The sequence below is a fragment of the Anaerobutyricum soehngenii genome, from assembly GCF_009697165.1.
Classification (GTDB): domain Bacteria; phylum Bacillota; class Clostridia; order Lachnospirales; family Lachnospiraceae; genus Anaerobutyricum; species Anaerobutyricum soehngenii.
Window position 1 is genome coordinate 1 of record NZ_VULP01000017.1, and the last position, 56,788, is coordinate 56,788.

At 38.2% G+C, this 56,788-nt stretch carries 61 protein-coding genes and 3 pseudogenes (1 of these 64 cut by a window edge); 9 read left to right on the forward strand and 55 right to left on the reverse strand.

What is annotated here, in order from left to right:
- Window positions 1-178 precede the first annotated feature (178 nt).
- The 14 genes from FYJ25_RS08795 to FYJ25_RS08860 form a co-directional block, all read right to left on the reverse strand.
- Window positions 179-760, reverse strand: a complete 582-nt coding sequence (locus FYJ25_RS08795) for a DUF2284 domain-containing protein (protein WP_154581075.1) — start codon at window positions 758-760, stop codon at window positions 179-181.
- Window positions 761-917: 157 nt separating this feature from the next.
- Entirely contained in the window at window positions 918-2,483 is a 1,566-nt protein-coding gene (locus FYJ25_RS08800) for a HAMP domain-containing sensor histidine kinase (protein WP_167513799.1), read from the reverse strand.
- Between the two features lie 59 nt (window positions 2,484-2,542).
- Window positions 2,543-3,220, reverse strand: coding sequence for a response regulator transcription factor (locus tag FYJ25_RS08805; protein WP_021906264.1), 678 nt, complete (start codon window positions 3,218-3,220; stop codon window positions 2,543-2,545).
- 181 nt (window positions 3,221-3,401) lie between these two features.
- Window positions 3,402-3,803, reverse strand: a complete 402-nt coding sequence (locus FYJ25_RS08810) for a hypothetical protein (RefSeq protein WP_021906263.1) — start codon at window positions 3,801-3,803, stop codon at window positions 3,402-3,404.
- A 138-nt stretch (window positions 3,804-3,941) separates the two neighbouring features.
- Window positions 3,942-4,976 carry a glucosaminidase domain-containing protein gene (locus FYJ25_RS14765; protein ID WP_167513800.1) on the reverse strand — a complete coding sequence of 345 codons (1,035 nt, stop codon included), beginning with the start codon at window positions 4,974-4,976 and terminating at the stop codon, window positions 3,942-3,944.
- A gap of 133 nt (window positions 4,977-5,109) precedes the next feature.
- Window positions 5,110-6,396 (reverse strand): O-acetylhomoserine aminocarboxypropyltransferase/cysteine synthase family protein, encoded by a 1,287-nt coding sequence (locus FYJ25_RS08820; RefSeq protein WP_154581077.1) that lies wholly within the window; start codon window positions 6,394-6,396, stop codon window positions 5,110-5,112.
- A gap of 31 nt (window positions 6,397-6,427) precedes the next feature.
- Window positions 6,428-7,114 carry a hypothetical protein gene (locus FYJ25_RS08825; protein ID WP_154581078.1) on the reverse strand — a complete coding sequence of 229 codons (687 nt, stop codon included), beginning with the start codon at window positions 7,112-7,114 and terminating at the stop codon, window positions 6,428-6,430.
- 1 nt (window position 7,115) lies between these two features.
- A complete protein-coding gene (locus FYJ25_RS08830) occupies window positions 7,116-7,979 on the reverse strand; it encodes a chorismate mutase (RefSeq protein ID WP_021906259.1) in 864 nt (287 codons plus the stop codon).
- Window positions 7,980-8,304: 325 nt separating this feature from the next.
- Window positions 8,305-9,162 (reverse strand): adaptor protein MecA, encoded by an 858-nt coding sequence (locus tag FYJ25_RS08835; RefSeq protein WP_167513801.1) that lies wholly within the window; start codon window positions 9,160-9,162, stop codon window positions 8,305-8,307.
- An 83-nt stretch (window positions 9,163-9,245) separates the two neighbouring features.
- Window positions 9,246-9,875, reverse strand: coding sequence for an SGNH/GDSL hydrolase family protein (locus FYJ25_RS08840; RefSeq protein ID WP_154581080.1), 630 nt, complete (start codon window positions 9,873-9,875; stop codon window positions 9,246-9,248).
- A 12-nt stretch (window positions 9,876-9,887) separates the two neighbouring features.
- Entirely contained in the window at window positions 9,888-11,480 is a 1,593-nt protein-coding gene (locus tag FYJ25_RS08845; RefSeq protein WP_154581081.1) for an AAA family ATPase, read from the reverse strand.
- A gap of 412 nt (window positions 11,481-11,892) precedes the next feature.
- The gene (locus FYJ25_RS08850) at window positions 11,893-12,918 is read right to left on the reverse strand and encodes a DnaJ C-terminal domain-containing protein (protein WP_021906907.1); all 1,026 of its coding nucleotides are present in this window, start codon (window positions 12,916-12,918) and stop codon (window positions 11,893-11,895) included.
- Window positions 12,919-13,088: 170 nt separating this feature from the next.
- On the reverse strand, window positions 13,089-14,048 hold the full coding sequence (locus FYJ25_RS08855) for a calcium/sodium antiporter (RefSeq protein WP_096239690.1): 960 nt from the start codon (window positions 14,046-14,048) through the stop codon (window positions 13,089-13,091).
- A 113-nt stretch (window positions 14,049-14,161) separates the two neighbouring features.
- Complete coding sequence (locus tag FYJ25_RS08860; protein ID WP_021906905.1) at window positions 14,162-14,923, reverse strand: GTP pyrophosphokinase; 762 nt, start codon at window positions 14,921-14,923, stop codon at window positions 14,162-14,164.
- Window positions 14,924-15,232: 309 nt separating this feature from the next.
- Here FYJ25_RS08860 and FYJ25_RS08865 point away from each other — a divergent pair, with 309 nt between their 5' ends.
- Both FYJ25_RS08865 and FYJ25_RS08870 read left to right on the forward strand, forming a co-directional pair.
- Window positions 15,233-16,480, forward strand: coding sequence for a cysteine peptidase family C39 domain-containing protein (locus tag FYJ25_RS08865; protein ID WP_154581082.1), 1,248 nt, complete (start codon window positions 15,233-15,235; stop codon window positions 16,478-16,480).
- 102 nt (window positions 16,481-16,582) lie between these two features.
- Complete coding sequence (locus FYJ25_RS08870) at window positions 16,583-17,407, forward strand: hypothetical protein (RefSeq protein WP_096239686.1); 825 nt, start codon at window positions 16,583-16,585, stop codon at window positions 17,405-17,407.
- Window positions 17,408-17,740: 333 nt separating this feature from the next.
- On the opposite strand, the gene FYJ25_RS08875 is transcribed toward FYJ25_RS08870, so the two are convergent.
- From FYJ25_RS08875 to FYJ25_RS08895, 5 genes are read right to left on the reverse strand one after another with little or no spacing between them, the layout of a single operon-like run.
- Window positions 17,741-18,997, reverse strand: a complete 1,257-nt coding sequence (locus FYJ25_RS08875) for a glutamate-5-semialdehyde dehydrogenase (RefSeq protein WP_154581083.1) — start codon at window positions 18,995-18,997, stop codon at window positions 17,741-17,743.
- On the reverse strand, window positions 18,994-19,767 hold the full coding sequence (gene proB, locus FYJ25_RS08880) for a glutamate 5-kinase (protein WP_096239681.1): 774 nt from the start codon (window positions 19,765-19,767) through the stop codon (window positions 18,994-18,996). The genes FYJ25_RS08875 and proB overlap by 4 nt, the downstream gene beginning before the upstream one ends.
- Before the next feature lie 57 nt (window positions 19,768-19,824).
- Entirely contained in the window at window positions 19,825-20,568 is a 744-nt protein-coding gene (locus FYJ25_RS08885) for an amino acid ABC transporter ATP-binding protein (RefSeq protein ID WP_154581084.1), read from the reverse strand.
- Window positions 20,568-21,236, reverse strand: coding sequence for an amino acid ABC transporter permease (locus FYJ25_RS08890; protein WP_005346457.1), 669 nt, complete (start codon window positions 21,234-21,236; stop codon window positions 20,568-20,570). Before FYJ25_RS08890 ends, FYJ25_RS08885 begins: the two co-directional genes overlap by 1 nt.
- Window positions 21,237-21,269: 33 nt before the next feature.
- Window positions 21,270-22,061 (reverse strand): transporter substrate-binding domain-containing protein, encoded by a 792-nt coding sequence (locus FYJ25_RS08895; RefSeq protein WP_021906899.1) that lies wholly within the window; start codon window positions 22,059-22,061, stop codon window positions 21,270-21,272.
- A 266-nt stretch (window positions 22,062-22,327) separates the two neighbouring features.
- On the opposite strand from FYJ25_RS08895, the gene FYJ25_RS08900 reads away from it, so the two are divergent.
- The 3 genes from FYJ25_RS08900 to FYJ25_RS08910 all read left to right on the forward strand — a co-directional run bounded on the left by FYJ25_RS08900 (window position 22,328) and on the right by FYJ25_RS08910 (window position 24,563).
- Window positions 22,328-22,564, forward strand: a complete 237-nt coding sequence (locus FYJ25_RS08900) for an HPr family phosphocarrier protein (protein ID WP_154581085.1) — start codon at window positions 22,328-22,330, stop codon at window positions 22,562-22,564.
- Window positions 22,565-22,698: 134 nt separating this feature from the next.
- A complete protein-coding gene (locus FYJ25_RS08905) occupies window positions 22,699-24,024 on the forward strand; it encodes an alpha-amylase family glycosyl hydrolase (protein ID WP_154581086.1) in 1,326 nt (441 codons plus the stop codon).
- 68 nt (window positions 24,025-24,092) lie between these two features.
- Window positions 24,093-24,563: an HD domain-containing protein gene (locus FYJ25_RS08910; protein WP_021906896.1), complete on the forward strand. Its 471-nt coding sequence runs from the start codon at window positions 24,093-24,095 to the stop codon at window positions 24,561-24,563.
- Window positions 24,564-24,666: 103 nt separating this feature from the next.
- On the opposite strand, the gene hydF is transcribed toward FYJ25_RS08910, so the two are convergent.
- The 3 genes and pseudogenes from hydF to FYJ25_RS15030 form a co-directional block, all read right to left on the reverse strand.
- Window positions 24,667-25,893, reverse strand: a complete 1,227-nt coding sequence (hydF, locus tag FYJ25_RS08915; RefSeq protein WP_154581087.1) for a [FeFe] hydrogenase H-cluster maturation GTPase HydF — start codon at window positions 25,891-25,893, stop codon at window positions 24,667-24,669.
- Window positions 25,894-26,315: 422 nt separating this feature from the next.
- Window positions 26,316-27,341: a threonine aldolase family protein gene (locus FYJ25_RS08920; protein WP_096239669.1), complete on the reverse strand. Its 1,026-nt coding sequence runs from the start codon at window positions 27,339-27,341 to the stop codon at window positions 26,316-26,318.
- Window positions 27,341-27,526: pseudogene (locus FYJ25_RS15030) on the reverse strand (DUF6783 domain-containing protein); the annotation flags it as partial. The gene FYJ25_RS08920 and the pseudogene FYJ25_RS15030, both read right to left, overlap by 1 nt.
- On the opposite strand from FYJ25_RS15030, the pseudogene FYJ25_RS15035 reads away from it, so the two are divergent.
- Window positions 27,464-27,697 (forward strand): annotated as a pseudogene (locus FYJ25_RS15035) (DUF6783 domain-containing protein). The pseudogenes FYJ25_RS15030 and FYJ25_RS15035 overlap by 63 nt on opposite strands.
- Here the strand turns inward: FYJ25_RS15035 and FYJ25_RS08925 are convergent.
- From FYJ25_RS08925 to FYJ25_RS08940, 4 genes are all read right to left on the reverse strand, one after another.
- Window positions 27,622-29,181 carry a DNA/RNA helicase domain-containing protein gene (locus FYJ25_RS08925; RefSeq protein WP_330578323.1) on the reverse strand — a complete coding sequence of 520 codons (1,560 nt, stop codon included), beginning with the start codon at window positions 29,179-29,181 and terminating at the stop codon, window positions 27,622-27,624. The pseudogene FYJ25_RS15035 and the gene FYJ25_RS08925 overlap by 76 nt on opposite strands.
- 22 nt (window positions 29,182-29,203) lie before the next feature.
- The gene (locus FYJ25_RS08930; RefSeq protein WP_147607507.1) at window positions 29,204-29,902 is read right to left on the reverse strand and encodes a DNA alkylation repair protein; all 699 of its coding nucleotides are present in this window, start codon (window positions 29,900-29,902) and stop codon (window positions 29,204-29,206) included.
- 63 nt (window positions 29,903-29,965) lie between these two features.
- Window positions 29,966-30,613: a helix-turn-helix domain-containing protein gene (locus tag FYJ25_RS08935; RefSeq protein ID WP_154581088.1), complete on the reverse strand. Its 648-nt coding sequence runs from the start codon at window positions 30,611-30,613 to the stop codon at window positions 29,966-29,968.
- Window positions 30,614-31,072: 459 nt separating this feature from the next.
- Window positions 31,073-32,782 carry an IS200/IS605 family accessory protein TnpB-related protein gene (locus FYJ25_RS08940; protein WP_154581089.1) on the reverse strand — a complete coding sequence of 570 codons (1,710 nt, stop codon included), beginning with the start codon at window positions 32,780-32,782 and terminating at the stop codon, window positions 31,073-31,075.
- A 126-nt stretch (window positions 32,783-32,908) separates the two neighbouring features.
- On the opposite strand from FYJ25_RS08940, the gene tnpA reads away from it, so the two are divergent.
- Complete coding sequence (tnpA, locus tag FYJ25_RS08945; RefSeq protein ID WP_147607510.1) at window positions 32,909-33,343, forward strand: IS200/IS605 family transposase; 435 nt, start codon at window positions 32,909-32,911, stop codon at window positions 33,341-33,343.
- A 185-nt stretch (window positions 33,344-33,528) separates the two neighbouring features.
- Complete coding sequence (locus FYJ25_RS15040; protein WP_334296211.1) at window positions 33,529-33,594, forward strand: DUF6783 domain-containing protein; 66 nt, start codon at window positions 33,529-33,531, stop codon at window positions 33,592-33,594.
- On the opposite strand, the pseudogene FYJ25_RS15045 reads toward FYJ25_RS15040, so the two are convergent.
- Window positions 33,574-33,630 (reverse strand): annotated as a pseudogene (locus FYJ25_RS15045) (DUF6783 domain-containing protein); the annotation flags it as partial. The gene FYJ25_RS15040 and the pseudogene FYJ25_RS15045 overlap by 21 nt on opposite strands.
- 129 nt (window positions 33,631-33,759) lie before the next feature.
- Between FYJ25_RS15045 and FYJ25_RS08950 the strand changes: the two are divergent.
- Window positions 33,760-34,122 carry a GTP pyrophosphokinase gene (locus tag FYJ25_RS08950; protein ID WP_243145720.1) on the forward strand — a complete coding sequence of 121 codons (363 nt, stop codon included), beginning with the start codon at window positions 33,760-33,762 and terminating at the stop codon, window positions 34,120-34,122.
- A 29-nt stretch (window positions 34,123-34,151) separates the two neighbouring features.
- On the opposite strand, the gene FYJ25_RS08955 is transcribed toward FYJ25_RS08950, so the two are convergent.
- The 28 genes from FYJ25_RS08955 to FYJ25_RS09090 all read right to left on the reverse strand — a co-directional run.
- On the reverse strand, window positions 34,152-34,370 hold the full coding sequence (locus tag FYJ25_RS08955) for a hypothetical protein (protein ID WP_154581090.1): 219 nt from the start codon (window positions 34,368-34,370) through the stop codon (window positions 34,152-34,154).
- Window positions 34,367-34,519, reverse strand: a complete 153-nt coding sequence (locus tag FYJ25_RS08960; protein WP_154581091.1) for an XkdX family protein — start codon at window positions 34,517-34,519, stop codon at window positions 34,367-34,369. Before FYJ25_RS08960 ends, FYJ25_RS08955 begins: the two co-directional genes overlap by 4 nt.
- A 1-nt stretch (window position 34,520) precedes the next feature.
- Window positions 34,521-34,841: a hypothetical protein gene (locus tag FYJ25_RS08965; RefSeq protein ID WP_154581092.1), complete on the reverse strand. Its 321-nt coding sequence runs from the start codon at window positions 34,839-34,841 to the stop codon at window positions 34,521-34,523.
- Window positions 34,750-36,132 (reverse strand): RNA-directed DNA polymerase, encoded by a 1,383-nt coding sequence (locus FYJ25_RS08970; RefSeq protein ID WP_154581093.1) that lies wholly within the window; start codon window positions 36,130-36,132, stop codon window positions 34,750-34,752. The genes FYJ25_RS08965 and FYJ25_RS08970 overlap by 92 nt, the downstream gene beginning before the upstream one ends.
- A 364-nt stretch (window positions 36,133-36,496) precedes the next feature.
- Window positions 36,497-37,789 (reverse strand): hypothetical protein, encoded by a 1,293-nt coding sequence (locus FYJ25_RS08975; RefSeq protein ID WP_154581094.1) that lies wholly within the window; start codon window positions 37,787-37,789, stop codon window positions 36,497-36,499.
- A gap of 3 nt (window positions 37,790-37,792) precedes the next feature.
- A complete protein-coding gene (locus tag FYJ25_RS08980) occupies window positions 37,793-38,224 on the reverse strand; it encodes an alanine-zipper protein (protein ID WP_154581095.1) in 432 nt (143 codons plus the stop codon).
- A 100-nt stretch (window positions 38,225-38,324) separates the two neighbouring features.
- Window positions 38,325-39,428 (reverse strand): hypothetical protein, encoded by a 1,104-nt coding sequence (locus FYJ25_RS08985; RefSeq protein WP_154581096.1) that lies wholly within the window; start codon window positions 39,426-39,428, stop codon window positions 38,325-38,327.
- Between the two features lie 20 nt (window positions 39,429-39,448).
- Entirely contained in the window at window positions 39,449-40,549 is a 1,101-nt protein-coding gene (locus tag FYJ25_RS08990) for a phage baseplate protein (RefSeq protein ID WP_154581097.1), read from the reverse strand.
- Complete coding sequence (locus tag FYJ25_RS08995) at window positions 40,539-42,590, reverse strand: hypothetical protein (RefSeq protein ID WP_154581098.1); 2,052 nt, start codon at window positions 42,588-42,590, stop codon at window positions 40,539-40,541. Before FYJ25_RS08995 ends, FYJ25_RS08990 begins: the two co-directional genes overlap by 11 nt.
- Window positions 42,581-43,414 carry a phage tail family protein gene (locus FYJ25_RS09000; protein ID WP_154581099.1) on the reverse strand — a complete coding sequence of 278 codons (834 nt, stop codon included), beginning with the start codon at window positions 43,412-43,414 and terminating at the stop codon, window positions 42,581-42,583. The genes FYJ25_RS08995 and FYJ25_RS09000 overlap by 10 nt, the downstream gene beginning before the upstream one ends.
- Window positions 43,415-43,420: 6 nt before the next feature.
- A complete protein-coding gene (locus FYJ25_RS09005) occupies window positions 43,421-46,240 on the reverse strand; it encodes a phage tail tape measure protein (RefSeq protein ID WP_154581100.1) in 2,820 nt (939 codons plus the stop codon).
- Between the two features lie 231 nt (window positions 46,241-46,471).
- The gene (locus FYJ25_RS09010) at window positions 46,472-46,798 is read right to left on the reverse strand and encodes a hypothetical protein (protein WP_154581101.1); all 327 of its coding nucleotides are present in this window, start codon (window positions 46,796-46,798) and stop codon (window positions 46,472-46,474) included.
- Window positions 46,799-46,800: 2 nt separating this feature from the next.
- On the reverse strand, window positions 46,801-47,388 hold the full coding sequence (locus FYJ25_RS09015; protein ID WP_154581102.1) for a phage tail protein: 588 nt from the start codon (window positions 47,386-47,388) through the stop codon (window positions 46,801-46,803).
- A 5-nt stretch (window positions 47,389-47,393) separates the two neighbouring features.
- Entirely contained in the window at window positions 47,394-47,786 is a 393-nt protein-coding gene (locus tag FYJ25_RS09020) for a hypothetical protein (protein WP_055182321.1), read from the reverse strand.
- A 12-nt stretch (window positions 47,787-47,798) separates the two neighbouring features.
- Complete coding sequence (locus FYJ25_RS09025) at window positions 47,799-48,140, reverse strand: hypothetical protein (protein ID WP_154581103.1); 342 nt, start codon at window positions 48,138-48,140, stop codon at window positions 47,799-47,801.
- Window positions 48,137-48,463, reverse strand: a complete 327-nt coding sequence (locus FYJ25_RS09030; RefSeq protein ID WP_154581104.1) for a hypothetical protein — start codon at window positions 48,461-48,463, stop codon at window positions 48,137-48,139. The genes FYJ25_RS09025 and FYJ25_RS09030 overlap by 4 nt, the downstream gene beginning before the upstream one ends.
- Window positions 48,450-48,755 (reverse strand): hypothetical protein, encoded by a 306-nt coding sequence (locus tag FYJ25_RS09035; RefSeq protein ID WP_055182315.1) that lies wholly within the window; start codon window positions 48,753-48,755, stop codon window positions 48,450-48,452. The genes FYJ25_RS09030 and FYJ25_RS09035 overlap by 14 nt, the downstream gene beginning before the upstream one ends.
- Before the next feature lie 10 nt (window positions 48,756-48,765).
- A complete protein-coding gene (locus FYJ25_RS09040) occupies window positions 48,766-49,953 on the reverse strand; it encodes a phage major capsid protein (protein ID WP_167513802.1) in 1,188 nt (395 codons plus the stop codon).
- Between the two features lie 10 nt (window positions 49,954-49,963).
- A complete protein-coding gene (locus FYJ25_RS09045; RefSeq protein ID WP_167513803.1) occupies window positions 49,964-50,902 on the reverse strand; it encodes a head maturation protease, ClpP-related in 939 nt (312 codons plus the stop codon).
- Window positions 50,874-52,058, reverse strand: coding sequence for a phage portal protein (locus tag FYJ25_RS09050; RefSeq protein ID WP_154581107.1), 1,185 nt, complete (start codon window positions 52,056-52,058; stop codon window positions 50,874-50,876). Before FYJ25_RS09050 ends, FYJ25_RS09045 begins: the two co-directional genes overlap by 29 nt.
- A gap of 22 nt (window positions 52,059-52,080) precedes the next feature.
- Window positions 52,081-53,748: a terminase TerL endonuclease subunit gene (locus tag FYJ25_RS09055; protein WP_154581108.1), complete on the reverse strand. Its 1,668-nt coding sequence runs from the start codon at window positions 53,746-53,748 to the stop codon at window positions 52,081-52,083.
- Entirely contained in the window at window positions 53,738-54,088 is a 351-nt protein-coding gene (locus FYJ25_RS09060; RefSeq protein WP_055182305.1) for a P27 family phage terminase small subunit, read from the reverse strand. Before FYJ25_RS09060 ends, FYJ25_RS09055 begins: the two co-directional genes overlap by 11 nt.
- Window positions 54,089-54,197: 109 nt before the next feature.
- Complete coding sequence (locus FYJ25_RS09065) at window positions 54,198-54,608, reverse strand: HNH endonuclease (RefSeq protein WP_205677391.1); 411 nt, start codon at window positions 54,606-54,608, stop codon at window positions 54,198-54,200.
- Complete coding sequence (locus tag FYJ25_RS09070) at window positions 54,587-55,474, reverse strand: GH25 family lysozyme (protein WP_154581109.1); 888 nt, start codon at window positions 55,472-55,474, stop codon at window positions 54,587-54,589. Before FYJ25_RS09070 ends, FYJ25_RS09065 begins: the two co-directional genes overlap by 22 nt.
- Complete coding sequence (locus FYJ25_RS09075; protein WP_154581110.1) at window positions 55,471-55,719, reverse strand: holin; 249 nt, start codon at window positions 55,717-55,719, stop codon at window positions 55,471-55,473. The genes FYJ25_RS09070 and FYJ25_RS09075 overlap by 4 nt, the downstream gene beginning before the upstream one ends.
- A gap of 9 nt (window positions 55,720-55,728) precedes the next feature.
- The gene (locus FYJ25_RS09080; protein ID WP_154581111.1) at window positions 55,729-56,037 is read right to left on the reverse strand and encodes a hypothetical protein; all 309 of its coding nucleotides are present in this window, start codon (window positions 56,035-56,037) and stop codon (window positions 55,729-55,731) included.
- Window positions 56,037-56,645: a calponin homology domain-containing protein gene (locus tag FYJ25_RS09085; RefSeq protein ID WP_055182295.1), complete on the reverse strand. Its 609-nt coding sequence runs from the start codon at window positions 56,643-56,645 to the stop codon at window positions 56,037-56,039. Before FYJ25_RS09085 ends, FYJ25_RS09080 begins: the two co-directional genes overlap by 1 nt.
- Before the next feature lie 137 nt (window positions 56,646-56,782).
- A protein-coding gene (locus tag FYJ25_RS09090; protein ID WP_154581112.1) for a hypothetical protein crosses the window boundary here: on the reverse strand, window positions 56,783-56,788 show its 3' portion. It continues 504 nt past the right edge of the window; 6 of the gene's 510 nt are visible here — the last part of the coding sequence; its start codon lies beyond the right edge, outside the window; it ends in the stop codon at window positions 56,783-56,785.

The window sequence follows — 56,788 nt, forward strand, 5'->3', positions numbered from 1 at the left end:
ACGAAATAAACAACAGGCTGAATAGCAAAGTATGCCATTCAGCCCATTACATTATATTTTTGTATTCTATAAACCTATGATTTTATCATCAATCTGAGAGGTTTACACAGAATAATTTACACTACCACTACAGAGTAGATGGAATATATCCTTTTTTCTTTTTTCGTCTACACCAAATCTACAAAATCAACAGTCCATAAATGAGCATAAAATATTCTGGGAGTTTTCCTTCTTCTACCCACTGTAATTCCTGATTCAGATACTTTGTTACCGTTTTGCCAACATTTCCTCCTAATGATTCTATCGAATAGCGCATTTTATCCTGAAAACGGCAAGGTTCACCAGATACGCGTGTACATTCTGCTTTTTTACAATGCAGGCAGGCACCACTACTTAAAGAAATACTTCCGGAATATTTCTGTTCTAATTTCAAGATTTCCTCTTCTAATTCCTCTTTATAAGGGCGAAGAAATTCTTCTGTTACTTTCCATTGTTCATCTTCCACATAGGACTGACTCGTAAGTTCTTTTGGCAGATATAATTTTCGTCCCATAATTTGAATTTTACGATACTTATTCCAATAATCCTTCTCCACATCAAATGTATATGGTGGACAACACCATAGTTTCCCATAGTTTGAACATTCCTTGCAAAATTCAAGAAACGTCGCAACATCCACACATTCTTTCACATATTCTTCCATAGGAACTTCTACTTGAAAATTTTCTATCTTTTCAGCAGCATATTTCTTCTCTTTCATTGTTTTTCCCCCCTATTTTACTAACATTTCCATAATAACGATGTATTTTCTGCAAAAGATTTCAAGTCGAGCCGCCTGAAAGAAGTAGGAGTCTTCTCGACTGAGATAAACCTTTTTATAAAAAGACTGTCGAATTTAACTGATTCGTGGGATTGGGTTAGGATTTAATTTTAGCATCTAAATCAAAGTAGAAGTCTACTCCATTCTCTTTATTTGCTACTCCAAAGTCCTTTCCATGTGCTTTCATTGTTGCTGCTACGATAGATAGACCGATTCCGTTTCCTCCGTATTCTCTCGTTCGAGCTTTATCAACTTTATAAAACTTGATCCAAAGTTTATTGAGTTCTTCTTCTGGAATACATTTACCGTCATTATATACATGAATACGAAGGTTACTATCCATACGTTCAAACCAGATTCGAATCGTACCATTTTCATAAACGTGATTCAATGCATTAGACAAATAGTTACTAAATACCTCTTCAATCATTAATTCATCAGCCCAGGCGTATACCGGACCTTGTTCTTCAAAGATAACCTTATTATTCTTCTTTTTGAAAAGTATCTGTGAAGAATTAATCTTATTTTGAATCATCTGACATACATCAAAGCGCTGCATGCTGAGCTGATTATTGCCAAATTCAATCTGATTGAGCGTGAGAAGCTTTTTGACCATTGCATTCATTTTTTTCGCTTCGTCTGCGATTACTTCACAATAGAAGTCCTTGCTTTCTTCGTCATCTGTAATATTTTCTTTTAAGCCTTCTGCATAGCCTTGAATCAGGGCAATCGGTGTTTTTAGTTCATGACTGACGTGGGAGAGGAATTCCTTTCTCATATCATCAATCTTTTCTTTTTTCTCAATATCCTTCTTCAGTTCCAGGTTTGCTGATTTTAAATCTGCGATTGTCGATTCCAGCTTTTCCGACAACTGATTCATTGAATTACCCAGTTCTCCTAGTTCATCATCCTGCGTGACTTCAACCTTTGCATCAAAATCCAGATTAGCCATTCGATTGGCAACAGATGCCATATTTTTAATTGGTTTTGTAAAACTGGATGCAAAAATAAAGATAATCAGGCTTCCCAGCATGATGCCGATCATTCCGATATATATCATGAAGCGGCTGCTGATATCTGCACTGGCCCGTATTCCTTCAATTGACACGCGCATGGCGATTAAATAATCATTATCTGTAAATCCAAAGAGATAAATACCATTCTGCCCACTGGCCTGATCTTTTAACTGTGTTACGAAATATCCTTTATTTATCAGTGTAGAAAAGTTATTCTCCTCTGCCCTTTCCCATGGCAGGATATGCTTTTTATTATCCCCCCAGAAATAGTTTCCCTTATTACCAAGAATAACCTGGCTTCGAATCTGATCAAGGTAACCAAGAATCTCTTCGTACGTTTTACTTCCATCTATCAGATTACTAAATATTACATTTTGACTATAATAATAGTTACTGGACTGCGCAATCATCATCTTTATATTTGTCTTATTAGAAATCTGTTCCATTTCCTCATCAATGGTATCCTGATTCTCTTCATTCTTTAAGATATTCTTGACTTTATTAAAAGTCTCCACGATGGATTCTTTTTCAGATGACACATAATATTTTTCTGAAAATGTATTATTCAAAAACCACGTAAATACAATGACCCATCCTACAATCAAGATTAATATTGATGTCATCTTAAATCGTATTGAATTTCTCATACTGTACTCCTAACCATTCAAGAATGCCCCGGCATTCCTGCTGCAAGATGCCACCTTATTTAATCTACCTCAAACTTATAGCCCATTCCCCAGATTGTCTTGATATACTCTCCCTTTTCGCCCAGCTTACTACGCAGCTTTTTGACATGGGTGTCAATCGTTCTGGCATCTCCAAAATAATCATAATTCCATACGTTATTAAGAATCTTTTCTCTTGAAAGTGCTACTCCCTGATTCATTACGAAATAGTTCAGTAATTCAAATTCTTTAAAACTTAATGTAATCTCCTTTCCATCAATTCTGACTTCGTGTGCTGCGATATCAAGTTCAATACCGCCCGCTTTCCGTATTTCTCCTGTAGAAAGGTTATTACTTCTTCTTAAAATTGCCTCAACTCTGGCAACAAGAATCTTTGGGCTGAATGGTTTGGAAATATATTCATCTACTCCAAGATCAAATCCATTAAGCTCATCGCTCTCCTCGCCTTTTGCAGTCAGCATGATAATCGGAACCTGTGAATACTGGCGAATTTCTTTTACTACATCAAATCCATTAATTTTAGGCATCATTACATCACAGATGATCAAACTGATGCTTTTATCCTTAAAAAAGATATCCAGGGCTTCTTCGCCATCTGCGGCTTCTACAACTTCAAAGTCCTTCTTTTTCAGGAAATCCTTTACCAGTTTCCTCATTCTGCTCTCATCATCTACGATCATTATTTTTAATTTATCCATAAAAAAGCCTCCCTCATTCTTGCTTAATTTTCTTTTCTTCTATATCATACACTAATTTTCTGAAAATTGTATGAAAAAAATGCAGAAAAAATATGAACAGAAAAAAAGAATCCCTTTTACAGGATTCTTGATCTGTTGCTCTCCACCTACAGAGGTGGGAGTCATCTCACATCTGATATATCTAATGTCTTCCTAACTTTCGTAAAAGATTAACGATAGCAAGAATAATTTCTCGAATGACTGCAAATATAGCAAACATTAGTAAAAATCCTGCAAGTCCAAATACAATATCTGCGAAATCCATTGTTCCGGTACCGGAAAGCTTCTGTCCAATCTCAATAGCAAAGGTTATAACAACAATAACTGTGAATACATAAATAAATGCAATCGCAAGGATATGATTTTCACTTAAAATCTTAAATAGCGGATAAATTACTGCTAAAATCAGCATACCTATAATCCCGATTACAAGGAAATGCAGTTGTTTATCTGTAAAGTTCTTCTCGTAGGCATCATTCAATGACAAAATATAATTATGTATTCTGGCAATAAAGATGACCATTCCTTCTAACATTCGTTCCATAATTAATCTCCCCTTATAAATAGTAACCTGCTTTGATAAGATTCCAGATATCAAAAATTCAAAAAAGCAGGCCGAAACCTGCTTTTACTATAATACACTTTCTCTATAGGGTCAAATACTGTCTTTATAAACATTTACTTATTTATCCCATTTTGTAAGATGATATGTACGAATCACTCTGCACAGATCATTCACATAAGAACCAGATGTAGCGTATCCTCCCTTTTTAATTATCTGAAGCTGCTTTTTATAACTCTTTGTCTTCGTCAATCCTGCATATCTTTTTCTGCTTCCGCTCTTCGCCCCTAAAAGATAGGCAGAGTGATCTTCAATAGAGTCTTCCACACAGGAATACTTACGGAACTTTGCTTTGATAGAATATCTGCCGCTGCCTCCGTATTCATATGTAGACTTCTTATAATAGTTGATTCCATCCCATGCAGAACCAGCCCAGTTATTACCGGATAAACTGATCTTCATTCCAAAAAGATTATTCCCATTCTCTGCTAATGTAGACTGACCCCATCCGCTTTCCAAAATAGCCTGTGCCATTGTTACAGAAGCAAGAATTCCTGTACGTTTATAGTTAGCCCTTGCAAGCGGTCCGATCGTATCAATAAACTCATTCTTATCCACACTTCTTGTCTGTGTCGCAGATTGTTCAATTCCATTACGAAGCCCCAGTGTTACCAGGTGCGCATCGCTGCGATAACTATATTTTAATCCAAGGAAAGAAGCTGCCTGCTGTGCAGGAACAAGAAGATCTCTTACATTACTCCGCTTATATGTAACAAAATATGGCTTAACTTTTAAGCTCATCTTCTTTCCGTTCACCTTTGCATACTTCTTATTCGCATAAAAAATAACCTTTCGTCTTCCATGTCTTAATGTCACCTTATTTCCATCTGCTGCATAAGTTGCATGGATTCCATTATCAGAAAAAAGCGTTTTACATGGTACAAAAATATCAGAACCAATCTTAATAGATGGTGCTGCTGCATTATCCGCCATTGTTACTGCTGTTCCTCTGTACTTCACATTAATGATGGTTCCTTTTAAATTCGTTGACTTTCCTGCACGAATTACCGGTACTTTCGCTGCGGATACCGGCTTACTAAGAACGAATAACCCACACAGAAGCAAGAATGTAAATAGTGTCTTTTTATGTCTCAATTGTAAACTCCTCTCGCAATAATTGTTGTGTAAATATATATTATTTATTAACAACTTGTTACAAAAGGCATTATACATTTAAAATGTGTGCAAAATAAGACTTCTTTACTTTTTCTTTTTCCAATTTGTCCCTCTAACAAATACTCTCTAATGCCTGGGAAAGATCTGCAATTAAATCTTCTGCATTCTCTAAACCACAGGAATAACGAATTAAGTCTGGTTTTACGCCACATGCTTCTAACTCTTCATCATTCATCTGACGGTGTGTTGCACTTGCAGGATGCAGACAACAGGTTCTCGCATCTGCAACATGTGTTTCAATTGCCGCGATTTTTAAATGTTTCATAAAATTCTCTGCTGCTTTTCTTCCACCTTTTACACCAAAGCTTACTACACCACAAGAACCATTTGGAAGATACTTTTCTGCCAGTTCATGATAAGCATCTCCTTCAAGACCACAGTAATTTACATAGGTAACTTTTTCATGCTGCTGTAAGAACTTTGCAACTGCCAGTCCATTTTCACAATGACGTTTCATACGGACATGAAGACTTTCTAATCCAAGATTTAAAATAAATGCATTCTGTGGAGACTGCATTGCTCCGAAATCTCTCATAAGCTGTGCTGTTGCTTTTGTTATATACGCTCCACCGATACCAAAACGCTCTGTATAAATCACACCATGGTAGCTGTCATCTGGTGTACACAGTCCCGGATATTTCTCCGGATACTTTGTCCAGTCAAAGTTTCCACTGTCTACAATACAGCCTCCTAAGCCTGCGGCATGGCCATCCATATACTTTGTTGTGGAATGTGTAACGATATCTGCGCCCCATTCAAACGGACGGCAGTTTACCGGCGTTGCAAAAGTATTATCTACGATTAAAGGTACCCCATGTGCATGTGCTGCGCTGGCAAACTTCTCAATATCTAATACCGTAAGTGCCGGATTCGCAATGGTCTCTCCAAAAACCGCCTTTGTGTTTGGCTGAAAGGCTGCATTCAGCTCTTCTTCTGTACAATCTGGGGAAACAAATGTAAAATCAATTCCCATTCTTTTCATTGTTACTGCAAAAAGATTATATGTTCCACCATAAATAGAAGATGAGGATACAATGTGGTCTCCGCACGAAGCAATGTTAAACACCGCATAAAAGGATGCTGCCTGACCGGAAGAAGTAAGCATTGCCGCACTTCCGCCTTCTAACTCACAAATCTTTCTTGCAACCGTATCATTCGTAGGATTCTGTAATCTAGAATAAAAATATCCCTCTTCTTCTAAATCAAAAAGACGGCCCATTGCCTCACTTGTCTCATATTTAAATGTTGTGCTCTGTATGATCGGAATCTGTCTTGGCTCACCATTACCAGGTGTATAACCTCCCTGTACGCACTTTGTTCCTAATGAATATTCCTTCATTCGTTTTCCCTCCATAAAATATTAAATGCTATTAAATTGAAATTATATGTGAAACAGGCACCGACTTTTCCACATCATAATAAACAAAGAAATCCTGCGGTCCCCGTCCAGCTTTATAAACTCTCTGATAGATCGGATAAAACAATACCTCTTCGTATTGTTCTACCTGCTGCTTGTAAAACAGGTCATGTTCTGTATGTCCTTCATCACCATAAACAGTAAATGCATGGGGAAATTCTTTTTTGAAAGCTTCAAGGCCTTCAAAATCTCCCTTTTTTTTCAACACCTTTGCATAATTATATAAAAGAAACAGCTTTGATACCGGTTTATAAATCGTCCCATCCTGTGTCATGATCACTTTTGGTGCTTTTCCATCATATTGAAAATTCTCTGTTCCAATCTTTCTAAGCTGCTCTATTCCCTCTTCTAACTTACCTGCCAGCAGCAACACAACAGACTGATACGCCCGGCAAATATTAATATAAGGCACATCATGCGGCAAATGATACAGACACTTCTCTATTAATTGTTCATTCCAGTGAATATATTCTTCCATCAGTCCCACGCGATCTTCTATCCCTCGTTCTTCCACAATATAAGGGAAAAGGAAATGGAGCATTTTCTCATACATGACCGCATCCCGGTCATCATAATGAATGCGGCGAATATAGGTATCATACTGCTCCCGGTCAAATACTTTTTCTTCTAAAAAATCCATTTTAAAAATCTCCTTCACAGGCATAGCTTCCAAGAATCTTTAAATACTCTGTTTCCTGAGAAAGCTGGTATAGTAATGCACGTATTTCTTTTGTATCAATATTGGCATTCAGCTCAGCAAAAAACTTATAGTTCCAGCTATTATCCTTCCAGAACGGACGGGAATGAATCTCCGTCAGATTGACTCCATAATCAGAAATCATAGATAAAATACTGCTGATACTTCCGCTGTGATTCGGACATTCAAACATAATCTTTACACGATTATGCGATGGCAGTACAACAAGCGTATCTACAAAAGTAACGACCTTACGGCGCACGCCCCCGTCTTCCTGCACTTTACAATGCGTGATATACAGCTCTTTTTCTGCAAGCAGATTATGAAGTTCATCTGATACTCCGATTCCAACTTCCTCAATAATACCGATTCCCGCATCTGCCTTGCCTTCTTTAATATAATCCGCCACTTCTTCATAAGAGGCTACCGTAATCACTTTATCTTTTGAATAGTCTTCACAGGTATATAATTCTTCTCTTACCATTGCCGGTTTTAAGATTACCGCAGGCACCTTCGTATATTCAAATGGAAAACACTGACGAAGCTCTAATGTTCTTCCATATTGATACTTACGGCTTACTTCCATAATTCTCTTGATCAATGCTGTATATTCTCTTACTAACTCCGGCTTCATTCCTTCTGTCTGTTTCTTAATAATGACTTCTTCCCTGTCCGGTTTATAAATTTTATCTTCCGTTTTCGCTTTAATACAGGCAACCTGATCTGCCAGAGTCATACGTTCTACGAAAAGTCTGCGAATCTCTCCATCTACGCGGTCAATATTCTTTCTTACATCTGATAAATCCATATCTGTTTTCGTTCCTTTCTTTTACAACTGCTTAATCATCCTCTGTCACTTCTCCTGTAAAACTCAAACGCAATACAGTTATTAATCACCACTTAGAAAAGTGGAAGCCCTCTCAACAGAGACAAATTTGCTGTCACTCACCACCTGAAAGAGGCGGAAATCCTCTCAACTGAGATAAACAAAAACAAGGAATCTGTTTTGCAACCGACTCCCTGTTAGTATATCATAATTCTTCTTATTTGGTTATGTATAATTCCCGCTTTCTCATAAAATATAGCCAAAAATCATAACACATTTTACTACGATACTCCGTTCATTTACAAAATCAATTCATACGATAAAGCGTTTCTACTGCCTTATCTTTAATAAGTAACGTTGCATGTTCTGACAGATAATATCCCTCAAGCCTCTGGTTTGAACATTCTGCTCCATATTCTTCTGCTGTAATCATAAAAGTTATTATCTTTGAATTATCCATCTCTATCGGAAATTCTACTAACAAAATATATTTCTCTGCATCTTTATAAAGACTTGACAAAATAAAGTAATCTTTATTCAAAAGAGAACAAAAATCAATCAGATTACGGAACTCTTTAAAAATCAGCTTCTGGGCCGGAATATGTGGTCTTACCGCCTGTTCTGGTCCTCCCTGTTCCGCTGCTTTAGAAGATGCCATACCTTTAGCAGAGTCTTTAGGCATTTCTGAAGATACATTCTCTGCCGCTGTCTTCTCTGCTCCCTTTTCTTCTTGTTCTTCTTTTTCTGTTGTATTTCCCATACATACATCATGGAGATCTTTTGCTAAAGCTTCAAACTCCCGTTCCTTTTCTTCTCCGCTCATAGAATAAATACTATTAATCCGATCATCAGAAATCCGCTCTCTTAATGCCGTCGTCATCTTCTTGATCTGATCTAAATCCCGGTCAATCGCTACATCCTGAAAGGTACAACTAATCGTAATGAGAAACTGTTCTGAGGGTAATGCTCTTGCAATATAATTCTGCACACCATTATCCGTATTCCAGTTAATATAATTCTTAGAATTCGCAATAATCGCATTAAGAAATTCTTCCATTAAATCATTATCCGAACTCAATTCATTTAAATCAAAACCCATCTGCCCAATCTCTTCTTTATTAATAAGGCACCTTATCGTCTCATCATCTATTTTCCAAAAAAACATAATATCCCTTCTTTCAAGGCCATTTGCTTCGCCTAACTTTATTATACAGATATTATTAGCCATGTCAATAGTCGAGTGCCAATCTAAAAAGAAATCCTATCATAAAACGCTTCTGCTAACTTCTTATGTGCCTCCGGCATCAGATGTAAAGAATCTACTCTTGATGATTCCACTACCTTTGCCGCATCAAAGAAAATACAACCATACTTTTTAGCAATTCTCTCATATAAAACAGAGAGTTCCTTTGAACGAATAATCGCATCTTCATCAAATGAACGTGCAAACTCTGATGCCGCAATATCTTTTCCAATCTCCGGCGGAGACACCAGAACTACCTTTGGAATATATCCCTGCTTTTCTTTTGTAAATTCCTTTATGACCTTGACCAGTTCTTCTGCCCCATCCGCAATTTCCTGTGCAGATGCATGAAACATCCTTTTTAAATCATTACTGCCAAGCATCATAATCACAAAGTCAATCGGTTTATGCGTATTAAGACAAGGCCTTAAATATCCAAGACCCGCCTTCCATGGCTCCTTTGCATCCTCAAAAACTGTTGTCCTTCCGTTGCAGCCCTCTTCTATCACCTCATACTCCTCTCCGAGCATCTTCTGTAATACACCTGTCCAACGTACATCTTTTGGATAACGCAAACCATTTACCGGATTATAACCGTATGTGTTTGAATCCCCATAGCATAAAATTGTTGTCATCCTAGCACCTCTTTACTTTTTATAATCTACCTTCTCTATCAGGCAAGTATGCTTTTTTATTTTTTTATCATAATTAATTCCTGCCAAAAGCAAATTTCCCTGATATTCTGATAAAGCATCTATATATTTTTTCTCCTTTATCTGTGCAATCGCACCCGATGCACTCTTATCCCACTTTAATTCAATAATCACTGCTGGTTTATCCATATGAAGCTTTCGTGGTATCAGGCAAATATCCGCAAAACCTTTTCCTGTTGGCAGTTCCCGTATCATCGTATAGTATTCTCTTGCAAAATAAAATGCCAGTGAAATCGTACAGCTCAATGAATTTTCATCATTATATTGGAGAATAGAGATTTCTTCATGCGCTTTATCTACTCCTGCTGCTACTTTATCTGAATCTAAATTCCATAAAGCCTCTAATAATTTTCTTGAATTATTTATAGAAGAAATTACCTCTTTCCAATCCATTGTACTGATTGCATTAATATATTCCTGAGCCACCTCTTTATTCGGAATTCTAACGGATTCTTTTTCTACATCATAAGTAAGATATCCCAAATGCACAAGCAGCGTCAAAATATCATCTCTCGTTGCAAATGTCGTCATATCATTATGAAAGGTACCTATATTAATTCTTACGCTATTACCCGCAAGCATTTCAATAATTGCATCTTTTAAACCGTCCATATTCATCTGAATGTATATCTTTAAAGCTTCGTAGGTTTCCGTCTGATTCCAGTAGTTACCAAATCTGTGACGTAACATTGCCTCTACAACTGACTTTGGATTGTAAATAGAATATAAAATATCTTCCTGTTTGTTATGGCTATAAAGACCGTACCCTTTATACCATGCTTTTGTTTCCTCTATACTCATTCCATATTCTATGCAAAGATTCTCTACTTCCTTTTCTGTGAAACCAAAATATTCTGCCATATTTCCAGAATCCGTCATCGAATATTCCATAAACATATTTAATGCAGAATGCGTTCCGTACTTTTTAACCGGAAGAATTCCTGTCATATAGGCAAGAGCGATGTATGCTTTATCCTTTAGCCATACCCTTAAAAAATCCAGATATTTTCTCTGTGCCTCTTCATCCTGTTTATATTCACGAAACAAGCAATCCCATTCATCAATCAAAACAATAAAGGATTGTCCTGTATAAGAGAAAATATCCTGCATGGCAAACACCAGATTATCACAATCTACATATTCTGGATAGTTATATTTTAATTCTTTAATCAGTCTTTTCTGAAGTACTTTAAGCATCTCATCTACATTCTGTGTCATGCTTAAAAATTCCTGCATATTTATCTTAAAAACATTATATTTATTTAAATGTATGGAAAATGTCTCACAATGACTAATTTCTAATCCATCGAACAGTGCCGCCGAATCATAATCCTTTCCGTAATACGCCGCAAGCATATCTGCCGCCATCGACTTTCCAAATCTTCTTGGCCGGCTGATACACATATACTTTTGTTTTGTTCTAAGAGCTGCATTTGTTCTCTCAATAAGCATTGTCTTATCTACATATATTTCTGAATTTATACTTTCCTGAAATTCTATTGTCCCTGGATTCAAATAAATTCCCATAACTGCACCTCTTTTCTTAAAAATATGTTATATTTAATATTATACTTGCTTTAGTGAGGTATCGCAATAAGAGAAATACCCCTATATTAAAAACTAGTTTCTGAAAAATGACTTAACAAAAAGTATCAACAAATCAGTATCAGTGGAGGAGTCAATTTCCATCTGATATATCCTCCGGCAGAGCGCATATCTGACAGCAAGAATGCCGGGACATTCTTGAATTTGTAACTTTACGCTGTGGGGTTTTTGCGCGGATTTAGAGTAGCCAGAAAAAAGAAAAAATACCATATCCCAGATGCGTCTTCAAAGCGCGTTTAAGATGCGGACGAGCATCTTAAACGCAACGACTACAGAGCAGATGGGATATGGTATTTTTTCTTTTTTCGTCTACATCAAACCTACAAACCAGACCTTAAGCTGCTTTACAGGCATCTTCAAATTCTCTGAGTTTCTGTTTTGCCCTTGGGGTCAGGTTCTTCGGTACCTGAACCTCCACTGTTGTGTACTGATCACCATATACAGAAGAATTCTTCATGGATACAATACCTTTACCACGCAATCTGAGTTTACTTCCTGACTGCGTTCCCGGCTTAATATTGCAGCGAACATTTCCATAAATTGTCTGTACAGTTACATCACCACCGAGTACGGCAGTAATAAATGGAATAGAGACGGTATTATATAAGTTTTGACCTTCTCGTTTAAATCCGGGTTTTTCTTTTACAGTAACTTTCAGGAACAAATCGCCTGCACTACCACCCTGATATCCCGGAGAACCTTTTCCTTTTAATCGGATGTTCTGTCCTGTTTCGATTCCTGCCGGAATATTAACTTCTAGTGCCTGTATCTTTCCCTGATCATCTTTTAAATGAATGGTTTCTTTTTTACCAAAGGCGGCTGCATCAAAACTTACATTGATTTCAGCATGAATATCGGAGCCTTTTGTCTGATAATGCTGCTGATTTCCAAAACCTCCGGTTTGTTTGAAATCATTCTGAAATCCAGACTTTTTGAAACCTCCACCAAAGAAGTTTTCAAAGATATCTCCCATGTCTCCACCTTCAAAATGGAATTCCTGATATCCGTTACCATTCTTCGTACGATAGGTTCCTCCATGGAATCCGCCGGCTCCATTAAATCCATTAAAGCCGTTAAAGCCTTCAAAGCCGCCGGCATTGCCATACGCACCTGACTGCGCTCCTCCTGTTCCATCAAAAGCGGCATGACCGAACTGATCATAAAGTTTTCTTTTTTCTGGATTGCTTAAGATCTCATAAGCTTCTGTAACTTCTTTAAACTTTGCTTCTGCATTGGCATCTCCCGGATTAATATCCGGATGATACTTTTTCGCCAGTTTACGGTATGCTTTTTTAATTGCTTTATCATCTGCGTTTTTATTTATTCCAAGAACTTCATAATAATCCTTTTTTATTGACATAATCTTCACCCTCTCGTTGTGAATTCTATTTGTTCTATTTGAAATATAACACCATAGTTTCTTCTTGTCAACTATATTTTCTCATGTTTCGCAGATTACAAAGTCAAACTCCTTATCGTTCATGCACGAACGACGTTTGACCCTTTTGACCCTTTGACTTTAACTTGATATCACAAATTACCCCGACATATATATATCAAATAGCTGCTGTAGATTAATAATGTAAAGACTCCGTCTATTCTTGCTATTTTATTCCGATATAACATGGGAAATAATGCCACAACTGATACTAAAATACATACTGGCATATCAATCAATGCCATCTGCGTAGAAACAGGAAGACTTTTCCCTCCGAGTAATGTACATACAGGAAGGATAAATGCCGAATCGATCATGTTTGCTCCCACAATATTCCCTACAGATAAAGAAGATTCTTTTTTGATGATTGCGGTTACTGTCGTTACAAATTCCGGGAGGGAAGTTCCCATTGCAACGATTGTAACAGATATGATTTCTTCACTGATATGTAATTTTTCTGCAATTTCGCATGCGGATTTTACTAAAATTTCTGAACCAGCTACAATAGCGACCGCACCTATGAAAAACCAGACAAACATTTTCCAGCATTCTTTTTTCTGTGTTTTACTATCGTTTTTCTGATTTTTTCTTTGAAAGCCCTTATTTCTTTCTTGAAATGCATTTTTTATATTCATTATTAAAAATAAAATTCCGGCAAGTAATAGTAATATGCAGTCTGACCAATCAAATACTCTGTCTTTGAAACTTATCAGAAGTAATACGAGGGTTCCTACATATAAGATTGTTTTTATAATATAATCCTGTCTTTTGATTGCTGCCGGAAGAAAAAACAGACTGATTGCAAGAATAATTCCGGTATTTGCCGAAACAGAACCTACTGCATTTCCAATCGCCATAGCGGAATGTCCTTTTAATGCTGCGGCAGCCGATACGATGATTTCCGGCATTGTTGTTGCAAAACTTACTATCGTTGCTCCCACTACATATTTCGGAATTCCCAGAGTTTCAGATATTTTTGATGCGGCATCAACAAACCAGTCTCCTCCTTTACATATAAGAATCAATCCAATAAAAAAAGACATATAAATCATATACACAGACCTCCTGCTTATATCATTTAACTATGTCTTTTTTCTTTATTTATACCTATTTATAGCTGATTTACAATCAATTTATTTCCAGAGAATATATCATTACAACTTCTTCACTGACTCTTACCATCTTCCGCTTTTGCAAGAGGTGTCTTTAACACTTCTATTTCCTTACGAATCCGGTCCATCTTTAAATCAAGTGCTGCACTCTCATCTGCGCACAGTTTCAGATCAGCCGTTAACTGATCCGATACAATATCCTTCTTATACTTTAACTTATGTTCAAGGCTTGCCCAGAAATCCATAGCAATCGTTCGAAGCTGCACTTCTACCTTCATCATCTTCTTCTTATGTTCTAGAAAGATTGGCACTTCTACAATAAGATGCAGGCTTCGATATCCATTCTCCTTTGGATTTTCGATATAATCCTTACGCTGAACTAGAGTAACATCATCCTGCTCTAAAAGGCAGTCCGCAAGAAAATAAATATCTTCCCTAAAAGAACAGATAATACGGATTCCTGCAATATCTGTCAGATTCTCTTCGATACTTTGTGTTGAAAAAGGAAGATTTCTCCGATTTAACTTCTCTGTTATACTTTCAAGACTCTTTACTCTCGTTTTAATTGATTCAATAGGATTTCTATCGTGAACAAGAGAAAACTGCTCGTTTAATACACGAAACTTTGTCTCTACTTCCATCAGCGCACATTGGTAATATGCCATTAATTCTTTATAGGGTTTCTGCTCTTTCTGCAGCATATCATGTATCTCTTTTGTAGATAATTCCCGGAACATTCTTTCCCGAAGTCTCTCACCTATTGGAGAGCGCATTAAATCATCTAATGCTCCAAAAATTCTTTTTCTTTGTTCCATTGTCTTCATTCCTTTCGTTCTGTATTTCTATAACAAAATCATAGAAAGAGTTCATTTGTGAAATACTTTGTATAATTTTACCATGAATTATCATTTATCTCAATCTCTTTCATCGGAATTATGCCATAATATCCTATACATTTTATGCAATATGTTTGTTTTCATTTTTGATATTTCATGGTATAATAATGCGCAATGTAACATATATTTAATATTTTTAAGACTTTTGTAAAATGTAACATACTCTCTCGGAATCATAAGAATATCAAGAATACCGAGAGTACATGAAAAACAAACGGAGGGCTATCTTTGAAAAAACATTCTATTTTATTTTTACTTTTGATTATTTGCGGATGTTTTCTCATTCCATCGAAATCATTTGCATTTCAGCATGGGTATGAGAGCCATTCTGATTTCATTTATGCTTTGGCGCGTAATGAATTGCCAGTATATATTTCTGACTACAGTGAAGATTTAAAAACGATGCTTCCTAAATACAGTGGAGTAAAGGTTGTAGGTTCTTCTGGTTCCTGGTACGAGATTCAGTACACTTCTAAAAAAGGGACTATTAATTATGGCTGGATCACAAGGGAAGAGTTTCAATCAAACTGCCTGATTTATGACGGACGGGAAAAAAGACCTTTTGCGAATGGAACATACCATCTTTCTTTTTATCAAAACCAGAATTCTTCTGCTTTTTCTACGGATAGCTATCATGCATATACCGATACACTCACTTATACCTTTACGTATATCGGAAATAATTGCTACACTATCAAAAAAGCAAATGAAGATAAATATCTAAAATCGGATACCTTGCAGGAATCTAACCCTTATATTAATGAACTTTGGGGAACTGAAAAGGAAGCAGGTACTTTCCGCATTACCAGAAAAGGGAATTATTATATTATCTGCGATGTAAATACTAAGCGAATTCTGTCTGAAAATGACAGCAATCTTTTAGAATTTACCAATAACCAGAATGCTTTATGGCGTCTTACCAGGAATAAAAAGGCAGTTGAAAAGGGAAATCTTCAGGTTTTTGTCCAATTTGATCCCCTTTGGGGCAAGCATCATTACGGAAATGAAACAACACAAGATACAGAAACAAATAATTTCTGTACTTCTGGATGTGGAATTTTTGCTACAGTAAATGCTATTTACTCATTAAGCGGTCATTTCCCTGATCCATATGAACTGGCAAAATACGCTTCTGATAAACGCTATCGTATTGAAGATTGCGGAACTGACAGCGGATTTTTTAAGGCGGCTGCTGAAAAGTTCGGTTATAAGTATGGATTTTCTTATGATGGATGCGGAGAATCTTTTAAGGAATTAAAGCAAAAATTAAAAGCTGGTGATACTGCTATTGTATATCTGCCGGGACATTACGGAACAATTGTTGATTACAATGCAAAAAAAGATAAATATCTGCTAATGGATCCACATTATCTTCCAAAGCGTGGCACTTCTTCCTTTGGAGACTGGGTCAGCCAGAAAGACTTAGAAGAAGGAGCTCTCACAACGCAAATGTTCTTTTATTATAAGGCAAATTAATAAAATCGCAAGAATTTATCCTTTTTCTTTTTATTATAGCGTTGTTATTTAAAAAGCATTGTTATATAATATAGACAATTAGGTACGGAAGGCGGGTTACATATGAATCTAAGACAGATTAATGATTTATGGAATGAATATAAAGAAAAGTATGATTTGCCGGAAGATATTCAGATTTCGGCAGTACAGTATGATGCGGAAAAATATGTTGAAGGTTTTTTTAATATCCTTGAACTTCTTGAGGGTAAGTATATTTTGCATCTGAACCCTCGCTTTCATCTTTATAGTGACAGTTATGCCCGCTTTATTCTTTTCCATGAATTTACTCATTTTTATGATTTCATAAATAGTTCCTATGATGAGACGGAAGATTTATTTGTTTATATGAATGCTTATTCCGAATTTCATGCCTGTCGTGTTACACTCGCCCGTTTTATGGAGCGTCTCACGTTAAAAACCGTACATATCGATAAGATTCAGATTCCTGGTCCATTTAATGAGATTTCTATCCGCCATCTTTTAGAAGAAGGACTATGGAGAGTAAAGGTCAGTTTTGAGCAGTTCCTTGAAACATTAGAACCGAATGACTTTATTATGACCTTCCGCCAGTTAATGTATTTGCTGGGTTATATATCTCTCTTTGAGAATGATGACGTTTTATTAGAGCAGACTTTACAGTTTGCACATCTTGATACCGATGATTTCTTTGATTTATATCACGCTTTAAAAGAGATTAATTATGAAGAAATTTTAAGACTGACAAGAAAGATTTATAATTCTGCTTTTCTCATTTATTTAAGAGGCTTTTTCCGAAGAAACTATGACAGACGTATTCTTCCGGATGACGAGCTTGAGAATATCACAGCAGATAATTGCGATGAATATAAAGCAATCCTTGATCAAAGACAGCAGGAGTTTGCTGCTTAAGGTTGAGAATAAAGAGACGCCCTTATAAGTTCTTATTATATAAAAATGCTTCGTATCACTGCACTCAAAATACGCAATCGTATTTTGAGCTTGCTCTAAGGTGCATTTTTATATAATAAGAACTTATAAGGGCTGTTTATTTTCAAATTTTTTGGACTGATTTATAGAATTTTTTTATAGTAAACAGAAGGCAGGAAACGACATACTCTATATTTGTGGCCTCGGAGCAAGTGTTGGATGCAAGCGCTTAAGCGAACATTCAACGCGCCGCGACTAAAGTCACAAATATAAAGTATTTCGTTTTCTGCCTTTGTCGGTTTAGCCTATAAATTACTATCGAATCTGTCCTTCTCCCCGGATGATATATTTATAAGTACATAATTCTTCTAAGCCCATTGGTCCTCTGGCATGGAGTTTCTGCGTGGATATTCCCATTTCGCAGCCAAGTCCAAATTCTCCTCCATCTGTGAAGCGGGTAGAAACGTTCACATATACTGCGGCACTGTCTACTCTCATCGTAAAATAGTCTGCTGCTTCTTTTGATTCTGTGATAATTGCCTCACTGTGGCCCGTAGAATGTTTTGAAATATGTTCTACTGCTTCTTCCACGCTATCTACTACTTCTACCGCAAGAATGTAATCTAGGAATTCTGTATCGAAATCATCTGCTCCAGCCGGTGTTCCTGAAATAATTTTAGCGGCTCTGTCACAAAGACGAAGTTCCACTGGAATTTCTCCTTTTTCTTTGCGGTCTTCCACTAACTTTTTCTGTAATAATGGCAGGAACTTTTCAGCAACTGCACTGTGAACGAGTAAGACTTCTTCCGCATTACAAACACTTGGACGGCTTGTTTTGGCATTCTCGATGATTCCCAACGCTTTATCAAAGTCTGCTTTGGCATCGACATAAACATGACAGATTCCTGTTCCGGTCTGAATACATGGAACTTTTGCATTCTCCACACAAGAGCGGATCAAACCAGGACCTCCTCTTGGAATTAAGAGATCGACATATCCTACTGCCTTCATTAATTCTACAGAACTTTCTCTGCTTGTATCTTCGATAAGCTGAATTCCTTCTGCCGGAAGTCCGGACTTTCTCATTCCTTCTTTTAGTGCTTTTACAACTGCATCTGCACTCTTCCATGCTTCTTTTCCACTTCGAAGAACGCAAACATTACCACTCTTGATACAAAGTGCTGCCGCATCGCTTGTTACGTTTGGACGACTCTCATAAATGATCGCGATCACTCCCATAGGAACAGCCGTTTTTTCAATAATGATTCCGTTTGGACGCTCTACCGTTCTTATTACTTTCCCTGCCGGATCTTCCAGACAGATCAATTCTCTGATTCCCTTTGCCATTCCCTCAATTCGTCCTGCATCTAACATCAGACGATCAATCATTACATCGGAAATCTTTCCTTTTGCCGCTTCTACATCCTGCTTGTTTGCCTCTAAAATGGCATCTGTATGAGCTAAAAGTTCATCTGCCATATTGGCAAGTGCTTTATTTTTGGTCTCTGTATCTGCTGAGTTAATCGCAATTTTGGCTGTGACTGCCTGTTCCAGAATCTCTCTTGTTGTCATCCTTTTTTCCTCCCGATAAACTTTGTTCCAACTTTATCTCCATCAAGAATTTTATAAAGCAGTTCCGGTCTTGTTCCATTAGCGATAATCATATCAATTCCGGCATCCATTGCTATTTCTGCCGCATGAATTTTAGTGATCATTCCACCTGTACCAAGAGTTGTTCCCTTTGTTCCTGCTAACTCTTTTATTTCCGGAGTAATAGAAAATATAGTATCAATGAGCTGTGCATCTGGATTATTACGCGGATCCCCTGTATAAAGACCGTCTATATCACTTAAGATAATTAATAAATCTGCCTGAGCGTTTTCTGCAACGATTGCTCCCATCGTATCATTATCTCCCACAGAAATTTCCTGTGTCGCAATGGTGTCATTCTCATTAATGATCGGAATAACATTCAATTCTAATAGACGATTCAATGTACTCTGAAAGTTACTATGACTTTCTTCATTGGAGAAATCTAACCCTGTAATCAACATCTGTGCAACAATATGATTATATTCTCTAAATAACTTGTCATAAAGATACATCAATTCGCACTGTCCTATCGCTGCTGCCGCCTGCTTTGTGGGCATATCTTCGGGCTTACTTTTCATATTCAGTTTTCCTACACCCATACCAATAGCACCAGAAGAAACTAAAATAAGCTCATGTCCTGCATTTTTTACATCACTTAAAATCTTACAAAGCTTTTCTGTTCTTCTAATATTAATTCTTCCACTAGTATGGGTTAATGTTGATGTTCCCACTTTTACAACGATTCGCATAACAACCTCCTAAAAAAGGCACCTGTCAGAAACAGATGCCTTTTTATTTAAAATGTTTTATAATACTTTACTTAAGAAACTCTGCGTTCTCTCATTCTTTGGATGATCCATAACCTCTTCCGGGGTTCCCTGTTCCATAATAACACCCTGATCAATGAAAAATACTCTGTCTGCTACATCGTGAGCAAATCCCATCTCATGTGTTACCACGACCATGGTCATTCCTTCTGCAGCCAGTTCTTTCATAACATCAAGAACTTCACAAACCATCTCTGGATCCAATGCTGAAGTCGGTTCATCAAACAGCATGATATCCGGTTCCATCGCAAGAGCACGTGCAATTGCCACACGCTGCTGCTGTCCACCGGAAAGCTGTTTTGGCTTTGCATCTGCTTTCTCTGCCAGACCAACACGTTTTAACAGCTCAAGAGCCTTCTTTTCTGCCTCTTCTTTAGACTTTAACTTAAGTTCTACAGGAGCAAGCATAATATTCTCTTTTACTGTATAATGAGGAAACAGGTTAAACTGCTGGAATACCATTCCGATATGCTGACGAATCTTGTCAATATTTGAATTCTTTTCCGTAATACTCTGTCCATCTACAAGAATCTCTCCGGCTGTTGCTTCCTCTAAACGATTCAGACAGCGAAGAAATGTTGACTTACCGGAACCAGAAGGTCCAATGACACAGATTACCTCACCGGCTTTAATCTCTGCATCAATTCCTTTTAAAACATGTACATGTCCAAAACTCTTCTTCAGACCTTTTACATGAATCTTTACATCTTTCTCTGTTGTCATTACGCATTCATCCTCCTTTCAACATATCTTGAGATAAATGACAGAACTGTCACTATCAAAAGGAAGAAGACTGCTACCCATGTATATGTTGCAAATGATTCCATCGTTCTTCCTACATAAATCTTTGCATTATACATAACCTCTGATAAACCGATTGCGTAAAGAATCGTAGAATCCTTTAACGTAATAATAAACTGGTTTACAAGAGATGGGAGACAGATACGCACTGCCTGCGGAAGAATAATCTTCTGCATTGACTTTGCATAACTTAAACCAAGACTTCTTGCCGCTTCCATCTGTCCTTTATTAACGGACTCAATAGAACCTCGGAAAATCTCAGAAATATAAGCGCCTGCATTCAGGGCAAGTGTAACTAAACTGGCTGTAAATACGGTAATGCGGAACTGTGAGCCTGTAACCGCCTGAACTAACTGTGGCAGAGCAAAATAGAAATAAAATGCCTGCACCAGCATCGGAGTACCACGAATCAGCCAAATATAAAACTTTGCGATTCCACGTAATACAATATTACTGGAAATATTCATAAGACATACGAAAATACCGATAACCAAAGCGATGATCAGAGATAAAATCGTAATCTTAACTGTCATAGTAAGTCCAGTCAACAATGTTGGATAGACTTCACTTAAAACTCCAAATAGATTCATAAATTAACCTCTTACCTAACCTTTGTCTCTCAATTATTTCGCTGAGGTATATTTTGCAACGATCTCATCATAAGTACCGTTCGCTTTAATATTCTTTAAACCTTCATTAAACATCTTGAGTAAATCTGCGTTCTGTCCTTTTAATACGGCAAAACCATAAGGTGTAGAGAAGTTATCTTTCTCTTCTGCTACAATCTCAAGACCATTACCCTGAGAAACACCATAAGCCATTACAGGCTGATCTTCGAAACATGCAACGGTGTTGCCTGTCTTAACATCCTGGTACATTGTTGCGGAATCATCGAAATATGTGATATCAAATCCATATTTATCTTTTAAAGACTCAGCACAGTCAGCTCCCTGTGTACCTGTCTTTGCTGCAACTTTCTTACCTTTTAAATCTTCATATCCTTTGATGCTGCTGCCTTTCTTTACAGCCATACATACATAGGAATCATAATAAGCTTCAGAGAAGTCATATTTTTTCTGTCTTTCTTCTGTGATAGACATACCGGCAATTGTTCCATCTGCCTGTCCGGACTCAAGAGCAGCTACAGCGGCATCAAAACCAAGAGACTGTAAATCATACTTAAATCCCTGATCTTTTGCAATCGCAGCTAAGATATCTACATCGATACCTACGAATTCATTTTTATCATTTGTGAATTCAAATGGTGCAAAAGTTGTATCTGTCGCGATAATATAAGTCTTATCAGAAGCACTGCCTCCTTCTGAACTAGATTCTGCCTTGTTTGAGCTGCTTCCACATGCTGCTAATGATAACATCATAACTGCTGCTAAAGCTACAGATAAGAATTTTTTCATAATGTATCCTTCCTTTCTTAATTCTTATTATTTTATACTTACCATTCTATTATATCTATTTTGAATAAAAAATGCAAGAAGCTTTCAAAATATGTTCACTTTATTTTTTTTACGATTTTCTTTCTTCTGAAAATTTTTCTTGACTTTTTGCCTTATATGAAATATTATAAGCCAAAATCGTCAAAACGATTTAGTAAAAATTTATTTTTATACCGGCAATCTGTTTATCGGTATAATATACATTTATGATAAGGAGATGTAGAATTATGAAAACAGTCACAATCAAGTTTGGCTCTGTAGATAATGCGACATCATTTGTAAAAGCTATTGAAGATTTTGAAAGCCACTTTGACTTAATTTATGGACGGTACGTTGTAGATGCCAAGTCTCTTCTTGGAGTAATGACTATGGATATCCGCAACAAAGTTGATTTAAGAATCATGGAAAGAGAAAATGAGATGCCAACGATTATGGAGGCAATCTCCCCTTATATCGCAGCATAATTTTTTCTTCAAATCTCATGGCTAAATTGGACCTTCCAATTTGAATCCTAATAGAATTTATGCTATAATGAAAATGCTCGGAGGCTCAATTTTTAAGGCTGACGAGCATTTTCTATATTTAGGAGGGACAGCTTATGTGGTTCGATGAAGCAGTAGTTTACCAGATTTATCCATTAGGACTCTGTGGAGTTTTAAATGAAGAAAGAAGCAGCGATGACAGTGTTGTGGGACATTCCATCCTTGAAGTAAAGGACTGGATTTCTCATATTGAAAAGCTCGGTGCTACCTGTGTTCTCTTTAATCCTCTCATGGAAAGTGACTATCATGGATATGATACCAGAGATTACTACACCCTGGATCGCCGTCTTGGCACGAACGATGACTTAAAGGAAGTATGTGATGCTATTCACGAGGCAGGTCTTAAAATTTTATTTGACGGTGTATTTAATCATGTTGGCCGCGGTTTCTGGGCATTTAAGGATGTGCAGGAAAAGAAATGGGACAGCCCTTATTGTGGCTGGTTTCATTTAAGTTTTGATGGAAATACAGAATATAATGATGGATTCTGGTATGAAGGATGGGAAGGACATAACGAACTTGTTAAGTTAAATCTTGATAATCCAGATGTCAGACAGCACCAGTTCGATGCGATCAAACAATGGACAGACCTTTATGGTATCGACGGTCTCCGCCTTGATGTTGCTTACTGCCTGAGTGATTTTTACTTAAAAGAGTTACGCCGTTTTACCAGTACTCTGAAAAAAGATTTTGTTCTTATGGGAGAAACATTACATGGCGATTATAATATGTATATGAATGATGAGAAGTGTCATTCTGTTACAAACTATGAATGTTACAAGGGATTGTATTCCAGTTTTAACTGTGCGAACATGCATGAGATCAGCTACAGCTTAAACCGCCAGTTTGGTTATGAAAACTGGTGTATTTACCGCGGAAAGCATCTTCTCTCTTTTGTAGATAATCATGATGTCAGCCGTATTGCCACTATATTAGAGGATAAACAGCAGCTGCCTGTTATCTACGGCCTGCTATTTGGAATGCCAGGTGTTCCTTCTATATATTATGGAAGTGAATGGGGCATTGAAGGTAAAAAACAGGGACGAGATGAAGAGATTCGTCCTCGTCTTGAAAAACCGGAATGGAACGAACTTTCTGATGCAATTGCCGCTTATGCGAAGGCACACCACACTCACCCGGCTTTATACAACGGTGGCTATGCGAATCTTCTTGTAAGAGATAAACAACTCATTTTTGAAAGAAGCTGTGATGAGGAACGTGTTATTGTTGCAATCAATGCTGATTCCAACACATTTCACGCTGATTTTAATGCGCGCTCCGGTCTTGGAACGGATCTTGTTACAGGAGAAACCGTTGACTTTGGCGGCGGCATGGATCTTCCTCCATATAGCGCTGCCTACTGGAAGACAGAAGTGATCTAAGTCCAAATATTTTCAACAGATTGTAACAGGGCTATAATATAAATGATGATTTTAAAGGATGATTTTATATGAAGTTAAGCAATACAGAAATTCAGGAAATTCATACAATATTAGAAAAATACTGTAACAGTAAAGAAGCACGTTCCATGAAAAGTTTCTGTCAGCATGGCAGCGTAAGTACGTACGAACACGTTATGTATGTTACAAAAGTATGCTATTACTTAAATAAACGCCTGGGGCTTGGTTCTAACGTAAAGTCCCTTGTCATTGGTGCTTTTCTTCACGACTTTTATCTTTATGACTGGCACGAGAAAGATGACAGCCATAAGTGGCATGGATTTTCTCATGCACACACTGCTCTTCTCAATGCCAGCACCCGCTTTTCTTTAACCGATAAAGAAAAGGACATTATCGCACACCATATGTGGCCGCTGAATCTTACCAAAGTGCCACGAAGTCGTGAGGCACTTCTGGTATGTCTTGTAGACAAATACTGTTCTACTGTAGAAACACTTACAAAGCGTTCTGCACAGGCTTGATTTATGTGATTTTAATACAATAAATACGCATAAAAGAAAAACGATATCTCTAAGATGCACCTTCAGCCATCTAAGAGATATCGTTTTTTGTTGATTTTAAAATCTACAGATCAAATTTTATCTTTTTAACAAGATCGGGGAAGACTTGAATACTTCTTTCTAAAATTCCTTGCATATATGCAATGGCAATTCCGTAGTTTGTGAATGGGATATGCTGATCTTTTGCACACTTCATACGATACTTCATTTCACGTCCATTGAGCATACAGCCGCCACAGTGAATAATTAATGAAAATGGAAAAAGATCTTCTGGAAATTCCCGACCGGAGGAGGTCTCAATTATAAGATTCTTTCCTGTATAATTTTTCAGCCAACGAGGAATCTTTACCGTTCCGATATCATCACATTGACGATGATGTGTACACCCTTCTGAAATGAGAACACGATCTCCATCTTTCAGTTGTCGGATCGCTGCTGCTCCCTGTACCGCTTCATCCAAAAATCCCTTATATCTTGCCATTAAAATAGAAAAGGAGGTAAGCAAAATTTCTTCCGGTACCACCTGGCTCACCTGAGCAAACGCCTGGCTGTCCGTAATTACCATACTCGGGCGATTTCCCAGATCAGTAAGGAGTTTGGAAAGTTCTGTTTCTTTCACACATATAGCCGCCCCTCCCGCTTCTAATATATCGCGGATAACCTGCTGCTGTGGTAAAATCAGTCTTCCCTTCGGTGCAGCAGAATCAATTGGAATAACCAGTATAATGAGATCAGAAGGCTGAACAAGATCTCCGACAAGCTGTAACGTCTGATTTTCTGTTTTTATCTGTTTTGCAAGTTTTTCTTTTAATTCCTGAATATGCGTCTTTTGCAGAGCACTCACATATACCGCATTGTTATTATCCTCTACCAAAGAATCCTTTTGCTCTTCCTTAAGCATATCTTCTTTATTGTATACAAGTAAATATGGTATATCTTTTTCTTTAAAAATAGATAGCAATTCTTCATCGCATTGCTTTAAACCTTCTACCGCATCTATAACAAGTACTGCAATATCTGTTTTGTTTAATATCTGCTTTGTTTTCCGCACACGAAGTTCTCCAAGCTGTCCTTCATCGTCAAACCCAGGTGTATCAATGATCAAAACCGGACCTAACGGCAAAAGCTCCATTGCTTTAGAAACCGGGTCTGTTGTTGTCCCCTTTGTATCTGAAACAACTGCCAGCTCCTGACCGGTCACCGCATTTACCACGCTAGACTTTCCGGCATTTCGTCTGCCAAAAAAACCAATATGTATTCTTTCCCCGGATGGGGTATCATTTAAACTCATAAAATGCTCCTTTCAAACTATACTTGTCTACAGACGATTTTAAGAAAAAAATACAAAGTATTTTTATTCCGTCACGTTAAACATTCCATTCTGCCCCAAAACAAAACTTCTCGATAACTCTCTCAAAGTTTTTGGTCAGAATTCCATAACGTGAAAGTCATAAAAATATCTTTGATTCTTTTCTTAAAATCTGTCTTTGTAATAGATACTTTTTTCTTAAAAATATTCAAGTCGAGCAGCCGCGAGACTTGGCGCGTGATTCTGGTCAGCGTAAGCTGACATATTCTTTACAGAATCACTGCGCATCCTCGCGGAGCGTTTATCTCAGTCGGAGATTGGACTCTCACTGAGACAAATTTGCTGTCACTCACCACCTGAAAGAGGTGGGAGTCTTCTCGACTGAGATAAATATACTCTCTAATTTATAAGATTTCAATCAGTGCTTTGATTTCTTCCTCTTTTGTAGCCCAGCTTGTAGCAAGGCGAATGATCGTGTGGTTATCATCTGCCTTTTCCCAAAAGCTGACTGCTGCTTCTTCCTCTAACTGTTTTAATCTTTCATCTTCTAAGACCAGAAAGATCTGATTTGTTGGAGAATCTATATAGAAAGTATACCCCTTCTCTTTTAGAGCCTCTTTCAATGTATTCGCTGTTTTAATCGCATTTTTACTAATTGTAAGATATAAATCATCTGTAAAAAGAGTATCAAACTGTACACCAAGCAATCGTCCTTTTGCAAGAAGTGCTCCATGCTGCTTTATGATTGTCATGAAATGCTTCGGTGCATTATTCTTCGGAAATACAACTGCCTCTCCGCATAATGCTCCAACCTTTGTACCACCGATGTAAAATGCATCACATAAAGAAGCAATGTCCGCTAATGTTACATCGTTTTCTTCACTGACAAGACCATAGCCAAGTCTCGCACCATCTAAATAAAGTGGTGCATCATATTCATGACAGACTATAGACAACTCTTCCAATTCTTTTTTACTGTAAAGTGTACCGTATTCTGTCGGATGGGAAATATACACCATTCCCGGAAATACCATATGTTCATGGTTGCCATCTGCATAAAAATCTGCAAAATACTGTTTTACGGCTTTTGCAGTAACTTTCCCGTTCTTATGCGGAATTGCCAACACTTTATGGGCGGATGCTTCAATTGCTCCTGCCTCATGTGTACTGATATGTCCTGTATCTGCAGATACAACTCCTTCGTACTGCTCAAGCAAAGCATCAATAACCGTAGCATTCGTCTGTGTTCCGCCAACTAAAAAATAAATATCTGCCTCTGGACATTCACAGGCTTCCCTGATTTTCTGTTTTGCTGACTCACAATATTGATCTGTCCCATAGCCAGACAGCTTTTCCATGTTAGTTTCTAACAATCGCTGTAAAATCTTTTCATGGGCGCCTTCTGAATAATCGTTTACAAAATCTAGCATTATATGTCTCCTCTAAAAAAAATTATTTTTATTATAGCACAAAATATAACAAAAAAAGTAGAGAAAACACACTTGGTAAAATACATTTTTTTAGAGCGTGTTCGAAAAATGCTTTCTGCAAGATGTGCGTTACAATTTGTGGGAGATTTCGCCTGAATGAGGGCGGCGTAGCGGGCTACGTCAACTGAATGAAGGCAAAATATACCGCAAATTGGGGCGTACAGATTGTAGGAATGATTTTTCAAACACGCTCTAGCGCTTCCCCATTATTTTCTTTTGTTTATAATAACTCCAGCAACGTATTATATACTTTCTCATTTTTCTTTACTACCAAAGCTATACTTTCCTTTGCATGATTCAACCTGTGAAAAATCTTTCTTACATACGAACTTCCATTTTTCATAAAACAGGCTGCCCTTAGATATCCTTCTTCATCATAATAATACCGCTCATCAAGAAGAAGAACTATTTTATCCATATCTCTGACCGCCTGCATTTTTAAATCTGCCTGTGCTTCCTGCCTCTCTGATTCTTCTATTTCAATCCACTGATATCCCTGCTTTATATAATCACTTAGCAAATTCTCTGCCTCAACATCATCATTGGCATATACTACAAAAATGTGCGGATATCCCCTCGAATTCATTCTTGGCGGCAAATGCATCATATTCTGAATAAATGTAGAAAGTTCCGCATTCGTCCGAATACGATTTGTCAATCGAAACACCTTAATATCTGTCTGATTTTCCAACTTTTTTATATTCCCTTTATCCATTTCTTCTGATGAGATAACATCTTCAGAATCGCTGGAAAATATCACAGGCTGCTCTTTGCTTAACTCTAACAATCTCTCTATCTTATCTTTGGAAAGCAAATGTGCCTCATCAACTAAAATCCCTCTATATTTTTCAAGCGGTATTTGTGTTCCGGCTTTTCTTTCTTCGCAATTGAATTGCTTCTTCTGATCATAATCTCGGCTGCTATCCGGTCCTTTATCCTGCCCGCTATTCTGACTGCCACTTTTCTTCTCGATGCGAATCTGCTCATCTGCCAAAAAATCAATTCTTTGCAAGCGCTCATGTAATATTCTCCACTTTTCTCCATTCTCTTCGCAATGTACCATACAGATTCGATGGCGAACAGACAGCTTCATAGCAATATCATAAAGAAGCAAGGTTTTTCCTGTTCCTGGAATTCCACTAAACCAAAAACAGCCTGATCGCTTTGCATAAATATCTCTTAAAATCTTTTTCTCAATATCTCTTTGCTGAGAAGTCAGGAAATATTCCTTTTTTAAAAAACGGACAGGGTCTGTTATCGGTGAAATCAAATATAACTCCGCCCGAAATAAATCTTCGATATTTCCTTCATAATTCATACCTTCTTTTTGTAAATCCTCACATAATCTTTCCCAGTCTGCATCCACGATATGATCATGATGTGTCAGACGAACCAGCCTGTTCTGGCTGCTAATATAAGTATAAGATTGAATTGGTCTTCCTAAAACAGATAAATAATAGCGATTCTGAATCAGCTGCTTACGAATTGCCTGATCCGAAACCACCCCACTCTTTAACTCAATATTTACGATATAATTGTCCTTAATCTGAAGAAGATCAAACTCTTTTCCCAATCTTGGAATTTGGAAAGAATAGAAAAAACGGAGGGAATATACTTCCTGCATATACATTTCCAACTGAGCTGCCAATGCTCTCATACTCCCCCATTCCCAGGTACGTATTTTTAAAGGAAACTTCCTTCCAGATAACTGCCTTTCCAGTTTTGATATATGCTCTATACTCTGATTTCTTGTAAGTGTATAAATTGATAGTGATTTCACTTTGTCACCTCGAATGGAATCATTACTTTATTTTTAATGTTCTAAGATACATTTTCTGCTCCGGTGTTATCCGATAACTCTCAATCGCTTTTTGAATTGTTTTATTATGTGTCCAGACATCCAGCTTTTTATCCTCTATAAATGGAAGAATGTTCTCATATTGTTTTGCAAGTGCCGTAGCAAAATACCATGCCCGCATCATATTCACATAATACTCTTTCGAACAAATCTGCATCACCTTTTCCGGATACTCCATCTGAAAATTTTCATCCAGATAATATCGCATCAACATACCAATTCCAAATCGTATCGTATATGTATACTGTGATTGTATCCAGCGATACACCTCTTTTATAAATACATCAAGATGCTTTTTTACCGTACGAACAGCAAGCAAATCACAGGTTGCCCAATTATCTATAAAAGGCAGAAATCGTTCCAGCTCCTGTAGACACTTTTCGTAATCCTTTATCTGCTCTAGTAAAAGACCATGCAGATTATTTTCTTCATAATACGAATGTGGAAGCACCTGCAAAAACAGCTTTGCCTCTTTAGTTTTACCAAACTCCTTTGCAAATGAACGAAGTACAGGAATCCGAACTCCGATAATCTTCTCCTTATTCACCGTCGGCATAAGCTTCGCATGAAAATCCCGATACTTTATATCCTGAAGTTCAAAAAGTTTTGACTGTATATCTTTTACTATGTTTTTCTGGTTCATGATTTTCCTTTCTGACGCTATATATTTATGGTACTGCCAAAATTCAAGTCGAGCATTAACTTTTTACAGTTCCGGATTTTCTAACAAATCTTCGATACTGCATCCTAATACTCTTGAAAGTTTGTAAAGGGTTCTCGCCTGTGCTTTATCAATATTATTTACTTTTTGCTCATACATTTGTATCGAACGAAGTTTTACACCTGAAAGTGCTGCAAGTTCTACTTGAGATATGCCACGATTTTCACGAATTGTTTTTAAATGAATTTCCTGTGTTACACTCATATATTTTTTATTCATATCTTCAATGAAATGCCCTATATCCATTTCATGATATACGCTATACATTGTAACAATTTCTGAAAGAGGTATTCTTGAAAAAATATCTTTGAATCGTCTACAGGTAGCCCACTGATACTCTGCCAAAGCCCAACCAGCCCAATAGACTTCAGAACGTTCCTCAGAAAATATTTTTTCTGGAAATTTGTAATTCGTATAAGCATACATAATGATTTCCTGAGCCAGTTCTATCCCAGATATTCCTGAAACAATCGCTGGATTTCCACGCTCAAATTTGTCTGCATATCCAGATTGAACAAACAGCCTTGAAAATATATCTGCATTAAAACGACAATTGCTAATCGCATAATCAAAACATTCAGCCAGATTTTGCTTCGCATCATATAGATAAGATTCGCTGTATGCGTGAATCATTGTCCTTCATCTCCTCTCTGAGAATATCCAAAACAAAAATATCATTTTTATAAGAATGTCTGTTACGAATTTCTTTTCGATACGTTTCTCTCGCATTAGAATCCCTTGCATTGAACTACCATGCCTTAACTATCTACGATAGTTACGACATAGATTCGGTCTGAAAAGAAAATTGCAGGGCAATCTTTTTTCAGAGAGAACCCCCGGCTTTACAATCTACGGGGTATACAAGATTTAGCTCGTGTCTATGGGTCCAGACCAACCATCACCAACTTTAACAGGTGTGCCTGTTTTGGCATGGGTCAGGCTTTCCGGCTCTGCAGCATCTGCTTCCTCCTGTTGGGAGCCTGCCGCATCCATCCGTTTCCCGCCAGTCCCCTAACCTTGGGGAAAAACGAGAGAGCGGTACAGCAGGCTCCATGTTTTCAGTGACATATATAAGTGAACAGTTACAAAGTTTTATTGCATGGAATAGGATTCTTTCCACAAGGAATAGTTTTCGTTATAGTTATGTACATTGGCATCAAATTGTTTCCATTTATCCCATACAGGCAGATTCTTCCGAAAGTAGGAAGGACCTGCCTTTTTTGCATGGGTAAAGACGATTCTCCAGCGGTTTTTCTGTGTCTTTGGCACAAGACAGTTGAGGTAAGATGGTAGTTTTTCTAAAAATCCCATCCCCCTGCGCCCGATTACATAAGCTGCGGCACAATGGATAGACAGATTCTTTAGTTTCATGTATTTTACTTTAGCGATAAGGCTGGTATACGCCGGGTTTACTTTAAGTACAGCGGTATCTTCCCGGAATGCCCTTGCCTCCACCATAGCGATCGCCTTACTGTAGGTAAGGGCGGAAAGCTTCCGGTTCTGCCTCTTTTCCCGGTATTCCATCTGTGCCTTCTTCCTTACAAAATCAAGGTCTTCCCGGACGATTGGTTTCTTCCTGTCTACAGCAATGGATACCAGCTTCTTTACTGCCACGCCTAAGATTTCTTTTGCATGACCGGACGACAGCCCGTCCAGTGTAAACGGGATCACCCCTGCTTTGATGAGGTTTCCATCTGACGAAACATCTGCCCATGCGATATGGTCATAATTAAAGTCGTAAGCAAGGACTCCATCGGATGTACTATAGTTAAGATAGTCTTTTTTCACCGTCAGGGCTGCCTTAAAGATAAGATATTCCCTGCCGTTCCCGTCTTTCTTGCGCTCCATCATATAGCCAACAGAGCCTTTCCGTTCTTTAAGGTACTGTGCCAGTTCTTCTCCACGGTAAGGAAAATGAACTTCATGGAACAGGATCTTCTCTCCATTGATCATTGTTACTTCCAGAGTGTGCCCCTCTGCATCATATTTACAGAGGTAATTCCCATCTGGGGAAACAGCACGACCGGAGAAGTTTACGATACGGTTTCTTGCAAAGTCACGCTCCTGGTGCCATGCCCTTAATTCTTTTCCCGTAAGGGAAAGGGTATCTTTCTTCTTGTACTGTTTCTTAGAACCGAATGTGATGCGGGAGGGAATCCTGCCAGCTTTTTCATCTGTCCGGCGGATCTTGTCTTCGATCTGTGCGATACGGGCTTTTGTCTGCCGGATCCGTTTCTCCAGTTCCCGTTCATAGACAAAAGGCTCCGCTTCTACGAGTTGGTTCTTTTTTCCACGATAGAAAAGTTTTCCGCTAGAATAAGTGAATCCCTGCTTTTGTACAGACGGGGCTTTTGGCTCTGTTCCTTTCCCAGCAAGATACCGCCCAAAGGCGTTCAGCCAGTCTTTCCCTGCCTGCATCCGCACAAGGCGTTCTTTTAAGGAATCTGCTTTCTCCCGGCGGTTCTCCTGCCGCTGCATCCGTTCCTGCTCCGCAAGCTTTAATAATTCCTTCTGGGATTTCCTCATTCCATTGACAGAAGAAAACAAGGATGTGACATAATAATCAGACAGCTTTCCTCCGTACAAGACACGGTAATGTTCTTTGAGAAGAGCAGTCTCTGTCTTGCCATCTACGGCAAAAGGAATCCCCAGATATTTTTCATTATAAGACTGGTTATAGTACCATTCCTTCATGCGGTTATACCGGAGAAAAGTCAGCCGGACCATATCCTGCTCTACAGAAGATAATTCATCCATATATATCCTTGCAGATGGGATTGTGAATGTACTTTTATACTCCATAGTCTTACTCCTTTCCAGTTAACCATACGATTGTAAATATGCTTTATTTATGCTATAATTATAGCACAAAACAGATAACTTATCAACATCAATAGAACATATTTTCGTGGAAGGGGATCAAGGATCATGAAGATCAGAAGAGAACGCCACCGTGTATGGAGTTTATCCTATCACGCTGTTTTTGTTGTAAAATACCGTAAGCCGTGCATTACAGATGAAATCGCAGATTTTTTGTTAGACGAGATGCGTCATCTCCTGGAAGGATGGGGCGGAGAACTTATCGAGGGAAAAGCAGACAGGGATCATCTGCACCTGCTGTTCAGCCTGCCACCGGATAAGGAGCTGGCAAGATATATCGGACTGATGAAACAGGTCAGTGCAAGACAGGTACGTAAGAAATATAAGGAGCAACTTAAAGAATATCTGTGGGGAGATTCTTTTTGGACAGACAGCTATTATCTTGGCAGTACTGGAGGAGCAAATCTGGAAGTAATCGAAGAGTATATCAAGAAGCAGGGACAGCCTAAGAGGAAGTATGTCCGCAAGAGTGAGCTGTCTTAACACCAACTGGACGATTCATCCCAGCCTTAGCATAGTTACCGACTGGGTCTTCTCGTCCATAAAAGATAAACTGTTTTGTCTGCAAAATCAGCCCCTTTAAATTTTCCCATGTATGCCGCCTCCTTATAAGACATTATATCATTGTAATGATAGTACATCAACAAAAAATCAATGCTTTCTGTAAGATGTGCGTTACAATTTGCGGGAGATTTCGCCTGAATGAGGGCGGCGTAGTGGGCTACGTCAACTAAATGAAGGCAAAATATACCGCAAATTGAGACGTGCAGGTTGCAGGAATGATTTTACAAACATGCTCTAATGTAAGAATACCGTAAACAAACCGTTATTTCTCTATCATACATTAAACACATTTTTCCAATAGAATGATAAATGATATGAGGAGGAATACTAAACTTATGAATGAAAAAGAATATTATAATTTAATTAAACCATATGAAGATGCCATGCAGATGCTTTTAAGCCGTCTTGATACATTAAATCACACTTTATACGAATCGTCGGCTACACATCCTGTTCCTATTCACAATATCCAGAGCCGCATTAAATCGAAAAAGAGTATTGAAGATAAACTGATTAAAAAGGAGAAAAAGCCCTCTATGACAAATGCGAAAAACTTTCTTATGGACATCGCCGGTGCAAGAGTTATCTGCTATTTTGTCAATGACATATATAACCTAATCGAAATTTTAAAAAGCCAGACCGATTTAATCGTCATGAAAGAACGGGACTATATTGCTGGGCCTAAACCGAATGGATAGTATCAGTTAGTGCTATAAAAAGTCTTTCTTTATTCTATTGATCCTATATCATCAGTATCACAATATTTTCTCATTCTATATTCGAGCATATCTAATTCTTCATCTGATCTTTTTATACTATTTCGAAGTTCTTCTCTTACTGCACTTTCAATCTTTGCCTGTTCAATGATTGTTTGCTGTTTTTTCACAATTTCTGATAACAATCCCGTTACATCACATAATCGCGATATTATTTCAAGCAAACTCATTCTACATCACCATTGGAGTATTTCTCTCCTGTGATATATTTATATTCATCCGCCGAAATACTGCCTTTTGTGACACGCTCTGCAATCTGTTCTTTTGTAAGCGTTCCTTTTTTATACATTCTTTTGAGACTCTCAACAAGCATTTTCATACTAAATCAACCCCTCCTCAATTAACTGCTGTGTGTATTCATCAATGACCGCATCTCGCTGAAACTGTGTCACAGATTCAACGATTCCGGATGTATTCTCCTCGACAATAGTTTTCATGAGCGCCATGTTCTCATATTCCTCGACCGTCATTTCTTTTTCGTCATACTGCCATTCTGTTGTCATTTCTCCATTGCTTCCCTCGACTTCTCTTGTCACCTGCTCAATATTCTTACGCAGATACACCGTTAATGGTGATGATGTCCTGTCGATTTCTTCCGGTTTGTCCGGCTGTGTTCCTGTCACCTTTTTCCAGTCTGTCATGTTCATTCTCCTTTCTGCTATGTTTTGAAACTATCTTCTTGAGTTTCTTAACATTGATTTTCGGTTTGATGTAATCAATGTAATAATTGTATGTATCTGTATATTTGAACAATCCCATGTACGACAACATGACTGATGCGTTATACCACGAAATTTTATCCTGCTTTGAAATGTGGTTTGCCTTGCGTCTCGCACTCTCGATGTTTGATTTTCTGATGGTTGTCCGGTCATGGTGAAATTGAAATCCCATAAAATCAAGCATACGTCCCTTTGTGACCTGCTTTCCTTTCTCGTCAAGCACTGGCTTCCCGTCTTTCATCATCGGATATTCAAATCTAAACACCTGCCAATCTTCTTTTATCTCAAGGTCAAGCTTGTCGTTCAAATATATCTCGATTGCCCTGTGCATTTTATGCAGTTTCTTTTTGCTCTTACCCAGTATCACCATGTCGTCCATGTATCGCATGTAATGCTCTGCATGAAGTTTCTCCTTAATGTAGTGGTCAAGTGCTTTTAAATAAAAGTTGCCGAACCATTGTGATGTGAAATATCCCAGTGGGGCACCTTTTCGAATCTGCTCAATAATTATTTTTAATTTCCCAAACATTTCTCCTGTGATACCAATTTCTTTTAGAACCTCCAATGCTCCAAAAATATCGTCAAACGCTATGCATCCGACAAGCCTTTTCGTCTGTTCTGCATTAATTTCAACACCTGCATCCGTCAAACTCTTTGCAACGAGTGCTATTTTGTCATGTTCAATCAGTATGCAGAGTAATCTATAAAACCGTTTATCCCGAATTACTGCTTTGAGTTTTCTCTTGAGGATTCTCCGGTTTATGGATTCAAAGAAATGGTGTACATCCATCTTGAGAACAAAGAACTTTTTCCCGTCGTATGAATCAAGCCATTTCCGCATGTACTTTTTCCCGTAATGAACGCCCCTGTCCGGTATGCTCCCGCAGGAAAATTCATACAATCCATTCATCACAATCGGTTTGAACTGACCTATTGCACAATGATGAATAACCTGCTCATATTTGTAATGTGGTTTCAATATACGGCGTGTTTTCTTGCTGCTGCTCTCGTTGATGATGCTCGGTTTATGATAGTCCGGAATGAACAACTCCTCTGTCAACATCTTTTTCAAGAGTTCTGTGTGTTCATCGAGATTCTCTAATACCTCCCGCACATCATTCCTGTTCTTTTTCTTTTTGGATGCATTTATAAAACGCTGTTTTATGTAGTCGTCTTGCAACATTGGTTCATATAGGTTGTTGTAACTTCTCATATAGTATTTTCTTATCTCCTATCGGTTTTTGTGCGGATGCTTACTCAACCGACCCTATATCCGGAATGATTTTCGCCTTGTGGCGTGGGATATAGGCTGCATTTGATTAAACGCTCCGATATGAGAAGAAATTGGACGCACCGATGTTCCAGTTCGCATTGCCCGCAGAATTGTTCAAATTCAAGTAATCCGCACCGCAATAATCGCCATTGTTACAGTTACCGCCGACAAGGGCGACCGCAGGGAGCAGGAACACCGCCCGACACCGCACCCTATATCCCTATATTCATTTTTCTAAAAACGACCACACCGCCTAACGGCGGGAATAGCGGAGGCGTTCCCCCTCCGTTCCTCCCCCTGCTGCTTACGCAGCGATAGGCTGTTCTAAGAAAACGGACGCACCGAGGTCCCAGTTCGCATAGCCCGCAGAACTGTACAAACTCAAGTAATCCGCACCGCAAGAATCGCCATAGGCACAGTCACCGCCGACATGGGCGACCGCAGTTATTCCGGCGTTCCACCAAAAATAGTCACATGTGTATGTGCTACTGCTGCCTCCGACCGAACTAACAATTCGGCCAAATCGGCTCGACTTTGTGTTTTTCTGCCATCCACTACTATTTCCCGTGAATGTAATTCCAACTTTTTCAAAGCCTTCTCCCGTCAAATTGTATGGTGGTCTCATTTTTGCAAGAATTTCTCCTTTAACCATTAAAAGACCATTAACTCTATCCCAACGGTTGCCCCACCATTTTTCGATATAGAATACTTTAACTTCATGAGTTTCATCACTATATCCAAAAAACTGTCCCTTATCTGCAAGGGTTCCTGTCGGAAGATGTCCATAGTTCTGCGAGGCATCATCAACATATCCCGTTGTCTGTCCCTGTCCAAATGCTGTCTGTGAATTATCTGTCTTTGAAATAATTTTAAGCATACAGTCCAGTAAGTTTCTCTTGCTCCAGGAACCGATACTCCATCCATCTCCATTTGCCTTCGCTCTTGTGATTTCCGTTGTTGTATTTGCACCATACATAAGTGTCTGATTTGCAAGAGATCTAAGTCTTGTACCATCAAACGAGCCGCCGAACATAGGATAATATAATTTATCTGCATGTGAACCATCTTCTCTCACATATGCATCATCATTATATGATTCATCATATTGTGCATTAGAAATAATCATGTACTCATAATTTCCGATTTCAAACTGTGAAAGCCATATCTTGCCCTTATCTCCACTGCCATCAAATACGCTCATTGCATTTCCGCCGTAATCTACGCTTGAAATGTCCGATTCTGTTCCGTCAGCTTTTTTTGTCTGGTTGTTTGGATCTAATTTATAATCTTCCGTTCCATCATACCGAACCATTGCCGGATAATTATTTTTTACAAAAAACACATCCGCCCAATCTCCAAAATCAAATTCTCCAGTTGCATAATTCATGCCCGCCGGGGTTTTACCGACTGCATCGAAAAGATATGTACAGCGTGTTGCCGGGTTACTATCATTTTTATTGATTTTTAATCCATATCGCTTTATATCTTTTACTCTTGTCTCATCTTCTAAGCTCGCCAAAAGTGCATTTGTATTCGCTAATATTTTGTCGGTTGTTTCTTTATCCGCCACTCTTACAATCACATCTCCACTTGCCATTTTTTAAGCCTCCCTTATTGTTAAAATTCCATCTTCTACCGATAAAACGCAACTCTTTTTTGTAACCGTATCTACCATAGTGTTAAGTCCATCTACAATTCCTTCACACGCTGTAGCAGCTGCTGTAGCCGTCTGTGCGGCTGCGTTCGCTGTAGTCGCTGCCTTATTCGCTGCGTTTGAAGATTCTGTCATTGTATTGGAGAATTTATTCACCTTTTCCATGTATCCTTCTATTGTTTTGAGGTCTTCATCATATTTTGCGTTGTTTACAATAATCGGAAGGTCAAAAAATTTGTTTTTACCATCCCCCATTCTAATCAATACTTTTCCTGTTTCTGTCGTCTCAATGCCGATTTCCCTGTCTTTGAGTATCAAGGCATCCTCAACAGCTTTCCAATCTGCGGTCTTGCCGCTGCAAGGTCTGATTGCTGCCATACTATCTCCTTTCCCTTGCGTTTGCAATAATATCACAAAACGTATCGTTTTTGTTGTTTTTTCCTTGTAATTCCATAATGTTGGAATTATTTGCATATTATTATACAGCCAGACTTCTTGACATAGGTGTTCCTCCATCAAAGTCTATGCCTACTTCTTTTGTTCTGATCTGAGGGGTAGCCGCATCAATGGTCACTATTGATATAGCTCTTGATTGAGGGGACTCCCCATCACATTCGATGTATAAGCTTTCGTATAGAGCTTCCGCTCTATTGAAATAATTCTTCACCGATTTCAGAATTTCATTTGCGGACTCTAAAAGTGAATTCTGAATTGTATCATTAATTTCTTTTTTGTCAGCTTCCACTTTTTTTCTAGCTGCCTCTACCGCCTCTTGACTCTGTGTGATCGCCTGCTTTATCTGTATCGCAGAATTCAATGTCGCTTCTAACTGATCCTGATTTTGCAATGCTATTGTTGCTTTTTCTGTTATCGCTTCACATTTATTTGTTGCTTTCTCCGATGCTTCTGATGCTGTATTTACTTTTTTTATAGCTTCTCCACTTGCACTCTCTCTTTTTCTCTCTGCTTGTTCCCTCGATGCTTCCGCTTGCACTCTTAATTTTTCTGCTTGTTCCCTCGATGTTTCCGCTTGCGCTCTTAATTTTTCTGCTTGTTCCCTCGATGTTTCCGACTCTACTCTTGTTGCTTCTGTTTCCTTTAGATTTTCCCACAAGCTTTGCATTTCAAGATACCACTCTTTATCCTCTGGTGGACTTACAAGCTCATGTCCAAGCATTCCGTCTTCTATTTCGAGAATACAGGATAAAGTCTTTAGTACGTAATCATCCCCAACAAATTCCACAGAGAAAATTAGCTCACCCGCTCCCATAACCGCATGCGCTGGAACTACCCAGGTAAAACGAATTTTGTCTTCACCTTTTTTCACATTAATTGGATGGCATATATCAGCATATCCCTGCGGCGCTGAGTATAAAATATTTATCTGTTTATCAGATATATCTATACCATCGTAATAACGGTCCATCTCAAAATTAATACTCTGTGCATTATTCTCTCCAGCAATCAATAGCTGCCCCGTTATTTCCGGTATTGCTTTTTCCTGTCCAATTATAAACACTTGTGGATCGCTATAATTTTCATTAACTTCATATGTATTATTTAATTCAAAATTATCTGACATCGCTTTTCTCCTTATCCGTATTATGCAGTACGAATCCACATATTAACAGCAACAAACAGCGGCTTTACGTCAATAGGTTTTCCCTCTCCCACTGTTCCTGTAGTCCCTGTTGCTTCTCCAGTGGTGCAATTTCCACCATCCCCTGTTTTAGTCGGACCGCCATTTTTAACGTCAATCCAATGGCTATGACTTCCCGCTTCTTGCGTTATTAATCCATCCGTTAATCCATTGTGTGTCGCTTTGCTTCCTTGTCTATGTTGCGAGCCTCCTGATTTCGAATCAGAACGATAATATCCTTTATGCGAATGGCTTCCCCCACTACCACAAGATGCATTATGTGAGTGTTGTGCTATTGTATGTGCGTGAGCAGGAACAGCATGGGTATGTTTTGCTCCCGTATGCGAATGCGCTGGAAGATTTTCTTTCGATAATGTTATCTTTTCCTTTCCTCCTCTGCTTCCTGCTTTATCTGTATTATTAGCAGCTAAAATATATCTTCCTTCTATTTTTTCCCATGTTCCTCCAAATAAAATCGTTGGTGATATATTTCCTATACTCAGATAAACCGCTCCAACAGGATATACTTTATTTAACATTTTACTTGTAATACTATCTAACAAGTCTGGTACCTCAGCTAATGGAGTTAAGACTTCAAATAACTGTTCTACTCCTTCAACCAATATTCCATTCAATTTTATCCTGTATAGTGCATAATCATCTGTGTAATCGCTATTTAAAATATTTCCATTTTGTATCTCCGGGTCTTTCGGATTTTCTGAAGGAGTTCCCTTCACGATCACAAGTGATGCTGTTTCTATTTGTGTTTTTTTGTCTCTCTGATATCTCATAGCAACAATATCATATCGTTTAAGACCATTTTCGCCTGTCTGAATTGTAAGGGTTTCTGCATCCTTGTTTGCTATATTGATATTTCTTCCCTGGTTAACTAAACTTCCGCTTTTTATTTTAATTTCATTATTCGAAATTAATTCATAAGCAAAATTATCCCACATATTTAATACATATTTTCCACTGCCAATCACTCCTGCATTAAAAGCTCCTGTATCCGCAGCGGAAACATGTGGTTTTCCTGCATATCCGGTTACTAAATCAACTGCCATATTTCCCTACCTCATAAGTGATACTTGTATTATTATCTTTTATGCTAATAATTTTCTTTGTCACTTCCTGTACCGTTTCTATTCCGGTTACTTCGTCCATTGCTCCTACCATATCGCCAACATCATAAACTTGTTCTGTTTCTTCCAGGTCAATATCTAAAACGTCTGCATTATAATATTCCTGCATCTTTTCCAGCCCTTTTTCAACTAATGTGGCATAGTAATCTAATACTTGTCTATAATATATTCCAGCTTGCCATGCTGGAGCAAATTGAGCTTCTTCCTTTGCATAGTATCTTCCCGAATTCCATTCAGGAGCTACTTTCTCATTTTTTGTGTAATAAGTATTGTTTATCCACACCGGGGCATTGTCTTCTGTTTTCACATAATAAGTATTACCTGTCCACAATGGGGCGTAATCTGTTGAAATTTCTCTGTAGACCGCTTGTTTATTAAAACTAGGAACGCTAGTCAGTGTTATCTCTGTAAAATACTTATTTTTACGCCATTTGGGAGCGGTCTTTTTTCCTTTTCCAGTTCCTTCAACATTTTTGAATTTCCCATTGCTGTCTTTCATATAATAATTTTTGAATCCTTTTGCCCAGTCAGTTGGTTTTTGGGTTTGCATTTTTTTATGCGGTTTTTGCACGCTGGAAATGCTTCTATATTCATCTTTATTGTATCCATCATTATATCTGTAGAAATATGCGCTATAATAATCGTTCCAATTTTTAGGTTTTTCCTTTTGCCTTACATATTTCTTTTCTACTCGTGGCGAAACTCCCGTATAACCTCCTGTCGCATGTCCATATTCATCCACTTCTTTTTGATAATATTCGTTATATTTTTGATCCCAGTTAGATGGTTTTTTTGCAAGAAGAATATACTGATCTACCCCGGATACCCCAGAATATTTTCCCTCATCATTTTTCTTATAGTAAGCTCCAAAATTTTTTCCCCAGTCAGACGGTCTACTCGTCTGCAAAACATAGGCATCTACTGCTTTTACTCCGGTGTATTCCCCGTCTTCTGTATCTATCATGTAATAGCTATCATAATTTAATGTCCAGTTTTCCGGCTTATTCTCAATTAATTTATATACATCTTTTTTCTCTTTTTCTACAGATTCGTAGGATGTTTTTTCACTTCCATCTTCCTGTAAGTCCGACTTCAAATAAAAATAATCATTGCAATTATCACCCCAGTCTGCTGGTTCTGTATCGAGCATAATATAATTTTTCTTTGCTTCCGCATTTGGATAATCAAGATTTTCTGTAATTTCATTTTCCTGCACAAGTACTTGGTTTCTGTGATCGACAATGTAATCATCGTCTTGCAACGGCTGATCTAGCAACGAATACGGCTGTACGTTTCCATTTTCATCTGCAAACAAATGTATAATTTTCCTGTCTTTCAAGTCACCCTGTCCCATACATATGAGATGATTTACTATGTTATATTTTTTTGTGATTGAAAAATCCACTTGTGAAGTATTAAATTCTTCATCTGTGCTATAATCACAATAAGAAACTGCTTGTAAGTATACATATCCTTTTCTATAGTGCATTTTAAGCTTTGCGTTATTCGCTCGTAACATGCGCCGAATACCTTTATACGCAGATACGTATCTTTCCATTTGGTAATTGTCTATATAGATGTCAGTTTCTTCTTCCTCCACCTTGAATAGATCTCCTGCACCTATTTTCTCAATAATTTCTTTTAGAACTTCATTCGCATTTCCAGCATACGTTGCATAATCCATTCCTTCATCCGGACATATAATCTTTTTATCTAAGATTCCATGCCATGTCCGCCCACAGTATTTTATTTCATCCTTTTCTGTATCTACACCAATTTCATCTATGATTCCGCCATACTCTTCATTTTCAACATAGATAATATAATTATCTTTGCAACAATGATTCGCTCTTGTTATTACACACTCAAAATCATTTTCATCTTCTCCATATGCCAGATCGTACGAGCAACTTTCAAGTATGCCTATGTCTTTTCTTTTTTCATCTGCATAAATTAAATCCATATCGGTTCTCCTCGCTCATCATATATTTTCAAGTCAAAACCTCTTTCCATCGACCAGGAAACCGTATTTTCTCCATCCGGTATTTTTTCAAAAATATTATTATCCCGGTCGCGATAATGAAATATATTTTCTACCTCACCATATCTGGATGTTTTTATAATTTTTCGTGTTTTGGAATCAATTTTTGCATATTCATTTTCCAGTAATGAAATATATATAATATATCTATGTTCATTTATTGTAATCTCTGGATCATCACAAGGACCATATACCGTCATTTCAAAATTCGATTCTGCAATGCTTGTATTTTCGAAGTATATATTCGCTGTACTGGCAATATAATCAAAATCATAATCAAAGCAATAATCTCCGTCTATCTGTGTGCTTTCCATTTCTCTGAAAGAAAAAAATTTTTCCCGTATCCACACCGGCTCTGTGGATACGAATTTTATTTCCTTTTCTACGCACTCAAATAGTTCGTCAAAATCATCATATGATGTTGCATAGCAATTCACGCTTTTATAAAAATCATTCCACCATAGCCGGCCAGGAACATTTTTTCTCACATCATACTCTGTAATTCGGTGTAGTTGCTCTAATATTTTGTTATATTCTTCTTTTGTATCTGCCATTATCGAGAGTGTTAATGAAGTTTCCTGAATTTCTCTATAAAAATTTTTGATTCTTCCTACTCCATTAATATTTGAAATTGTATTATATTTCCATTCACTTTCTATGAGCTTTTCCGGATTCTGTGCATATATGCCATTTGCCATGAGGTTTACTTTTTCACCTTTTGAGTTTTCGTAATATAACTCCATCATAGCCTCCTATATAAACTCTCTTACCATTCTTCCAATCTCTCTTCTATTGAACACTATTACATTATTCATTCCTTGCATTGATTCTTTAAGCACCTGTGCAAGCCTGTCGTAATCTATCTGTGGAATATATCTCGTAAATTCTAACATTGCATCGCTTACAAATTCTCTAAGCCTTTCCAACGGGAGAACTGCTTCATATCCAGCTTCTCCAACTCCCTGTATTCCGGCCGCTCCACCGTTAAGCAGAGTTGGTTTTGTAAAGATTACACCTTCTTTTCTCCATGTAACACTAAAACTCGGTGCGCGTGGTGGCTTGATCGAGAATCCTCCACTGATACTTATATGAGGAACTTTTAAATGTGGCAAAGACCATGAAAAATGAAAATATCCTTTCATTTTATCAATAAGGCTTTTTACTTTAGAAACTGCATCCGTCACCGGAGAAATAATCTTTTTCTTTAAAGAAGAGAATTTTTGTCCTGCTGTGTTGACTGTTTCAGTGAATTTATTCACTACGGCCGTTTTCATCCCGGTAACCGTAGAAACTGCTTTATTTTTTGTTTCAGTAAACTTATTTACCACCGCTGTTCGCATTCCAGTAATTGTGGATGTGGCCTTATTTTTGACTTCGGTATATTTATTTACTACTGATGCCTTCATCCCGGTAACCGTAGAAACTGCTTTATTTTTTGTTTCGGTAAACTTATTTACTACTGCTGTTTTCATCCCAGTAACTGCCGCGGATGCCCTGTTTTTTATTTCAGTGTATTTATTACTCACGCTTGTTACCATGCCTGTAACAGCCGTTCCCACCTTATTTGTCGTATCCGTAAATATCTTCGAGACACTTCCTGGAATTCCTGTTATTGCTGATACTGTACCGTTAAACAATCCCACTGCATCATTTTTTAGTTGCGTAACCGTTTGATTGAATCCATTACGAAACTTTTCCGAATGAGTATATGCAAATGCAAATCCGGCCGCAACGGCTGCAATCAGTGCAATCACAAGTGTTGCCGGTCCACCTATTGCCGCTAATCCTCCACCAAGTAAAGCAAGATTTTTTATCATGCTTGCAATCTTTATTGCTGTCATGGCTCCGCCTATAATTGTTATAGCCGTTCCTATGCCCACAAGAATCGGTTCGATTGTTGGAAGATTTTGATTAACATAGCCTAGAAAGTCTTTTATTACAGGCTCACAGGTATCCACTACAGGAGAAATAATGTCATTTTTTAAAGTTCTGCCTAGTCCTTCTGCGCTGGAAGCTATGTCATCATATGCAGTACTCTTTACATCGTCCATCGCTTTCTTGCTCTTATCAATCTCTCCATTTGTATTCATAAGAGCTTTGACGGCATCTTCGCCCAAATCTTCCCACATGGTTCCCATAATGGCTTGTCCGAGTTGGTAACGTTCCTGTTCATCTTCTGTTTTCATGATTGCTGCAATAACTTCCTGCATTGCCTGTCCAGCTTCTTTACCGCCTTTTCCCATCTTCTTGCTCATCTCATCTGCATTGAATCCGAGTTTTTCCAGAGAATCATGAGCAGTTCCATCTTTCCAGTTGATGTTATATTCCTTTACAGCATCACCTAACTTATCAATAGACCAAGTTCCCTGGTTAGCACCGTTTGCAAGCATGTTAAACATATCATTTGCACTAAATCCGGCGGAAGCAAATTGTACGGAATATTCATTGATCGTATCAAGTAGATCATCATTCTGGTTTAAACCATTCTGTGCGCCCTGTGCGATCAAATTAAAAGCTTCATCAGAAGATATTCCAAATTGGTCCATTAAGGAATTGGCCGCCCGAACCGATTCTGATACATCCATGCCGAATACATCTCGCAACGACAAGGCATTTTCTGTCACTCCTTGCAAAGAATCTTTATCCATGTCCCCCATAATCTGCAATATAGTTGACATAGATTCTCCTACATCGTCCATAGAATCTCCGAAGTTATTGTTGTACACGTCTTTCATAACTTCTTTGTATTTTTGCATCTGCGAATCGGATGCCCCTGTGGCTGCATCTAATTTGTTTAATGCCTGCTCCCCTTCGGTTGCCAGTTCTTTAAATCCTTCCGCTGCACTTTTTAGGGCATCTTTCGCAAAATCTGCAATAATATCTTTCGTGATCGTCCAGCCTTCTCCAGATGCTTGTGCAGAATCTCCTGCTCCTTCTGCTGCATCCCCTAAATCATCCATTGCATTCGCCGCATCTTCTGCCGCTGATTTAGCTGCTGAAAGCTTTGATTGATTTTGATTCAATTCTGTTGAAAGCTGCTGTACAGCATTTTCCAGCTCTTTCACTTCTGGCGATGCTTCTCCATATTCTAAAAAAGCGTTTGATAAATCACTTTTTAGTTTTGTTAGTTCCGCTTCCTGTTGTGAAATTGTTTGTGATAGGCTTTCTAATGCAGTTGATGCTGAATTAGTAGCTTCTTTTTCTGCTTCCATTTCCTGATTGGCGGCTTTTAATTTCACCTGAAAATTATTCTGTGCTGTACTTGCCTGAATTAACTTTCTTTCCAGATTTGCAACTTCCTCTGAATCTTCCCCGAAGATTCTTTTTGCAACTTCAATTTCATTGCTTAACTCATTTTGCTTTATTATCTGTTCGCCTATCTGTGCGGTAAGAATATTGCATTTCTGCTCCATATACTCCATCTTATCGCCGCCATTTTTGAATACAGCTTCATTGAGTTTTGCTTCTGCATTCAGAGTTTTTAAGCTGCTTTCCGCTTTTTTAAGATTTGTATCAAATTGCTGCGTTTCCGCACTAAATTTTACTTTTGCTTCTTTTTTACTTGTTGCCACTTTCTCATCTCCTGCTCATTTTTTCTCTTTCATAATTGCACCAGGAGTCAAAGGCATTTTTATTTTCTGCTACAGAAATAATAAATGAATAATCCGCTTCCCAAAACAATTTCTCACTCATTCCAAGAATCATAACATAATAGGTGTAATAATCTTCAATATCCTGCAATTTGAATTTTGGTACCGAAACTTTTTTCCCTTTGTTATTTCGTTTAAAAGCATTCTTGAAATCTACTTTTTTTTAGGTCGAATCAACTCCATCGCTGTTTTTGAAATAAGACCGCTATCCGGCTGTAGCTTTTCTAAAAATTCCTCATACGGAATAATTTCTTTTTCTTCCATGAGGCAGGCACACGAATACGCTGTGTATAGGATTGTTGTAGAATCAAATAATTCCTGTATTCCGTTTTCAAGGACGGCGAAATATTTGTCATACTGTTCTTTATTTTTATTTCTTAATTCGTACAGGTAGCGAAAATTCAGTGTCAAATTAAAACTTTCGCCATCAATAGTTTTCATGGTTGTAACTCCACTCTTTATCATCAATTCTTTTTTCATCTTTATTCATCCCCCGTTTCGCTTGCAACTACTACCGTATGTACCAAATCTGGTGTAAACTCTGTCATCCACTTTTCTATCAATTCCCGATCAGCTTTTTCGTCTGCAATCATTTCATACATTCCAATTCCGTAATCATCTGGCATTACGGAAATCTCTAACTCTGTTTCTGCTACTTCTTCTGCGCCGTTTTCGACTTTTCTCGCCATATTGCTCTTGATAATGCAGTTCGGGTAAGCTTTCAGCTTCATAACATCGTCTTCGTCATATACACGCTGTACAATAGACATTTCTTTATGTTTTGAATCTGTTCCGTAAGCATATACTCCCGGTTTTAATCCGCTTAAATCCATGCCATATGCTTCTACGAAAACATCATACGGTATATGCAAAGACTCTTTTAATGTACCTGTTCCTGTACCTTTGCTTTTTGTTTTCTTCACAACTCCCCTGCATTTTTTTGTGATAGTCTTCACTTCCAGTTCTTCTTCTGATGTTCCAACACAAGAAGAAGATACATAGCTGTCTTTTCCTTTAAATTTAATGCCCTGTTCCCGGACTTCAAATTCTGAATATACTCTGTCTGTCATTTCATTCACCACTCTTTCATAATCTTATCCATGCACATATCAATAATCTCTGGAGCTACTTCTTCCGCTCCTCTTACCATGAAGTCTTGCATACCTATATGCTGCCTTGTATTACTTCCATCGTCCGGAAAATACAAATATTGATATTTCGATTTATTTTTTATTGTAACGGACAAATTACCGTTTTCATTCCGAAAAGGTTGTGTCTGTGTAGCTGATACGGCTTTTTTCGCCCATGTGCGGCCTGATGGATGTATCTTTGCTACAATACTCGCCGATACAGGTAAAAGTGTTTCGTTGTGAAATACTTCGTTTATTGCGTTTCTTGCATCATTGCCAAATTGTGCTATTGCTTCGTGCAGTCGTTCGATTTCACTTGTATCTAATGCGAAATTCATCCTACCACCACCTTATATTTTCACTGCTTTACAAAAAATGATTTCCGCTACTTCTATCACAATATTTGTGTTCGGTTTCTTTACATATGAGTAAGAAATATCATTTTGCGCTCTTTTCATTCCTGGAATCTCTTCCATCTTTTTAATGACCTTTTCCTCTATTCCTTCCTCTATGTAATTTTCCCGGACAATCGCAACAGAGTAATACATTGTATCCCCCGTTTTATTCTGTGAGCGTGTCATTTTCTGGCGTGAAAATACAATATAATTCCATTTGCTTCTTTCGTCTGCGAGACCGTAATAGACTGCTTTTTCAACTTCTTTTAGTTTGCTTTCAATTTCATTTAAAATCATTCTCTTTCCCTTATATATTCAAGATAGAAAAATATATTTTCTGCTGTCACATCGTAATAACTAACATCATATATACCGTCCTCTAAAAATGCCTTAAACTTCTTTCTTCTCTTAATGAGTTTACAGTTTGGAGTCTTCACTTTTAAACTAAGAGAAAAGCCTTGCTGCTCTGCAAATTCTAAGTCTTTTTGTCTCTGCGACATTTCTGCATAATTCAGTTTACAAATATACTGCAAATTTGCTTCATTTTCTTTTGCACCGAAACTACTTCTCTTACTCACATCTTCATACAGTTCCAATACTCCATCGTTATACGTCTGCATTTTCCATCCTCTCGACTTCGTGTTTCGCCCTTGTCTGCTGTATTAATTCCCCGTAATTTTCGTAATATGTTTTTAATTCAACATTGTTCCACAGGTACAGGCAAAGAGCGTGATACAAGGTATTCTCCATTCCCGGTTCTGAAAAATCAAAGTTTTTCACACCAAGCTGGTGAGAGATAATGCCTTCTGCGGAAGACATTATCTGTTTTACTTTTTTATCGGTGTCAGAATCTGACCACGTAATATCCAACTGTCGTTTTGTCTGTGCAAACAAAGTCGCATTCATTTTCATTTATCCCTCATTAAACACTTGCTGTTTCTGCCTTGTTAAGAACAGTAATATAAGCTGCTTCTAACTTTGAGATATCGAGAAGAATAGCAACTGTATCATCCCACGCACGACCATTTGCGAACATCTTCACCATATATACCCTGCAATCTTCTAAAAACTGTACAGAGTCATCATATACGACATTTCCCTCTTTTGACGATGCAATCGCCGCAAAGTATTCGGAAGGAATACAAAGAATTGCCTCTCCCTCTGTGAGTTCTGCTGACTGAATCGGTCGTGTTTTAACTGGGAAAATATCCCCCGCATAAGTTCCTGCTGCCGTCAAGATTGTTGTCGCTGGCATAATCTTCTCATAATAATCCACTGGATTACAGATGAGTGCCAGACTATCTTCTTTTAACTGTCTATATGTTCCTGCTTCTGTTTTTACAAGTTTGGAAACTAATTTTCCGTACTGTTCTGGAAGGAAGTTTGTTACTTTAATGGCTGTTTTTTTAGGATAGCCTGTGGATGTATTCACAGATACACCTTTCTTGATATTTCTGTTCAATCCAATCGGTTTGTTAAGTCCATCTCCGGATACAATAGCCGCCTCTAAGCTTACCGCAATCGCTTCCGTTAAAATTGTACGAATGTACTGATCTAAGAAAGTCGGACCATTTGGGAGGTCAAGTAAATCTTTCGGAAGTACTGCAAAACAGGAGAGCTTGCACTGTACAATCTCAATAATTTTGAAGCCGGAACTGATCTGCTGCTTAATTTCCGATGTAATCGTTCCCCATGCTGCTGTCTGTTTCGTGTGATCGTTCAGAATCCATTTCGTGAGATAATTTACATTTGTGAACGTGATTGCATCTAATAGAGGATGCTCATTCGTAAGGTTTCGGTATACATCCTGGATAATCGTTTCTGGGATGCCGCCATCTAAAATGTCTGTGAATGCCTGCTGTGGTGTTGTGCTTTTTGCATTGTCAATCCATGCCTGGTAAAATTTCTTTTCCTGGCTTGTTAATACCCTCTGCCCGCGGCTTGCCAGAATCGCATCATTTCCCATGCTTGCTTCTTCTTTTACCGCTTCAATTACGCTTTCATTAAATAATTCAAATGCCTGATTAATTTCTTTTTCGCTGCCTGTTTTTAACGCTGCCTGCATCGCTGCCGCTGCTTCTCGTACTGCTGGATTTGTAATTGGTGTCATATCTCTCCTCCTATAGAAATTGTTTAAAGAACCCGTCTGCATTTTTATATTTTTTCTGCTGACCTTTTTTCTTTCCCGATAACATATTCACTTCTCTGTGAAATTTTCGCTGCGCTCTCTGCTGTTTTCGGCTTCTGATAAACTCCATTTTCTGTGCCATCTGCATTAGTTCTTTTTCATCGTCCAGATCATTCTCTGGATCATCTTCTGGATCATCTTCTGGATCATCCTCCGGGTCATCTTCTGGATCATCTTCTGGATCATCTTCTGGGTCATCTTCTGGGTCATCTTCTGGATCATCTTCTGGATCATCTTCTGGGTCATCTTCCTGATCATCTTCCGGATCATCTTCTTTCCGTTTGCGGATAACCTCGTCAATAAATCCATATTCCAGACATTCATCCGGTGTAAGGATTGTTTCTGCATCCATCATCTCAATTAATTCATCTTCACTTATGCTATAATTACATGCTTCAAGAAAAATCTGTCTGTTTGACTGCATCAGTTTGTCTAAATCATCTGCATATCTCCTTAGCTGTGATGCGTTACCCGATGCTGTAATCCACATATTATGAATCAATGCCGATGTACCAAGATTCATTGCTTTGTGATCGCACGCCATCAAAATTAGAAATGCAACGCTGTACGCATTCCCATCAACATATCCATTGATTGTCGCCCCATGCCGTTTTAACTGGTTATAGATTCCTACACCTTCCTGTGCATCTCCGCCATTACTATTGATGTATAGATTTATTGTCCCACCAGAAGGGATTTCCTGTAATTTCTTTCTGAAAAACTTTGCAGAAGTTTCGCTTTCGAGCATCGTCCATGTAGACCAGTCGAACCGCCCCTGTGCGGATACGGTATCATAGATATACATATCATATTCATCTTTGCTTTCCTGTCTTGGTGCAACTCTAAACATCATCTTTGGTTTTGTTTCCATCTCCTGTTCCACCTCCATTCTCTTTTAATGCTTCATCTATTGTTTGATAGTTCTTTGTAAGCAAATGCTTTTTACTCCAATCTTCATTTATAGCGTCTTCTCCAGCTCTTTCTCTCACTTCGTCAATAGACATAAAGCTAGATGAAATTAATTTATCTATCTTTTCCGCCATCTTGAACACATCAACATGACCTACTTTGGACGTATCTACTTCATAGTACCTGCCACTCGCCCATGATTCATAACCATACGCTCCTGTGAGTGTCTTTCCGATTTCATCCGCCACAGGGTCTACTGCAAACGTTAGAAATGCATTTACTACTTCCTCCATGTTGTTAATATTCCCGGTCATAAGTGAGTCCGGAATTTTAAAAGCCTTTCCGGTTACTGAAAAGATTTCATCTATCAGTTTCACAATATCGTCACTGTTTTTCTGTGACTGCTTTCTGTCTGCTTCTGTTAGTTCCCGTCCTCTGTACTGTACATATACTTTTGATTCTCCGGACGTATATTTTTTAATTCCCTCCTGCAAGAAATTTTCAAATTCTTCATTGAATCTTTCGTCTCCTGCTTGAATACTATCTACTTTAAAAATATACTTCACCTGGTTTGTGTTCTGGTAAGACTGCAAGGCTGTAGAAATAACATCGTTAAGTTCTCTGTATGCTCCTTCTATGAGTCCTCTCGCCTGTGTTTTTTCTAGTCGAAATAAAAAACACTGTTTTGCACTGAATGTCCTGTTTAATGAATATTCATCCACAACAACCCCATCATAAAGATTTCCCTTAAATGGTCTTTTCTCTCGAATCGAGAATTCATCTGCACAATACAGATTTCTTCTAGATATAAAACATAATGCTCCTTCTGGATTTCGAAACATCCGCTCAACAACTTTATGCCAAAACTGTGAGGCTGACTCGTTCGGGTTCGGTTTTATATTTAACGAATAGTAATCCTCTGTTTTCGTCTGCTTATTATTTTCATAGCAACGTATTTCTGATTGAGAAACTGCATTTGCAATCAAAGAAATCGCTGTGTATATTGCAAGTTCTTTGATGTATATTGATGATGGAAGGTCAACAAATATAACATCTGTACCTTGTCTTGTAATTTGGCTCCTCGGAAAAATTTCTTTTAATTTTTCTACAAATCCCATTTCTGTTTCCTTTCCTATATTGTCAAATTGTCAAAATCACTTTTGCACCCTCTTTTACCGGAATATAATTTACAATTTCATCTTCGCAGATCTGTGCCGCTACTAACGAAAGCCAAGGGTCTGTCTTTCTTGACTTTGCTTCTTGCTTTCCATAAACAAAAGACCCTTGGTCTCTTCCTTTTTGTTTTCCGTACGGAATTAATTTTGCGTTGTTACATGCCCATCTAAGTACTGGATTGTCTCCCCATGCATAATATTGATTTACAAAGCAAGAATCTATTACAGGGACATACTTCATGATATCGCTTCGTGTAATGAGACGTAGGTTTTTATCTTCCGCAGAGAATCCTATTTTCTTTAATGACTCTGCCACGAGAGCGTAACGATAACTGTCCAGGGCTACTTTTTCAATCTGATACTGTTTCCCCGCTTCCTGGATATATTGCGCTACAATCTCTGGCGAAATCTCTACATCATCAACATAAGTGCAATATCCTTTATCTACCCAGCTTTTCCATGGAGCTTTGATTCTCTGTAAATCCTTTGATTTACTGCATATCCAGGAGTGATTAATGTCGTAACGCATCTCATCCCGTTTAAAATGCAGCGTAACCGATACCCAGTCCGAAATCATCGCATAATCAATTCCTGCTACACAGCTCCACCCTGTCAGATCAGGTAATATTTTGTTTGTCGCTGCGATATTTTCCCATGATGTTACTGCAGCATCCTTCACACCACTTGGTCGGTTCATCCTTTTGCTCATGAATGCCGGAAGTCGTTCCGGGTGTGCTTTCCATGTATGATATTCTTTTCTCGTTTCTGCTAACAAATGCGGAAGATACGGAAGGGACGGATTTGCTTTCGTCCAGTTTTCTTCACAGTCTACTTCTTTTTCATCATCTAAGCGAAACAGTACCGGGAGCATCCCTAAATCATCGTTGCCACTGTATAAAATTCCTTCTGCCTGTGCGATCAGATCATCAAGAGGTCCTTCTCGTACATCTCCATTTGTTGTGTAATATCCGGATCGTGGCTCTGCTTTCTTTCCAAGACCAGTTGTGTATACATTGATATTGTCATAATTTTCATATTGATGTACTTCGTTAAACATTACAATCCCCGACCGCAATCCATCTTTTGTTTTATGATTACTTGTACGTCCTCTGATTTTTGCCCGGTTTTTTTTCGACTTTATCGTTTGTTTTGTCCAGTGATAATGCCTTTTTAGTTTTTTTGTCTGTCCCGGCAGTTCGAAGAATCCAACAAGATCTTCTACTGGCCGCATTGCCTGTTCTTCTCCATTCCCGCAAATATCTACATCGTATTCCGTCACTGGATTATAAGGGGATGCAAGACACATCGCCTCGTAAGCTATCACTCCGTCTTTGCCGGCCCCTCGACCAGCCATCAAGAACAAATCCGGCCAGCGTGGCAAATTATCTTTTTCCCAGAACGTGCAGAGATGGAGCAGTGTCACGAAGTTTTCCCATGGAAAAAACTTATACGGAAAATATTTTTGCAGACCTAAATACTTATCTGCCCTTTCGGTATCTATATAGATTTCTTCCATCGCAAAACAATCTTTAATATGCTTAACTAATGCTATCTGGTCTTTGCAGCAGGGGTGTATCTGTTGTTCTACAATGTCTATATATTCCTGTATCGCAGAATGTATCTTACAACTCATCGTCTTCTAAATCATCATCTACATCGGGAGAGATTTCTAATGCTTCAAGTATCTTAAGCATCTGCGTATTTACCTTTAGGAGTTGTTCAACAGAATCATTTTTCTTAAATCCACACTGTCCTCCCCCATTGTCGTATTTAACCCTGACACCCCGTACATTTATGTCTTCCTGTAAGAGCGTTTTAGTAATATATAGGTGCATATAATCGTTTATGAGGTCAACATAATAGCTTTTTTCATTCCCAGAACGCTCCAACTGATTCAATAAATCGGCTTTTAACTGCTTAAATTTCTTCTCTCTTTTAATAGAATCCGCTGTTTTTTCCTTACTTTTTGCCATTATGACCACCACCCCTCACGCGCATTTGCAAAAATTTTAAATTGTCGACCCCGCCCCCTGTTGTATCGTCCCTCCCATGAGGAAGGGGTTTGGGGGTGTGGGGGAGTCATTACCATCGTTCGACCGTCAGCGATTCTGTTTTATGATCCTTTAGCTTCTCTGGATGTTCTAATGCGTGACATATTTTGCATATTGCTACAAGCTGTCTCCTCTTTGTTCCCTGCTCATAATAGTAAGCTGACAAGGCAAGCTCTGGGTAATCCCTTACATGCTTTACATGATGCACTGTATCTGCCGCCCGAATCCTGCCATGTGCTTTACAAAGCTGACATTCATAATGCTGTGATCGAAGCACTGCCGCTCTCAATCTCCGAAATGCCGGAGACTTATAGAACTTCCACATTGCATCCTGCTTTGCGAGTTCTGCTATCCATGTTCTAAGCTTATCCGTTGTGTATTCTCTTTCTAGCTCCTTGCTTACAATCTCTGCATCGTTCATTACTTCTTTACTTTCTTGCATACTGCAAGTGACTTATCTCCAAACTTACCGTTAACAGGCAATCCATATTTTTTCTGTAGCTTCGTTTCTAATGCCGCTGTATCCACTCCGTATTTTCCATCTACTTTGATATCTGCATCCATCACCCAGTTAAGTAGTTTCTGTACTCTCCTGATCTGTGTTGTATAGTCTTTCATTGTTTCGTATCCATCGCCGCACTGATAGTAACCACGTGGTGGTAATGCTGGAAATGTTCCTGGATACTTTGTCTTTTCATTGCTTATCTTCGGGTCAGTGAACCAGCTTTCCGCTTTTGTTCCGGTCAGTCTATTAAGGTCGATCTCACCGCTCATCCCCGGACAGCTTCCTCGTTCTGTGAACTGATGGAAGTCAACGCCTTTATGTGCCGGATACTTCTTACTGTATGTTCCATTGTTCTTTCCATATCTCGCTTCCCACCAGGCACAGTTCTTTGGCCGCTTATCAATAACACTCTTATATCTTGTATACTGTGCATACATGGTGTAGATCATTGACTTATAGCCAAGATTGCTGATGTATTTAAGAGCATCTCTAACACCTGCTACGTTATTCCCTTCCTTACATTCCACATCGAGAATATAACCAACGAAATACTTTCCAACTCTTTCTCTGCACGTTTCCACTAAGAATTTCGCCTGTGCAAGTTCTTTGCCACTGTTCAAATAAGCGTACAGCCAATATGGTTTCTTTCTTTTTTCACATTCCTTTATTACGGTACCTAACAACGGATCAATGAATGTTAATCCCTGTGTTGCTTTCGTGATAATAAACGGACAGGCTTTTATAACTTTATTCCAGTCCGTTACTTTTTCATGATGCGAGATGTCTGGATAATATTTGCTCACGCTTCATCCTCCTGTTCATAATCACTCATCACTTCCGGGATTCCGGCGATTGAAGTAAGAAATGAAGTTACCGCTGCTAATGCTGCCGTTCCTACTACAGCTTTCCAATCTACCGCCGTAATCGTTACTGCTGCCGGAATTAATGCAACTGCAGTCTGTGCCGCTGTCTTTACTGCTCTTTTCGCTGCACCTGCTAACCAGTCTCTTGTGTCAACATTTTTTCTTAATACACTATTTTCAAACATCTTGTCCTCCTACATAAGCCCTATATTCTTTAGAGCATAACCGATAATTCCGCCCACAAACGCTGTAATGCTGCATGTTATAATCTGTCTTAATAGTTCACCATCGCGGCTTTCTAATTCGTTCAATCTTTGTTCCTGCCTATTTTGTGCCTGAACCATATTTTCAATTGATATAGCAAGTTTCTGTATCGAAAGTGCAAGATCTGATATTTGTTTTGTAACTTCATCAAAGCCTTTAAGTCTGTGGTTAATACGATTAAGTTCATCCTCTATTCGTTGTTTGAATTCTTCGTGTTCTTCTCGTCCAATTCCATCCATTAACTTCCCCCTTTCACTGTCACATAGCCAGCCGCTCCAGAAGAACCACAAAAGTAATTATGCTGCTGTGCCGCACCTGCTTTCCCATGCAGGGCTTTCTTTGATACCTGTCCGGCTACTGTTCCGTTGTGAACACCCCCATAGGTAGCAATCTGTAATTTTTTATTTTTATGTCCCAGAAATACTACAGTGTGAATAGGGTCTTTCTGCTCAAACAAAACAACTTTTCCTTGTTTTAATGCCCGGTTAATATTCTGCCTTACCTTCTTGTTGTTCTTACCTGTGTTTGAGTGCCACACCGCAACTTTCTTCCCGGTAATCCCATTAATTACTTTTGCCGCTCCAAACACTGTCACTTTTGAGCCATTATATCCGGCTAAATGCGTGCGACACCATTCGCGAATCTGTTCTGGTGTTTTCCTGATTCCTTGTAACTGTAACGCTACTGAAATCGCTTCTAAGGAACAACCATGACTTCTTACAAAAACAGATTTACTCTGCTTTTTATCCGGTATTTTAATTATTACCGTCTTCTTATCCGGTTTCTGTAAAACAGCTTTGACGGGCCACTTTTTGTTTGTCGTCTTTGCTACTTTTTTTACAATCATCGTGTCTTCCTTTCTGCATACGAATACGAAAAAGACACCCTGCAAGCAGGATGTCTTTTTCACACTTTTTATTTGGGATTATAAGCCAAGCAATAATAATACCTGTATTGGGGAATCAGGTATTATTTTTTTGCTCATTATAA

What these genes read in the sequence shown, in the direction of transcription:
- FYJ25_RS08795 (WP_154581075.1), bottom strand. Translation starts at nt 760, where the DNA reads ATGAAAGAGAAGAAATATGCTGCTGAAAAGATAGAAAATTTTCAAGTA.
- FYJ25_RS08800 (WP_167513799.1), bottom strand. Translation starts at nt 2,483, where the DNA reads ATGAGAAATTCAATACGATTTAAGATGACATCAATATTAATCTTGATT.
- FYJ25_RS08805 (WP_021906264.1), bottom strand. Translation starts at nt 3,220, where the DNA reads ATGGATAAATTAAAAATAATGATCGTAGATGATGAGAGCAGAATGAGG.
- FYJ25_RS08810 (WP_021906263.1), bottom strand. Translation starts at nt 3,803, where the DNA reads ATGGAACGAATGTTAGAAGGAATGGTCATCTTTATTGCCAGAATACAT.
- FYJ25_RS08820 (WP_154581077.1), bottom strand. Translation starts at nt 6,396, where the DNA reads ATGAAGGAATATTCATTAGGAACAAAGTGCGTACAGGGAGGTTATACA.
- FYJ25_RS08825 (WP_154581078.1), bottom strand. Translation starts at nt 7,114, where the DNA reads ATGGATTTTTTAGAAGAAAAAGTATTTGACCGGGAGCAGTATGATACC.
- FYJ25_RS08830 (WP_021906259.1), bottom strand. Translation starts at nt 7,979, where the DNA reads ATGGATTTATCAGATGTAAGAAAGAATATTGACCGCGTAGATGGAGAG.
- FYJ25_RS08835 (WP_167513801.1), bottom strand. Translation starts at nt 9,162, where the DNA reads ATGTTTTTTTGGAAAATAGATGATGAGACGATAAGGTGCCTTATTAAT.
- FYJ25_RS08840 (WP_154581080.1), bottom strand. Translation starts at nt 9,875, where the DNA reads ATGACAACAATTTTATGCTATGGGGATTCAAACACATACGGTTATAAT.
- FYJ25_RS08845 (WP_154581081.1), bottom strand. Translation starts at nt 11,480, where the DNA reads ATGGGAATTTATTTGAATCCAGGGACAATAGAATTTCAGGAAAGTATA.
- FYJ25_RS08850 (WP_021906907.1), bottom strand. Translation starts at nt 12,918, where the DNA reads ATGTCAATAAAAAAGGATTATTATGAAGTTCTTGGAATAAATAAAAAC.
- FYJ25_RS08855 (WP_096239690.1), bottom strand. Translation starts at nt 14,048, where the DNA reads ATGATTTATATGTCTTTTTTTATTGGATTGATTCTTATATGTAAAGGA.
- FYJ25_RS08860 (WP_021906905.1), bottom strand. Translation starts at nt 14,923, where the DNA reads ATGGAACAAAGAAAAAGAATTTTTGGAGCATTAGATGATTTAATGCGC.
- FYJ25_RS08870 (WP_096239686.1), top strand. Translation starts at nt 16,583, where the DNA reads ATGAATCTAAGACAGATTAATGATTTATGGAATGAATATAAAGAAAAG.
- FYJ25_RS08875 (WP_154581083.1), bottom strand. Translation starts at nt 18,997, where the DNA reads ATGACAACAAGAGAGATTCTGGAACAGGCAGTCACAGCCAAAATTGCG.
- proB (WP_096239681.1), bottom strand. Translation starts at nt 19,767, where the DNA reads ATGCGAATCGTTGTAAAAGTGGGAACATCAACATTAACCCATACTAGT.
- FYJ25_RS08885 (WP_154581084.1), bottom strand. Translation starts at nt 20,568, where the DNA reads ATGACAACAGAGAAAGATGTAAAGATTCATGTAAAAGGTCTGAAGAAG.
- FYJ25_RS08890 (WP_005346457.1), bottom strand. Translation starts at nt 21,236, where the DNA reads ATGAATCTATTTGGAGTTTTAAGTGAAGTCTATCCAACATTGTTGACT.
- FYJ25_RS08895 (WP_021906899.1), bottom strand. Translation starts at nt 22,061, where the DNA reads ATGAAAAAATTCTTATCTGTAGCTTTAGCAGCAGTTATGATGTTATCA.
- FYJ25_RS08900 (WP_154581085.1), top strand. Translation starts at nt 22,328, where the DNA reads ATGAAAACAGTCACAATCAAGTTTGGCTCTGTAGATAATGCGACATCA.
- FYJ25_RS08905 (WP_154581086.1), top strand. Translation starts at nt 22,699, where the DNA reads ATGTGGTTCGATGAAGCAGTAGTTTACCAGATTTATCCATTAGGACTC.
- FYJ25_RS08910 (WP_021906896.1), top strand. Translation starts at nt 24,093, where the DNA reads ATGAAGTTAAGCAATACAGAAATTCAGGAAATTCATACAATATTAGAA.
- hydF (WP_154581087.1), bottom strand. Translation starts at nt 25,893, where the DNA reads ATGAGTTTAAATGATACCCCATCCGGGGAAAGAATACATATTGGTTTT.
- FYJ25_RS08920 (WP_096239669.1), bottom strand. Translation starts at nt 27,341, where the DNA reads ATGCTAGATTTTGTAAACGATTATTCAGAAGGCGCCCATGAAAAGATT.
- FYJ25_RS08930 (WP_147607507.1), bottom strand. Translation starts at nt 29,902, where the DNA reads ATGAACCAGAAAAACATAGTAAAAGATATACAGTCAAAACTTTTTGAA.
- FYJ25_RS08935 (WP_154581088.1), bottom strand. Translation starts at nt 30,613, where the DNA reads ATGATTCACGCATACAGCGAATCTTATCTATATGATGCGAAGCAAAAT.
- FYJ25_RS08940 (WP_154581089.1), bottom strand. Translation starts at nt 32,782, where the DNA reads ATGGAGTATAAAAGTACATTCACAATCCCATCTGCAAGGATATATATG.
- tnpA (WP_147607510.1), top strand. Translation starts at nt 32,909, where the DNA reads ATGAAGATCAGAAGAGAACGCCACCGTGTATGGAGTTTATCCTATCAC.
- FYJ25_RS08950 (WP_243145720.1), top strand. Translation starts at nt 33,760, where the DNA reads ATGAATGAAAAAGAATATTATAATTTAATTAAACCATATGAAGATGCC.
- FYJ25_RS08955 (WP_154581090.1), bottom strand. Translation starts at nt 34,370, where the DNA reads ATGAGTTTGCTTGAAATAATATCGCGATTATGTGATGTAACGGGATTG.
- FYJ25_RS08960 (WP_154581091.1), bottom strand. Translation starts at nt 34,519, where the DNA reads ATGAAAATGCTTGTTGAGAGTCTCAAAAGAATGTATAAAAAAGGAACG.
- FYJ25_RS08965 (WP_154581092.1), bottom strand. Translation starts at nt 34,841, where the DNA reads ATGACAGACTGGAAAAAGGTGACAGGAACACAGCCGGACAAACCGGAA.
- FYJ25_RS08970 (WP_154581093.1), bottom strand. Translation starts at nt 36,132, where the DNA reads ATGAGAAGTTACAACAACCTATATGAACCAATGTTGCAAGACGACTAC.
- FYJ25_RS08975 (WP_154581094.1), bottom strand. Translation starts at nt 37,789, where the DNA reads ATGGCAAGTGGAGATGTGATTGTAAGAGTGGCGGATAAAGAAACAACC.
- FYJ25_RS08980 (WP_154581095.1), bottom strand. Translation starts at nt 38,224, where the DNA reads ATGGCAGCAATCAGACCTTGCAGCGGCAAGACCGCAGATTGGAAAGCT.
- FYJ25_RS08985 (WP_154581096.1), bottom strand. Translation starts at nt 39,428, where the DNA reads ATGTCAGATAATTTTGAATTAAATAATACATATGAAGTTAATGAAAAT.
- FYJ25_RS08990 (WP_154581097.1), bottom strand. Translation starts at nt 40,549, where the DNA reads ATGGCAGTTGATTTAGTAACCGGATATGCAGGAAAACCACATGTTTCC.
- FYJ25_RS08995 (WP_154581098.1), bottom strand. Translation starts at nt 42,590, where the DNA reads ATGGATTTAATTTATGCAGATGAAAAAAGAAAAGACATAGGCATACTT.
- FYJ25_RS09000 (WP_154581099.1), bottom strand. Translation starts at nt 43,414, where the DNA reads ATGATGGAGTTATATTACGAAAACTCAAAAGGTGAAAAAGTAAACCTC.
- FYJ25_RS09010 (WP_154581101.1), bottom strand. Translation starts at nt 46,798, where the DNA reads ATGAAAAAAGAATTGATGATAAAGAGTGGAGTTACAACCATGAAAACT.
- FYJ25_RS09015 (WP_154581102.1), bottom strand. Translation starts at nt 47,388, where the DNA reads ATGACAGACAGAGTATATTCAGAATTTGAAGTCCGGGAACAGGGCATT.
- FYJ25_RS09020 (WP_055182321.1), bottom strand. Translation starts at nt 47,786, where the DNA reads ATGAATTTCGCATTAGATACAAGTGAAATCGAACGACTGCACGAAGCA.
- FYJ25_RS09025 (WP_154581103.1), bottom strand. Translation starts at nt 48,140, where the DNA reads ATGATTTTAAATGAAATTGAAAGCAAACTAAAAGAAGTTGAAAAAGCA.
- FYJ25_RS09030 (WP_154581104.1), bottom strand. Translation starts at nt 48,463, where the DNA reads ATGCAGACGTATAACGATGGAGTATTGGAACTGTATGAAGATGTGAGT.
- FYJ25_RS09035 (WP_055182315.1), bottom strand. Translation starts at nt 48,755, where the DNA reads ATGAAAATGAATGCGACTTTGTTTGCACAGACAAAACGACAGTTGGAT.
- FYJ25_RS09040 (WP_167513802.1), bottom strand. Translation starts at nt 49,953, where the DNA reads ATGACACCAATTACAAATCCAGCAGTACGAGAAGCAGCGGCAGCGATG.
- FYJ25_RS09045 (WP_167513803.1), bottom strand. Translation starts at nt 50,902, where the DNA reads ATGGAAACAAAACCAAAGATGATGTTTAGAGTTGCACCAAGACAGGAA.
- FYJ25_RS09050 (WP_154581107.1), bottom strand. Translation starts at nt 52,058, where the DNA reads ATGGGATTTGTAGAAAAATTAAAAGAAATTTTTCCGAGGAGCCAAATT.
- FYJ25_RS09055 (WP_154581108.1), bottom strand. Translation starts at nt 53,748, where the DNA reads ATGAGTTGTAAGATACATTCTGCGATACAGGAATATATAGACATTGTA.
- FYJ25_RS09060 (WP_055182305.1), bottom strand. Translation starts at nt 54,088, where the DNA reads ATGGCAAAAAGTAAGGAAAAAACAGCGGATTCTATTAAAAGAGAGAAG.
- FYJ25_RS09065 (WP_205677391.1), bottom strand. Translation starts at nt 54,608, where the DNA reads ATGCAAGAAAGTAAAGAAGTAATGAACGATGCAGAGATTGTAAGCAAG.
- FYJ25_RS09075 (WP_154581110.1), bottom strand. Translation starts at nt 55,719, where the DNA reads ATGTTTGAAAATAGTGTATTAAGAAAAAATGTTGACACAAGAGACTGG.
- FYJ25_RS09080 (WP_154581111.1), bottom strand. Translation starts at nt 56,037, where the DNA reads ATGGATGGAATTGGACGAGAAGAACACGAAGAATTCAAACAACGAATA.
- FYJ25_RS09085 (WP_055182295.1), bottom strand. Translation starts at nt 56,645, where the DNA reads ATGATTGTAAAAAAAGTAGCAAAGACGACAAACAAAAAGTGGCCCGTC.